The 57,671-nt window shown below is 37.2% G+C and carries 49 protein-coding genes, 1 tRNA gene and 1 pseudogene (1 of these 51 running past the window's edge); 17 read left to right on the forward strand and 34 right to left on the reverse strand.

The annotated features are described in order from the left end of the window. The first annotated feature begins 1 nt into the window (after position 1). Positions 2 to 75: transfer RNA gene (locus Q0X66_RS08315), tRNA-Arg, on the forward strand. Between the two features lie 253 nt (positions 76 to 328). Then, positions 329 to 1,126 (forward strand): transporter substrate-binding domain-containing protein, encoded by a 798-nt coding sequence (locus tag Q0X66_RS08320; protein ID WP_297705188.1) that lies wholly within the window; start codon positions 329 to 331, stop codon positions 1,124 to 1,126. A 570-nt stretch (positions 1,127 to 1,696) separates the two neighbouring features. On the opposite strand, the gene Q0X66_RS08325 is transcribed toward Q0X66_RS08320, so the two are convergent. From Q0X66_RS08325 to cphA, 8 genes are all read right to left on the reverse strand, one after another. After that, a complete protein-coding gene (locus Q0X66_RS08325; RefSeq protein WP_297705190.1) occupies positions 1,697 to 3,514 on the reverse strand; it encodes a hypothetical protein in 1,818 nt (605 codons plus the stop codon). Positions 3,515 to 3,753: 239 nt separating this feature from the next. Then, entirely contained in the window at positions 3,754 to 4,995 is a 1,242-nt protein-coding gene (locus Q0X66_RS08330) for a sodium:proton antiporter (RefSeq protein WP_297705192.1), read from the reverse strand. Between the two features lie 37 nt (positions 4,996 to 5,032). Next, a complete protein-coding gene (locus tag Q0X66_RS08335) occupies positions 5,033 to 6,988 on the reverse strand; it encodes a thiamine pyrophosphate-dependent enzyme (RefSeq protein WP_297705194.1) in 1,956 nt (651 codons plus the stop codon). Positions 6,989 to 6,999: 11 nt separating this feature from the next. After that, entirely contained in the window at positions 7,000 to 7,809 is an 810-nt protein-coding gene (locus Q0X66_RS08340) for a hypothetical protein (RefSeq protein WP_297705196.1), read from the reverse strand. Beyond that, on the reverse strand, positions 7,754 to 8,512 hold the full coding sequence (locus tag Q0X66_RS08345) for an NAD(P)H-dependent oxidoreductase (protein WP_297705198.1): 759 nt from the start codon (positions 8,510 to 8,512) through the stop codon (positions 7,754 to 7,756). Before Q0X66_RS08345 ends, Q0X66_RS08340 begins: the two co-directional genes overlap by 56 nt. 22 nt (positions 8,513 to 8,534) lie before the next feature. Then, complete coding sequence (locus Q0X66_RS08350) at positions 8,535 to 8,807, reverse strand: hypothetical protein (protein ID WP_297705200.1); 273 nt, start codon at positions 8,805 to 8,807, stop codon at positions 8,535 to 8,537. Between the two features lie 381 nt (positions 8,808 to 9,188). Further along, positions 9,189 to 10,532, reverse strand: coding sequence for a sugar porter family MFS transporter (locus Q0X66_RS08355; RefSeq protein WP_297705202.1), 1,344 nt, complete (start codon positions 10,530 to 10,532; stop codon positions 9,189 to 9,191). A gap of 99 nt (positions 10,533 to 10,631) precedes the next feature. Then, positions 10,632 to 13,259 (reverse strand): cyanophycin synthetase, encoded by a 2,628-nt coding sequence (gene cphA, locus Q0X66_RS08360; RefSeq protein WP_297705204.1) that lies wholly within the window; start codon positions 13,257 to 13,259, stop codon positions 10,632 to 10,634. Positions 13,260 to 13,425: 166 nt separating this feature from the next. On the opposite strand from cphA, the gene Q0X66_RS08365 reads away from it, so the two are divergent. Then, on the forward strand, positions 13,426 to 14,289 hold the full coding sequence (locus Q0X66_RS08365; RefSeq protein ID WP_297705206.1) for a cyanophycinase: 864 nt from the start codon (positions 13,426 to 13,428) through the stop codon (positions 14,287 to 14,289). On the opposite strand, the gene Q0X66_RS08370 is transcribed toward Q0X66_RS08365, so the two are convergent. Further along, positions 14,286 to 15,218, reverse strand: coding sequence for an isoaspartyl peptidase/L-asparaginase family protein (locus Q0X66_RS08370; RefSeq protein WP_297705208.1), 933 nt, complete (start codon positions 15,216 to 15,218; stop codon positions 14,286 to 14,288). The genes Q0X66_RS08365 and Q0X66_RS08370 overlap by 4 nt on opposite strands. Positions 15,219 to 15,233: 15 nt before the next feature. Then, on the reverse strand, positions 15,234 to 16,217 hold the full coding sequence (locus Q0X66_RS08375) for a YpdA family putative bacillithiol disulfide reductase (protein WP_297705210.1): 984 nt from the start codon (positions 16,215 to 16,217) through the stop codon (positions 15,234 to 15,236). Positions 16,218 to 16,470: 253 nt separating this feature from the next. Here Q0X66_RS08375 and Q0X66_RS08380 point away from each other — a divergent pair, with 253 nt between their 5' ends. Further along, on the forward strand, positions 16,471 to 16,896 hold the full coding sequence (locus tag Q0X66_RS08380) for an HPP family protein (protein WP_297705212.1): 426 nt from the start codon (positions 16,471 to 16,473) through the stop codon (positions 16,894 to 16,896). Here Q0X66_RS08380 and rpe read toward each other — a convergent pair. The 4 genes from rpe to rpsO form a co-directional block, all read right to left on the reverse strand. Next, positions 16,893 to 17,555, reverse strand: a complete 663-nt coding sequence (gene rpe / locus Q0X66_RS08385) for a ribulose-phosphate 3-epimerase (protein ID WP_297705214.1) — start codon at positions 17,553 to 17,555, stop codon at positions 16,893 to 16,895. The genes Q0X66_RS08380 and rpe overlap by 4 nt on opposite strands. 451 nt (positions 17,556 to 18,006) lie before the next feature. Continuing rightward, complete coding sequence (locus Q0X66_RS08390; RefSeq protein ID WP_019671028.1) at positions 18,007 to 18,870, reverse strand: sigma-70 family RNA polymerase sigma factor; 864 nt, start codon at positions 18,868 to 18,870, stop codon at positions 18,007 to 18,009. Between the two features lie 163 nt (positions 18,871 to 19,033). Continuing rightward, complete coding sequence (locus Q0X66_RS08395) at positions 19,034 to 21,247, reverse strand: polyribonucleotide nucleotidyltransferase (RefSeq protein ID WP_297705216.1); 2,214 nt, start codon at positions 21,245 to 21,247, stop codon at positions 19,034 to 19,036. Between the two features lie 185 nt (positions 21,248 to 21,432). After that, positions 21,433 to 21,702 carry a 30S ribosomal protein S15 gene (gene rpsO, locus Q0X66_RS08400; protein ID WP_297705218.1) on the reverse strand — a complete coding sequence of 90 codons (270 nt, stop codon included), beginning with the start codon at positions 21,700 to 21,702 and terminating at the stop codon, positions 21,433 to 21,435. A 166-nt stretch (positions 21,703 to 21,868) separates the two neighbouring features. Between rpsO and Q0X66_RS08405 the strand changes: the two genes are divergently transcribed. Further along, positions 21,869 to 22,738, forward strand: a complete 870-nt coding sequence (locus tag Q0X66_RS08405; protein WP_297705220.1) for a hypothetical protein — start codon at positions 21,869 to 21,871, stop codon at positions 22,736 to 22,738. Between the two features lie 53 nt (positions 22,739 to 22,791). On the opposite strand, the gene accD is transcribed toward Q0X66_RS08405, so the two are convergent. Genes accD through Q0X66_RS08420 form a run of 3 tightly spaced genes read right to left on the reverse strand, consistent with a single transcriptional unit; the run spans position 22,792 to position 27,399 of the window. Next, complete coding sequence (gene accD / locus Q0X66_RS08410) at positions 22,792 to 23,652, reverse strand: acetyl-CoA carboxylase, carboxyltransferase subunit beta (protein WP_297705222.1); 861 nt, start codon at positions 23,650 to 23,652, stop codon at positions 22,792 to 22,794. Positions 23,653 to 23,680: 28 nt separating this feature from the next. Further along, positions 23,681 to 24,748 (reverse strand): class II fructose-bisphosphate aldolase, encoded by a 1,068-nt coding sequence (fbaA, locus tag Q0X66_RS08415; protein WP_297705224.1) that lies wholly within the window; start codon positions 24,746 to 24,748, stop codon positions 23,681 to 23,683. Positions 24,749 to 24,807: 59 nt separating this feature from the next. Further along, entirely contained in the window at positions 24,808 to 27,399 is a 2,592-nt protein-coding gene (locus Q0X66_RS08420; protein WP_297705346.1) for a BamA/TamA family outer membrane protein, read from the reverse strand. A gap of 99 nt (positions 27,400 to 27,498) precedes the next feature. On the opposite strand from Q0X66_RS08420, the gene Q0X66_RS08425 reads away from it, so the two are divergent. Further along, complete coding sequence (locus Q0X66_RS08425; RefSeq protein WP_366938683.1) at positions 27,499 to 28,158, forward strand: RNA methyltransferase; 660 nt, start codon at positions 27,499 to 27,501, stop codon at positions 28,156 to 28,158. A gap of 60 nt (positions 28,159 to 28,218) precedes the next feature. On the opposite strand, the gene Q0X66_RS08430 is transcribed toward Q0X66_RS08425, so the two are convergent. Together Q0X66_RS08430 and ubiE are read right to left on the reverse strand one after the other, a co-directional pair. Next, a complete protein-coding gene (locus tag Q0X66_RS08430) occupies positions 28,219 to 28,917 on the reverse strand; it encodes a porin family protein (protein ID WP_297705228.1) in 699 nt (232 codons plus the stop codon). 4 nt (positions 28,918 to 28,921) lie between these two features. Next, positions 28,922 to 29,650, reverse strand: coding sequence for a bifunctional demethylmenaquinone methyltransferase/2-methoxy-6-polyprenyl-1,4-benzoquinol methylase UbiE (gene ubiE, locus Q0X66_RS08435; protein ID WP_297705231.1), 729 nt, complete (start codon positions 29,648 to 29,650; stop codon positions 28,922 to 28,924). A 245-nt stretch (positions 29,651 to 29,895) separates the two neighbouring features. Between ubiE and trkA the strand changes: the two genes are divergently transcribed. Both trkA and Q0X66_RS08445 read left to right on the forward strand, forming a co-directional pair. Continuing rightward, complete coding sequence (gene trkA / locus Q0X66_RS08440) at positions 29,896 to 31,245, forward strand: Trk system potassium transporter TrkA (RefSeq protein WP_297705233.1); 1,350 nt, start codon at positions 29,896 to 29,898, stop codon at positions 31,243 to 31,245. A 35-nt stretch (positions 31,246 to 31,280) separates the two neighbouring features. Beyond that, on the forward strand, positions 31,281 to 32,738 hold the full coding sequence (locus Q0X66_RS08445) for a potassium transporter TrkG (protein WP_297705235.1): 1,458 nt from the start codon (positions 31,281 to 31,283) through the stop codon (positions 32,736 to 32,738). A gap of 34 nt (positions 32,739 to 32,772) precedes the next feature. On the opposite strand, the gene Q0X66_RS08450 is transcribed toward Q0X66_RS08445, so the two are convergent. Together Q0X66_RS08450 and Q0X66_RS08455 are read right to left on the reverse strand one after the other, a co-directional pair. After that, a complete protein-coding gene (locus Q0X66_RS08450) occupies positions 32,773 to 33,957 on the reverse strand; it encodes a pyridoxal phosphate-dependent aminotransferase (RefSeq protein ID WP_297705237.1) in 1,185 nt (394 codons plus the stop codon). A 13-nt stretch (positions 33,958 to 33,970) separates the two neighbouring features. Beyond that, entirely contained in the window at positions 33,971 to 35,074 is a 1,104-nt protein-coding gene (locus tag Q0X66_RS08455; RefSeq protein WP_297705239.1) for an acyl-CoA desaturase, read from the reverse strand. A 121-nt stretch (positions 35,075 to 35,195) separates the two neighbouring features. Between Q0X66_RS08455 and rsmG the strand changes: the two genes are divergently transcribed. After that, positions 35,196 to 35,837, forward strand: coding sequence for a 16S rRNA (guanine(527)-N(7))-methyltransferase RsmG (rsmG, locus tag Q0X66_RS08460; RefSeq protein WP_297705241.1), 642 nt, complete (start codon positions 35,196 to 35,198; stop codon positions 35,835 to 35,837). Positions 35,838 to 36,259: 422 nt separating this feature from the next. On the opposite strand, the gene Q0X66_RS08465 is transcribed toward rsmG, so the two are convergent. The 5 genes from Q0X66_RS08465 to Q0X66_RS08485 all read right to left on the reverse strand — a co-directional run bounded on the left by Q0X66_RS08465 (position 36,260) and on the right by Q0X66_RS08485 (position 42,163). After that, the gene (locus Q0X66_RS08465; RefSeq protein WP_297705243.1) at positions 36,260 to 37,234 is read right to left on the reverse strand and encodes a transporter substrate-binding domain-containing protein; all 975 of its coding nucleotides are present in this window, start codon (positions 37,232 to 37,234) and stop codon (positions 36,260 to 36,262) included. Positions 37,235 to 37,419: 185 nt separating this feature from the next. Next, positions 37,420 to 39,048 carry an L-glutamate gamma-semialdehyde dehydrogenase gene (gene pruA / locus Q0X66_RS08470; protein ID WP_297705245.1) on the reverse strand — a complete coding sequence of 543 codons (1,629 nt, stop codon included), beginning with the start codon at positions 39,046 to 39,048 and terminating at the stop codon, positions 37,420 to 37,422. A gap of 85 nt (positions 39,049 to 39,133) precedes the next feature. After that, complete coding sequence (apaG, locus tag Q0X66_RS08475; protein WP_026348611.1) at positions 39,134 to 39,520, reverse strand: Co2+/Mg2+ efflux protein ApaG; 387 nt, start codon at positions 39,518 to 39,520, stop codon at positions 39,134 to 39,136. Between the two features lie 499 nt (positions 39,521 to 40,019). Beyond that, positions 40,020 to 40,628, reverse strand: a complete 609-nt coding sequence (locus Q0X66_RS08480) for an HD domain-containing protein (RefSeq protein ID WP_297705312.1) — start codon at positions 40,626 to 40,628, stop codon at positions 40,020 to 40,022. Positions 40,629 to 40,918: 290 nt separating this feature from the next. Continuing rightward, a complete protein-coding gene (locus tag Q0X66_RS08485; RefSeq protein ID WP_297705314.1) occupies positions 40,919 to 42,163 on the reverse strand; it encodes a DUF5103 domain-containing protein in 1,245 nt (414 codons plus the stop codon). Between the two features lie 152 nt (positions 42,164 to 42,315). Here Q0X66_RS08485 and Q0X66_RS08490 point away from each other — a divergent pair, with 152 nt between their 5' ends. The 8 genes and pseudogenes from Q0X66_RS08490 (at position 42,316) to Q0X66_RS08525 (ending at position 49,841) form a co-directional block, all read left to right on the forward strand. Beyond that, entirely contained in the window at positions 42,316 to 43,665 is a 1,350-nt protein-coding gene (locus tag Q0X66_RS08490; protein ID WP_297705317.1) for a Na(+)-translocating NADH-quinone reductase subunit A, read from the forward strand. A 2-nt stretch (positions 43,666 to 43,667) separates the two neighbouring features. Next, positions 43,668 to 44,942 (forward strand): NADH:ubiquinone reductase (Na(+)-transporting) subunit B, encoded by a 1,275-nt coding sequence (locus tag Q0X66_RS08495; RefSeq protein WP_297705319.1) that lies wholly within the window; start codon positions 43,668 to 43,670, stop codon positions 44,940 to 44,942. A 2-nt stretch (positions 44,943 to 44,944) separates the two neighbouring features. After that, a complete protein-coding gene (locus Q0X66_RS08500) occupies positions 44,945 to 45,694 on the forward strand; it encodes a Na(+)-translocating NADH-quinone reductase subunit C (protein WP_297705321.1) in 750 nt (249 codons plus the stop codon). Positions 45,695 to 45,696: 2 nt separating this feature from the next. Further along, positions 45,697 to 46,344, forward strand: a complete 648-nt coding sequence (locus Q0X66_RS08505; RefSeq protein ID WP_297705323.1) for an NADH:ubiquinone reductase (Na(+)-transporting) subunit D — start codon at positions 45,697 to 45,699, stop codon at positions 46,342 to 46,344. 21 nt (positions 46,345 to 46,365) lie between these two features. Further along, positions 46,366 to 47,103, forward strand: a pseudogene (nqrE, locus tag Q0X66_RS08510) (NADH:ubiquinone reductase (Na(+)-transporting) subunit E); the annotation flags it as partial. Then, complete coding sequence (gene nqrF, locus Q0X66_RS08515; protein WP_297705348.1) at positions 47,083 to 48,405, forward strand: NADH:ubiquinone reductase (Na(+)-transporting) subunit F; 1,323 nt, start codon at positions 47,083 to 47,085, stop codon at positions 48,403 to 48,405. The pseudogene nqrE and the gene nqrF, both read left to right, overlap by 21 nt. Before the next feature lie 58 nt (positions 48,406 to 48,463). Beyond that, positions 48,464 to 48,832 carry a Na(+)-translocating NADH-quinone reductase subunit F gene (locus tag Q0X66_RS08520; protein WP_297705325.1) on the forward strand — a complete coding sequence of 123 codons (369 nt, stop codon included), beginning with the start codon at positions 48,464 to 48,466 and terminating at the stop codon, positions 48,830 to 48,832. Next, positions 48,789 to 49,841: an FAD:protein FMN transferase gene (locus Q0X66_RS08525; protein ID WP_297705328.1), complete on the forward strand. Its 1,053-nt coding sequence runs from the start codon at positions 48,789 to 48,791 to the stop codon at positions 49,839 to 49,841. Before Q0X66_RS08520 ends, Q0X66_RS08525 begins: the two co-directional genes overlap by 44 nt. Here Q0X66_RS08525 and Q0X66_RS08530 read toward each other — a convergent pair whose 3' ends face one another. From Q0X66_RS08530 to Q0X66_RS08560, 8 genes are all read right to left on the reverse strand, one after another. Continuing rightward, on the reverse strand, positions 49,842 to 50,606 hold the full coding sequence (locus Q0X66_RS08530) for a class I SAM-dependent methyltransferase (protein WP_297705330.1): 765 nt from the start codon (positions 50,604 to 50,606) through the stop codon (positions 49,842 to 49,844). Positions 50,607 to 50,620: 14 nt separating this feature from the next. Then, on the reverse strand, positions 50,621 to 51,439 hold the full coding sequence (gene map, locus Q0X66_RS08535; RefSeq protein WP_297705332.1) for a type I methionyl aminopeptidase: 819 nt from the start codon (positions 51,437 to 51,439) through the stop codon (positions 50,621 to 50,623). A gap of 23 nt (positions 51,440 to 51,462) precedes the next feature. Next, on the reverse strand, positions 51,463 to 52,980 hold the full coding sequence (gene gpmI / locus Q0X66_RS08540) for a 2,3-bisphosphoglycerate-independent phosphoglycerate mutase (RefSeq protein ID WP_297705334.1): 1,518 nt from the start codon (positions 52,978 to 52,980) through the stop codon (positions 51,463 to 51,465). 317 nt (positions 52,981 to 53,297) lie between these two features. Continuing rightward, positions 53,298 to 53,465, reverse strand: a complete 168-nt coding sequence (locus tag Q0X66_RS15925) for a DUF6747 family protein (protein ID WP_348136998.1) — start codon at positions 53,463 to 53,465, stop codon at positions 53,298 to 53,300. 117 nt (positions 53,466 to 53,582) lie between these two features. Beyond that, on the reverse strand, positions 53,583 to 54,353 hold the full coding sequence (locus tag Q0X66_RS08545; RefSeq protein ID WP_297705336.1) for a M48 family metalloprotease: 771 nt from the start codon (positions 54,351 to 54,353) through the stop codon (positions 53,583 to 53,585). Positions 54,354 to 54,390: 37 nt separating this feature from the next. Next, positions 54,391 to 55,125, reverse strand: a complete 735-nt coding sequence (locus tag Q0X66_RS08550) for a M15 family metallopeptidase (protein ID WP_297705338.1) — start codon at positions 55,123 to 55,125, stop codon at positions 54,391 to 54,393. A 256-nt stretch (positions 55,126 to 55,381) separates the two neighbouring features. Next, a complete protein-coding gene (locus tag Q0X66_RS08555) occupies positions 55,382 to 56,548 on the reverse strand; it encodes a gliding motility-associated C-terminal domain-containing protein (RefSeq protein WP_297705340.1) in 1,167 nt (388 codons plus the stop codon). Positions 56,549 to 56,581: 33 nt separating this feature from the next. Further along, positions 56,582 to 57,671, reverse strand: partial view of a hypothetical protein gene (locus Q0X66_RS08560; protein ID WP_297705342.1) — the end only. Its footprint extends 1,649 nt past the window's final position; only the last 1,090 of its 2,739 coding nucleotides appear in the window; its start codon lies beyond the right edge, outside the window; its stop codon occupies positions 56,582 to 56,584.

The following is a 57,671-nucleotide window of genomic DNA, read 5'->3' on the forward strand; positions in this document are numbered from 1 at the left end:
AGGCCCCGTGGCGCAACTGAATAGCGCATCAGATTTCGGCTCTGAGGGTTGGGGGTTTGAATCCCTCCGGGGTCACGAATAAGTAAAAATCCCAAACGGCAAATCAAGCTTGCTTGAATTTGTAAGTTTGGGGTTTTTACTTTCAAGGCGGAGCCTTGTAGGGAACAACGTTGGTTAATCCCGAATCCAATCCTGAACGCTATACATCCACAACGGTGTTATGGATGTTTGATTTAACACTACAATTACAAGTATATTTGATGCTAAATGAATAAGTATTATCTTCAGCAACCTATTAATTTCAGTAACCAACTTAAAACAAAAAACTATGAAATTAAAATACACAACCGTTATTTTAATGTTTTTTATCGCTTTTGCCATTCCGGTTAATGGACAGAAGACACTCGCTAAAATTCTTAAAAGCGGAGAGATCAGGATTGGTCTAACGGGGAATCAACCACCTTTTAATATGAAATCAAAGTCTGGCGAATTAATGGGCTTTGAAGTTGACCTTGCCAATGTATTAGCTAATGGTATTGGCGTAAAATTGACGACTGTAGTAATGCCATTTTCAGAACTATTACCGGCATTGGAGGCTGGCAAAATAGATGCGGTTATGTCTGGAATGACAGTTACTTCTGAACGCAGTGTAAAAGCCCTTTTTGCTGGACCTTATACGATATCTGGCAAATCAATTCTTGCAAAATCATCCGTCTTATCTAAATTGAAAGGGACCGAAGAAGCCAATAATGAAAACTACAAAATAAGCTGTTTAAAGGGATCTACCAGTGAGGCTTTTGTTAAAAAATATATGCCCAAGGCACAGGCTATACCAGTCAGTAATTATGATGAAGGGATTGCCATGATACTTAGTGATCAGGCAGATGCCATGGTTGCAGACTACCCAATTTGTGTAATTACCATCATGCGCAACCAGGGGAAAGATTTAGTAACGCTTGAGGGCCCATTGAATATAGAACCGATAGGTATGGCACTGCCGGCAGATGATCTCCATTTTCATAATCTGGTAGAAAATTACCTAAAGGCATTTGATTTAGCAGGGGCACTTAAAATTATTGATGACAAATGGCTAAAAGATGGCAGCTGGTTATTTAGTATGGAATAGGTGTCGTAAGCTGAAACAATATCATTTTTGCCATATCCTAGTCTTTTCAGGGATTTGTTAAAATTGTTATAATTCGTAAGATTAAGTGTAACGTTTTAAATGTCTTTACGTCTTAATAATCTAATATGTAAAAAAACAAAATATGAGACATTCAAATAGAAGCACAAAAACAAAAGGATCTTTCTTATTCTCTACCTTCCAGGGGAGTAAAAGAACGAATTGGAACGCTGTTAGAAAATATACTAACTAGCGAAAACAAGGAAATACAATTATTATTTAATTAGGGAGTCATATTGGCTCCCTTTTTTCTTTTACTTTATTTAGTACCAATCATTTTTATTAATAGCTTCTTTAGACCAGAAAGAAGTACTTTCGGGTATTTACACTAGCATATTATAGTCTACATAGTTAATTTTAAATCATTGTTAATACCTGTGAGTCAGCTCAAAGTTATTAGAAGGGTTCCATGCGAAGTATTCATGTTAACGAATCCCTTATTCTATTGTATTATGGCAAGCCATAAGAAGAAAATTTCTAATATTAATAATGTTGCCAAATATAAATAACCAGCTACGGTGTTGCGAGATTGTTTTCCAATCTTTCAATTTCTTGAACCAGGCCGTTTAAAGCTTTACTGCCCTCTTCTAATAGTCTCAATATTTGTTGTTTGGACCCTGGAAATTCCTCTTTTAGGTTGTTGAACAATTCCTGATAATAGTGTATTCCATCTTTTAAATTACTAGCGAAGGTTAACAAATACTTCCTTTGCTTTTCAGTAATTTCACCACTGGATTCGGCAATACGAGCTTGAAGATAATCTAAATAAATATAGAGTTCTTTAATGAACATGTGTGGACGATCTACTCTGGTTAGCACATTATTCTTTCCATAAATATGGTCTATCATTTCATTCAGTTCCATGGTTTTGGAAAAATATGCCATGTTTGGACCGGGACATATTGAAACCCCCTGGCCTTCAGTTTTTGTGTCAAGTCCGTAGGTTAGTAGGGCAGAAGTTCCCAGCCCTACACAGGTGCAAGATTTTTCAGTTATTTTGTTGTATTGATACTCATAGTCTTCGACAGCAAGTTCTTGTTTGTCCAACTCCTTTATTTTTAGATGCTGATATTGTCTGGATGCCGTACAGATTCCTGTATCCAAAAAGTCTTTATTCATGGCCACAAATTTTTTTGGACATGGGCTTCCCGGTCTTCCCTTTTCAATTAATTTGGCTTTGTCCAAATCTTTGGTATTTCCTTTTAAGCTGTGAAAGGGAATACCCAGGGGAGAAATATTACTGAGATATAAATCATCTTCTTTGGCCGCGACCAATTTTTCAATAGTCGACTTGTCTACGGTGGTTGCTTCTGGTACTAAAAGAAATGGTGTTCCCCATCCAACAGAATCTACCTTGTAATGATTTAAAATAAAGTTGTGTTCCTCTTTGGTTCCTACCCCACCTTGTGCCGTAATTTTTAACGGTAAGATTGAATTTGGAACAATTCGATTTTTTTGATCCAAAGCACTTGTCAAAATCTCGTAAACCGATTGGGTCAAGTTTTCTTTTTCTTCTTTAAATTGATTTAGGATAGGGCCCATAAGAAAACCATCCGTAGCGAAAGCATGTCCGCCACAATTAAGTCCTGATTCAATTCGATATTCTGACACCCACAACCCTTTTTTTGCCAGGAATTTACCTTGGATTAAGGCTGAACGGTAATCACTTACTTTAAGTACGATTTTCTTTTTGATAATTCCATTTTCATCGGGATAAAAATCTTCGAACTTTTCCATATAGCTATACAATCTGGGATTCATTCCAGCAGAAAGAATAAGGGAAGAATTTAAAACACTGTTGGCGTAACCTCTAAGTGCCGCATGGGCATCATTATATTCCGCAGGTAATTTTACCTTTTTTCTATAATTTTCCTTATCAACCTTGGTCATAATATTAACATCAATACTTCCCATAGGGAGGTTTTCCACAATCCAAGATTTGATTTCTTGTAAATCAAAAGAGTCTTTTGTTAAATTCTTGAATTCTTGTTTCAAACTAGACGTATCCGGCAACATTGAAAAATATTTCTTGAGATCATTAGTCGATTCAGCAGTAACATTTTTTAGTTCTTCGAATTTTTTTACGCTTTCATCATAGATAAGATTTAAATATGAGGTGATTCTTTTTGCCCTAAAGTCATCCATCTTTTCAGTAATTTCTGTATAGGGACGCTCAAATTTATCACAATACATCTTCCTTAATTTTTCAATAAGAATATCATCTACCAAAGAAATAACGGAGTCTATGCCAAATTGGGATACCTTTAAAGGAGTGTCTATGGTAAAGCCTATTCCCATAACAGGAATATGGAAAGAATGGACATTTGTCATGTTACAATTTAATTTATGACAAACGCGAATCAAAATCAAACGTAATTTGCCATTACAAATTTCCAAAAATAAGCAGGCTTAAAACATGATATTTGTCAGTTAGTCCTTTTAAAGTTAGATTGGCTTACTGAAGTATCTTCGATATCGATATAAAATACGACACATCCAAATTGGCCAATTTGTTGAACTTAGTGACAAAATATCTGAATAAAGCATAAAAGATTCCCATGTATATGGTTTTAATTATATAGCTTTTTTACAAGGGCTCCAATACTGAGTCCCTGTACAATAATTGAAAACAATACTACAGCATAGGTGATATACAGTATTAATTCTGAAGAAGTATTGTCGCCCAAACTTAGCGCCAAAGCTATGGAAATCCCTCCGCGTAACCCTCCCCATGTTAAGATAGCAACAGTTTTTATAGGTTTACTTTCCTTGTGTTTTAACAATGAGTAAGGCAGCAGTACGGAAATAAACCTGGCTATAAGTACAATAACAATTGCCAGAATTCCCAAAGCAAGATAACCTGGACTAAAATTTAAGAGATGAATAGCTAAGCCTATAAGGACAAATAAGATACCGTTGAAAACATCGTCTAATACTTCCCAAAATTCATTAATAAGTTTTCTTGCCGGACCCTTATTAGCAACTACATTTAATTTATTCCCTATATACATTCCGGAGACGACCATAGCCAATGGCCCTGAAACATGAATTATGGAGGCAATTGCATATCCCCCCATTACTATGGCCAGACTAATCATTACAGCCAATTGAGGATTTTCTTTTACCGATTTAATAGAGGTATACCCTATAAAACCTAATAAAGCACCAAAGAGTATTCCTCCAACAGCTTCTTCCAGAAATAATTTTCCTATTTCAACCCCTAACGAACTTTCTGCAGGATGCCCTCCCATATCAGCAAAAATTAGTATTCCTGCAAAAACTACAACGCCAATGCCATCATTGAAGAGGGATTCACCTTCAATCTTGATCTGAAGATTTTTAGCAATCTTTGTTTTTTTAAGAATGGCCAATACAGCAATAGGATCTGTGGGGGAGATTAATGCGCCAAAAAGAAAGGCGTAAATTATTGGTAATTGAAGACCCATTAAATGTGCAGCACTAAAAATAAGTCCACCTACTATTAAAGTGGAAATTAGTACCCCCAGGGTAGCAAATAAAAGAACAGACCATTTCTCCTTAGTTAAATCATCAAGATTCACATGCATTGCGCCCGCGAAGAGGAGAAAGCTTAAAATGCCATCTAATAAGAAGGTTCGGAAATCAGATTGAGTGACAATATCACAAAAGAAGCGGTAGAAATCAGGAAAAATACCCTTGCTAATTGTGATTAGTATCATGGTAACCAGGCTCATCAGCATTAGTCCAATGGTAGCTGGCATTTTTAACCATTTGTAATTTATTAAGCTGAATAAAGCAGCTATAGAGAAAATTATACTAAACGATTGAAGCATCTGCTTAAATTATTAGGAAGGATTAAATTTATCAAAACTATATCAGCGTTACATCTGTAATGACTTCGAGAAGACCTGGATTGGGTTGTTCAAATAATTCCTTCATAGCCTGTTCCAAATCTTCTTCTTTGGATACACGCTTTCCCCAGGCACCGCATGAAATAGCATATTCTGAAAAATTCGGATTAGATAAAGAAGTTTGCCATACATCGTATTCTCCAGCTCGTTGCTCTTTAGAAATTTTACCAAGTTCATGATTGTTCAGAACAATTAATTTTACAGGCATATTGTATTTGACCAATGTGGTTATTTCAGCCAAGTACTGGCAAAGCCCGCCATCACCTGCTACTGCTACCACTGGCCTCGAACTGCCAACAGCAGCCCAGGCACCTATGGATGCCGGTAGTGCAAATCCAATGGAGCCTAAATATCCCGACATTAAAAAATCTTGCTGTTCGGGTTCAAAATAGCGTCCAAAAGAGTATGCATTGTTCCCTACATCAACACACATGACCGCATTCTTGGGAGTCCATTTGTTCATCATTTCAAATACGGCGATGGAACTTAGTCCATTTTCGGAAGTTTCTGATAAGCGTTTTTTCTTTTCAGTTTTCCAGATAGACCAACGTTGGGCAATTTCTGACCTCTGATCTAAAGTATCTGTTTTTCCTTCTAAGGCAGTAGTAAAGATTTCTAAAGTCCTCGAAATTTCACCCCAAACGGCTACATCTACTTCATGAAATTTGCTTAGAGCGAGTGGATCAAAATCCACTTGTATCGTGGGTTTCTTAGGAGTAATTCCTGTATGGTTTGAGAAGGAAGCTCCAAAGACCAGGAGCAGATCGGCTTCGTTCATAAACCATGAGGCGATCGGAGTCCCGCTTCGACCTAAAACACCACATCCCAATGGATGATTATCGGCAATCAGCCCTTTTCCTTTGAACGTGGTCACTACTGCAGCATTTAAACTTTCAGCGAATTCGACAATAGCTTTTTTGTGTGCCCGGGCACCATGTCCTAAAATAATAAGCGGACGTTTTGCTTTTTCTATCAAGGCAATGGCCTTGTTAACCATCTCTTTTGGAGGGGCTATCTCCATAGGAGTAATCCTGTTGGTAGGGAACTGCGCTTTTGTACCAGATTTAGCCTTTTGGTCCTGGATTTCATCCGGGAATGTAAGATGGGAAACATCTCTTCTGATGATGGCATGTTTAATAGCAAGGGACATTAATTCGGAATGCTTGCTATCTCCCTGAACACGTTGGTTAAATTCCGCCACTGAATTGAATGCCTGAACCAGGTCTACTTCCTGAAAATTTCCTGTACCTACCACTTGCGTAGCTACCTGTCCTGTAAGCGCCAGAAATGGAGCCCTGTCCACCTTGGCATCCCACATGCCTGTATATAAGTTAGTAGCTCCAGGTCCGGCAATGGTGAAACAAGCTGCAGGTTTTCCTGTAAGTTTACCATAGGCAGATACTGCAAAGGCTGCAGCACCTTCATGGCGAATACCATAAAAATTGAGATTTCCTTTTTGCTCTTGTCGTTTCATGGCGTCGGCAAATCCGAGGTTTGAATGCCCTACCATTCCAAAAACTTTGGTTACTCCCCAATTGATCATAGTTTCAACCATGACATCGGAAACTGTAGGCTCGTGCGATTTCTCTTGTACCAAACCCACATATATGGCTTCATTTTCTTCCTTGGTGGGATAGACTTCCACACCATCATCAAACCCGCCCGGAGGTAAACCGGTGCAAGGGTGAAAATCCCAGCCATGCCACGGACATCTTAACAGACCATTTTCAATAGAGCCTTCACCTAAAGGTCCACCCTGATGCGGACATTTGTTGTCCATGGCAGAAAATTTTCCCTCGAAATGAGTAAGACAAATACCTTTGTGTTTGGCAGTCACCGTTTTTACTCTTCCCTCCGGTAAATCAGTTTTATTATCCAGTACTTTATGCCAAATAAGGTCTTGCGAAGAAGCCATAATTAATCGGTTTAATTTTTATATTGGAAGAATGCCTCAGATAAAAAGGCAGTACCCGTATTCTTGTCAATTTCTGTGGCTGGTAGGATCGCTCCATTAAATCCATTTATACCCCAGGATCCCAGGGATAATGGTTTAAAACCTGAAGTATCTATTACCTCATGTCCTTTGTATCCGCTGATGTATAAATAATGATCTCTGCACACAGTATCAGGTACTGCAAGGCCTAATCCAATTGCATCACCCGTCATATCATTGAAAATAGCATAAGCCCCTGTGTCAAAGTGGTGGGGCCATATCCGAATTTCGGAGTTTAAGTTTTGGTCCTGTAAAAAAGCTTCCAGAACTGATTGCGCCAAAATTCTTAGATTCAACAATTCACGAAGCCTTTTAGGGTCCAAAAGTTTAAAAACAAAATTATCTTTTATTTGATAGGGAAAATCATAATGAAAGGAATAAGTGTAAGGTACCTTAATAGCCGCCTTAGCAGCAATCTTTTCAATCCATTTTAGAATTTCGGCATGGGTGGTACCATCCAATCGCAGTGAAGTGGACACATCATTTGAATTCCATTCCAAACTGAATTTTTTATAGCTTACAGATAATGTATCTCCGTTCTCATTTAACGGCCTTGAATACATGCTACTATTTTCGATTGAAAAGCCAAGATTGCTATGGCTGTCATCATCCTTTTTCTCTAAAAAACTTATTCCTGCGGCAGCAAGGTATTGCGCCAGCAGATACATCATCTTTTCCATTACCGAATTATCTTTTATGTTCAGGACTGTCAAACCCCGCTTTGCATCCAGCAGCCCACTCATCGGGTTGATTACCGTGTGCCGGAATGCCACCATTATCTTTTAACATTCGGGCAAGATGCAAACAATTCCAGACAAGAAAAGTTGTATTTCTATTGGTAAAGTCGTTCTCGGGGCCTCCTGAACCCTCGTCTCGATAAGAAGGTCCTGGTCCAGCCTCACCCATCCAACCGGCATCTGCCTGTGGAGGCACCGTATAACCTATATGTGAAAGAGAAAATAATATATTCATGGCACAATGCTTTACCCCATCTTCGTTACCTGTAATCAAGGTAGCACCAACTTTGCCATAATCCCTGTATTGCCCTTTTTCATTAAACAAATGCGTATATCCATACATCCGCTCCAATACCCGGTTACAGACCGAGGATTTTTCTCCTAACCAGACTGAAGTACAGAGGATAAGAATATCACAGGCATCTACTTCCTTTTGAAGCATGGGCCAGTCATCTTTCTCCCATTCCGGGGTTTTGGACATATCCAGGCCCAGACCGGCAGGAAGCACATAATCCACTGGTCTGATAACTTTTGTAGCTACACCATTTGCCTCAAAAATTCGCTGAGCAACACCTATAAGTGCTTCGGTATGTGAGAGAACCGGTGTTCTGTTTAGTGTGCAGTTAAGGAATAAAACTTTGAGATCATTGTATTTGGCAGGGGGATTGGAACAGTGTTGTTCCGTCATTTTCGAGAGTTGTTTTGACATTATTGATTGTTTAGAATTTAGATTATTTTTTATATGATATCTTACAAGTAGGACATTCTGTGCCATGCACAGCACTTTTTAGTTTTATTCCATCTAAATGGGTTACTAGAAAGTCCTGTATAAAAGCATACTTACTTTCTTTATTATTTACATCTATTTGTGCATCCTTAAATTTTTCACGGATAACGTTGCCGTACTCCTGATCTCCCCAACAATTGGGACATACACCTTTGGGGATCTCATCAAATTCATCTGTTTTTTTCTTTTTGAATAGATTGCTAAAAAAATTTCTCATGGCTGTATTGTTTTAAAATGGAAATTAATTCTGTACCATACTCTAAGAGTCCAATATTTCTAAGATTACTTACAGTATTGCAACAATTTGTTTCGGTGAATAAGTAAGTATGGCAATATGATTGTGTAACAATAAATATTTATGCACCAGGTCACAGGGTCTTCTCAACAGTAGTTTTATACCCAAGCCAAAAAACTCAAATATTCTATTATTAGGAGACTTATGTTCTTCCATAATTTCCTACATAGCTAATTCAATATAACATATTATACAATACTTCAAGACCATGGCGCATTCTTCCTTTATCCCGGGCTGAAAATGCATGGGACCTAAAACTACCTTCATTTTCTATACAATGCAATTAATCTTATTTTGAATTACCTATAATACACTCTTAGATTTAACCTTTTTGGTTCTTGTTAGCGACTTGCTTAATTCCTCCAGTGATATTCCTTTGGTCTCAGGCATAATAAAGGCCACAAAAAGAAGCTGTAAAAACATCATAAATGCGAAAAATGTAAATACAATTCCGGGTCCTATAGTAGCAAAGAGAATAGGAATTAAAGAAGGCACAACAGCTGCAAGAATCCAGTGCACAGAACTTCCAAAGCTTTGGCCGTATCCTCTTAAATGATTAGGGAATATTTCTGAAATAAACACCCAAATTACGGTTCCTTGTCCAATTGCATGGGCTGCGATAAACAGGAATAAAAAGAATGCTACGGAAATTCCTTCCCAGTTTAAATAAAATGCACAGGCTACCAGAGATAGAGCTATAATATATCCAATAGAGCCGATATACATTAATTGTTTTCTCCCCATTCGGTCAATCAGGTATATTCCCAAAAGGGTGAATACCATATTGGTTACCCCTATACCAATACTACTCAATAGCGCCGTGCTGGCACCCAGGCCAGCTTCTTCCAATATTCGTGGAGCATAATAAAGAAACGCATTGATCCCCGAGAGTTGATTAAAAAAGGCGATGCAAAAAGCCAGTATCAATGGAAATCTATATTTCAATAAGAAAATGTTTTCCCCTGGAATCGTACCTTCACTTTCCTTTTTAATTTCCAGCATCATGTGTTCTGCATCAATGCCCGGATTTATAACTTTTAAAACTTCTTTAGCCTCATCAACACGGTGTTTAGACAACAGCCACCTGGGGCTTTTTGGAATTGTCAAGGTGAATACGGTATAAATAACTGCCGGAATGGCTTCAACTCCTACCATCCAACGCCAGGCATTTTCCCCAATTCCATTTAATAGGTAATTTGAAAAAAAAGCGATCAGGATACCAAATACAATATTAAACTGATATAAACCAACAAGTTTGCCTCGATCCTTAGCAGGAGCAATCTCTGAAATGTAAGCAGGTGCTGCGATCGTTGAAGCCCCTACTCCCAATCCACCAATAAATCTAAAAATGGCAAACGTTATGGGATCACTTGACAAGGCAGAGCCCAAAGCCGAGATGGTGTAAAATATACCTATCCATATAAGGGTATTCTTTCTACCGAGTTTATTTGTGGGGATACCACCTAATAATGCGCCAATAACAGTGCCCCAAAGTGCCATTCCTATTACTACTACTCCATGAAACACATCGGACGAATCCCACAATGCTTGAAGTGTTTTGTCAGCACCGGAAATAACAACAGTATCAAAGCCGAAAAGAAATCCGGCTAAAGCTGCCGTAATGGACCAAACCCATATTTTTTTCATTTGAGTAGTTCTTGAGAAAACCACGGGTTTCGGCCCGTATTTTTATTTATGATCGACTCTAAATAATGACTATGTATTTAAAAACATATCACAAATGCCCTAAATTAATTCGCCTTTCGCCTCCTTGTCTTTAAAGTGCTTTACCAAGTCCAGAGCATCCGGGACCACATCGCTACAGAGCACTATGAGTGATCCTTTCTCAGCATGTGTCACCGCATGAGTAATAGCTTCTTTCTCCGAAGGTATAATGGTAGTTTTTTTATTGGGATCCTGCTTTTTAATTCCGGCATCCAACATATTAATCAGATCAGTCTCCGATTTACCTCTCAAATTTTTATCCTGTCTAATAATAATCTCGTCAAACATTTCAGCGGCAATACTTCCCATCTCATTATTATCTTCTTCCCTTCGGTCCCCGATACCAGCTATGATCCCGACTTTTACGGTGGCTTCCAGATTATCTGTAAACTTTTGCAAGGCACGCATGCCTGCAGGATTATGAGCATAGTCTAATAAGATGTCAAAGTTGTTAAACTTAAACAGATTTAAACGTCCAGGAGTACTTGAAGCCGATGGGATAAAGGTCTCCAGGGCTGCTTTCGTATCTTCAATACTAATACCCTGAACATTGGCAGCTATAATAGCCGGCAAAATATTCTGAATCATAAAAAGAGCCTTCCCACCATAGGTCAATGGTATATTTTCTGCTTTCATTAACCGCATTTTCCACTCACCCCTGCAAAGGGTTACATAGCCATTCTCATAAATGGCAGTTATTCCGCCTATTCTTTGTAAGGCCTGTATCCTGGGGTTATTTTCATCCATGGAGAACAACGCAAGATTGCAATCTATGTTTCTACGCATTTCATAAACCAAATCGTCATCCGCATTTAGGATGGCATAACCATCGGGTAGCACGGTTTCCGGTATAACCGCCTTAACCCTGGCAAGTTGTTCTATAGTATGTATGCCTTTTAAACCCAAATGATCTGCTGAAACATTAGTGACTATAGCAACATCACATTTCTTAAAACCTAATCCGGCTCTTAATAAACCACCTCGTGCACATTCCAGTACGGCAAAATTGACAGTAGGATCTTTGAGCACAAACTCCGCACTTGCCGGGCCAGTGCAATCTCCTTTCATCAACATTCTATTTTGAATATAAACCCCATCACTGGTGGTATAACCTACCCTTTGTCCATTCATTTTAGCGATATGAGCAATTAGCCGGCTAGTAGTAGTTTTACCATTAGTTCCGGTAATAGCTACAATGGGTATCCTGCCAGTGTCGCCTTTTTGAGGGAATAATTTATCTACTACAGGAGCGGCAACGTTTCTTGGTAAGCCAGTGGTGGGAGCCAGGTGCATCCTGAAACCAGGCCCTGCATTAACTTCCAAAACCGCACCACCTGTATCTGAAAGTGGCTGGCTAATATCACTGGTCATTATATCAATTCCACATATGTCGAGGTCGATGATCTTTGAAATCCTTTCCGCCATAGATACATTGGCAGGATGAACGATATCTGTTAGATCTTCTGCAGTACCCCCGGTGCTTAAATTAGCAGTATCCTTTAAAATTAATCGCTCCCCTTCCTTTAATACGGAGTCTGTAGTATAGCCTGCATCTGCGATAATCGTTTTTGTCAGATCGTTTATGGTTATTGCGGTAAGCACTTTCTCATGGCCATACCCTCTACGTGGATCTTTGTTCACTTCCTCGACCAATTCTTCTATGGTAGATTTTCCATCACCTACAACATGAGCAGGAGTACGTTTCGCTGCGGCAACAAAATTGTTGTTAATGACCAAAAGTCTGTAATCTTCACCTGTAATATATTTTTCAACAATGACCCGTCTTGATACTTCTTTAGCCACTTTAAAGGCATCGAGCGCATCCTCATATGAATTGATATCTACTGTAATTCCCCTGCCGTGATTACCATCAATAGGTTTAATAACAAGTGGGTATCCCACATATCGGCAAGCATCTTCCAAGCTGCCTTCCCGGCTGATTATATCACCACGAGGGACTTCGACCTCGGCCTGTTCTAATAAAAATTTAGTGTCTTCCTTATCACATGCCAATTCAACTCCTATACTACTGGTCTCACTGGTTACGGTGGCCTGTATCCTTTTCTGATTGGCACCATACCCAAGTTGCACCAGCGAATATTTGTTTAACCGTATCCATGGTATCCCACGACTTTTTGCTTCCAGAACTATAGACCCGGTACTTGGCCCAAGTCGTTCAGATTCCCGAAGTTCTCGCATACGTTGTATGTCATCTTCCAGATCATAGGGCTCTGCAGCAATTAATGCTTCACAAACACGAACAGCAGCTTTAGCAGCATATCTGCCTACTGATTCCTCAATGTATGAGAAAACAACGTTGTATACCCCTTTCTCCCCATATCCGCGCGTTCTTCCGAATCCAGTATCCATATCCGCCAATGTTTGGATTTCCAGGGCAATATGTTCAATAACATGACCCATCCACGTACCCTCATCTACGCGCATAAAAAAACCTCCTTCGCATCCTTCTGAACATCGATGCGAATACATACTCGGAAACATCTCTCGGATACGGTCTGCAAAACCATCTATTTTGTTGGTCGGCAATTCTTCCATTTCTTCCAAATCCAGAACCATTACAATTAGTCGATGACGGCGAATAGACCAGTAATTTGGTCCCCTCATGGCATTTATTTCTCTTATTTTCATGACCTTAAATTTTATGGTTTCTAACCGCGGATTTATAAATTGACAACAAGCCTTGGAATACTATTTTTACTGTTGAAATGAGTTTAATAAGTTCTGCGTAATTTCATAAATATATGACATTTTTTATAACAATAGCTGTATTTTTGCTTCCTATATACCAAAAAGTATGACGGTAAATGGAACCTTAATTCCAATAGGTGGAAATGAGGATAAAGGGACGGTGTCAGGAGAATCGTTTCACCTTGAATTTATTCAGGAAAGTATCCTCTCCAGAGTGGTAAGTGAGAGTGGGGGCAATGAGGCACAAATTGTTGTTATTCCAACTGCCTCAAGTATTCCAAAAGATGTAAGTAATAGTTATCTCAAGGCCTTTGACAAATTAGGATGTCGTAGGGTGCATATTATGGATATACGAGATAGGAAAGAGTCTGAAAACCCAAAGAATGTGGAATGGATTGGAAATGCACAATGCGTAATGTTTTCGGGGGGAAACCAATCTAATATCACTTCAAAAATAGGCAGCACTAAATTACATGAAGTGCTCACAGAACGTTATAAAAAAGACTCTTTGGTGATAGCTGGAACCAGTGCCGGCGCAATGTGTATGTCCCATGAGATGATTGCAGGTGGTAGCAGTACAGAATCATTTATAAAAGGGGCCGTAAAAATGGATACCGGAATGGGATTCATTTCTAATTTAATCATAGACTCTCATTTTATTCGTCGAGGCCGTTTTGGACGACTTGCGGAAGCCGTCGCTAAATATCCGGATATGATGGGTATTGGCCTTGCAGAAGATACAGGACTGGTTATTAAAAATAGCAACACTTTTGAAATAATAGGTTCCGGGATGGTTATTATGTTTGATCCAAGAAAACTAAAACACAATAATGAAAAGATTCTTGAGAAAGGCACGCCTATGTCTCTGATTAATCTTAAAACTCACGTCTTGGCAAATGGGGACCGATTTAATATGAAAAGAGGCAAAGTGAAAGTATTACCCCTTGATGCTCCTTTTCCAGCCTCTTAATTCATATAAATACTGATCTGATCTGCACCGTCTGATGATTTGCAGGCCCTGTACATACCTTCAGTGTTAAAAGGCATTGCAATATTACCAAGGGCGTCAACAGCAATTAATCCTCCATCTCCTCCCAGTTTCAATAAACGATTTTGGATAAGTTCCTCTGCAGCATCCTGAAGCGATAGGTTTTTGTATTCCATCAGGCAGGATAAGTCATATGCAACAACCCCTCTTATAAAAAATTCGCCGCTGCCCGTGCAGGAAACAGCACATGTTTTATTGTTGGCATAATTTCCTGCTCCAATCATAGGACTATCGCCAACTCTGCCAAATTGCTTGTTGGTCATGCCTCCGGTGGAAGTTGCAGCTGCCAGGTTCGCGAAACTATCACAAGCTACAGCACCAACAGTTCCAAATTTCGAATCCTTATTTACAGAATGGTCTAGTTTAAAACTCTTTGTACCTCTAATCTCCTGCCACTGTTGAAAGCGAAGTTCATCATAGAAATATTTCTCGTCTTCAAGATGGTATTTCAGTTTCTCTGCAAATTGCATAGCACCTTTAGAAGCAAGAAAAACATGATCGCTTTTTTCCATAACATCCCGCGCCAGGCTAATAGGGTTTTTTATGCCACTTACCAAAGAAATGGCTCCGGCATTAAGGGTTTTTCCGTCCATAATGGAAGCATCCATTTCATGTTTCCCTTCGGAAGTGAATACACTTCCCTTTCCTGCATTAAACAAATGTGAATCCTCAAGTTCTTTAACAGATGCCTCAACAGCTTCGACGGCAGAACCCCCGGATTCTAAAAGCAGATACCCTTTTTGTAAGGCACGTTCTAAAACTGCTTTATACATACTTTCTTTTTCAGGTGTCATTATTCCCCTGACAAGGGTTCCGGCTCCTCCATGAATGGCTAGGGCAATTTTTTTCATGCGCTTGTATAACTCTTAATTACCGATTTCGGATTCTTTTTTCCGCAAAATATTTTTAATAATGATCTTTGCGTGCACTCGTGAATTTTCAATAAACCACTTATGAGTTTCCATACCTCCGCAGATAACACCGGCAAGGTAAATTCCTTTTATATTGGTTTCCATGGTTTCCGGATTGTAATTTGGTAATTTTTTCTCATCCTTTGATAATTCAATACCTACATTCTCCAGAAATTCAAAATTTGGAGTATATCCGGTTAAGGCCAGGACAAAATCATTTTCTAAAATAATTTTTCCCTCAGGAGTTTCCAACTCAATTTCATTTTCGCGAATCTCTTTCACTGAGGCGTTATAGTAAGATTTAATACTTCCCTCTTCAATTCTGTTTATAATATCCGGACGAACCCAATATTTAACCCGCTTGCCAACTTCAGGGCCTCTGATAATCAGCGTAACTTCAGCACCTTTTCGCCAGCACTCCAGGGCAGCATCAATAGCTGAATTACTTGCTCCTACCACGGCCAGCTTTTGACTCGCATAGAAATGAGGGTCCTTGTAATAATGAGATACTTTTGGGAGTTTTTCCCCGGGAACTTCCAGGAGGTTTGGAAGGTCATAAAATCCGGTGGCAATAGTAATATTAGTAGCTGTATATGTATTTTTATTTGTTATTACTTTAAAATCTTCTGTCCCTTTTTTTATTGTCTCAACTTTTTCAAAGAGGTGAATCTTCAATTTATTGGAGGTAACAATTCTTCTGTAATATTCCAAAGACTCATTGCGTTTTGGTTTTGCTTCGTTGCTTATAAAAGGAATGTCATCTATTTCCAGTCGTTCTGAAGAGGAGAAAAACTGCATGTTCACGGGATAATTAAATAAGGAATTGACTATAGGACCCTTCTCTATAATCAGGTAGCTCAAACCGTTTTTTTGAGCTTCGAGTCCGCAGGCTATTCCAATGGGGCCACCACCAACAATCAAAAGATCAAATCTATCCATATGTTCCTTATAATAGAGGTAAAATTTAGTGAGAATATAGGTAGGCGCAAAGCTATGTAATTTATTCTTAAACATATAAAAGAAAGCAAGCTAAGACAATATGGCTAACAAATTAAGCCGCATTATATTTAAGAATCAGAATCTCAGAATTAATAAGAGAAATAAGATTATAATCATGAGTAACATGACTTTTATCATTCTTTTTGTTTTTGATAAAACTGATCTTTATTAAATAATATTTAAATTGAAAGTCATGAATGTCCAGATTGAACTCCCCGTTTCCAGTATAATGACTACAAATCTTATAACACTTGATGTAAAAGAAAGTTTAGATAAAGCAGAACACTTATTTAAAAAATATAAAATACGGCATATCCCTGTGATTGAAAATGATAAGATTATTGGGATGATAAGTTTGAACGATATACTCCGAATAAGTTTTGCCGATGGCGCATATAGGGAAGAGGAAAATATATCCTCATCTATTTATGAAATGTTTACAATAAGGCAATTAATGATAGGAAATTTGGAGACCGTTTCTCCCGATGCAACGATTAAAGAAGTTGCAGAAGTACTTGTAAAAAGGGAATTTCATTCCTTGCCGGTCGTGGAAAATGGTAGGCTTAAAGGGATGGTAACTACCACAGATTTGATTAAATACCTCCTAAAACAATGCTAAGCATTTGCAATATTGGAAATATGTGAAATCGTGGCCATTGGATCCTGTGAGTTGAATACAAAACTTCCCGCAACCAAAACATCTGCACCAGCCTCTACGAGGGCTTTCGTATTATCTGCATTTACTCCGCCATCAATTTCTATAAGCGTTTTGGCCTTTTTTTCATTAATTAATGTTTTTAATGCCTTTACCTTTGCAAAGGTATTTTCAATAAACTTCTGACCTCCATATCCAGGATTAACGCTCATAACACAAACCAGGTCTATCTCGGTAATACTGTCTTCCAGGAGGCTTATATTGGTGTGTGGATTAAGAGCTACGCCTGCCTTCATGCCTTCCGCTTTAATAGCTTGTATAGTTCTATTTAAATGTGGACAGGCTTCATAATGAACTGTCAGTATATTGGCACCCAAAGAGGCAAAAGATTTGATATATCTATCAGGATCAATAATCATAAGATGAACATCGAGCGGTTTGGTCGCATGCTTAGCAATGCTTTTTATTACCGGCATTCCAAATGAGATGTTTGGAACAAAAACTCCGTCCATAACATCAATATGGTGCCAGTCTCCCTGACTTGAATTGACCATCTCAACATCTCTTTGTAAATTCCCGAAATCGGCCGCAAGTAATGAGGGCGCTATGCGTATATTGTTCATTATTTAATGGCTGAAAATATTTTGCTACAAAAATAGGTATTCATTATGGTTTTATAAACCACCATAAGATATATCTACTAATTTATTCAAGATTATTTTTACAAAGATCACTTCATTTAGCGCTTTACTTTTCATAAATATACAGAAGTGTTCCTGTACAAATAGTTGAAAAAAAAAATCAATAAGGAAAAGTAGCTGAAAGGACCTTTAATCAATCAAAAAACATGAAAACCGACCTTAGTTATTGAAAGGTAAAAAGGAATATTTTTAAAAGAATCAATAATTCTTGATCGAATTATAATAAAATGAAAAACTCCGGTAATCAGCCGGAGTTTATTCATCAATCAAAAAACGAACAGTCATGATAAACTGTTGTTACTGTTACAAATTACAATTTTTATACCAAAATTCCAATACAAGGAAAATTTAACATGTAATTAATGTCTCGGTATTATCCGAGATAAGTTTTTAATATTTTGCTTCTGGAAGTATGTTTTAATCTTCTTATTGCTTTTTCTTTAATCTGACGAACTCTTTCTCTGGTAAGGTCAAAAGTTTCACCAATTTCCTCAAGGGTCATGGAATGTTGTCCAGCCAAACCAAAATACAATCTGATAACATCTGCTTCTCTGGGTGTAAGAGTTTCTAACGCTCTTTCAATTTCCGTACGTAAAGATTCATGTAATAATTCTTTATCCGGATTAGGAGATTCTCCACTACGAAGGACATCATAAAGATTTGAATCCTCCCCGTCAATTAAGGGCGCATCCATAGATACGTGACGACCCGAATTTTTCAAAGACTGTTTTACATCTTCAACGGTCATATCTAATTCTTTAGCAATTTCCTCTGCTGATGGAATTCGCTCATGAGCTTGCTCAAGAAATGCAAACGTCTTATTTATCTTATTTATTGAACCAATTTTATTTAGCGGTAATCTAACAATACGCGATTGTTCTGCCAAAGCCTGTAATATAGACTGACGAATCCACCATACGGCATAGGAGATAAATTTAAACCCCCTTGTTTCGTCAAAACGCTGAGCAGCCTTAATAAGGCCAAGATTTCCTTCATTAATTAAATCCGGAAGTGTAAGTCCCTGGTTCTGATACTGCTTTGCAACGGATACCACAAAACGAAGATTGGCTTTTGTAAGTTTTTCCAAAGCTAACTGATCACCTGCTTTTATGCGCTGTGCCAATTCTACTTCCTCATCTGCAGTGATTAGATCTACCTTACCTATTTCCTGTAAGTATTTATCTAAGGATGCAGTTTCCCTATTCGTAACCTGTTTTGTAATCTTTAGCTGTCTCATCTAGGTTTTCCTTTAATTAAGTTCAAAGTGCATGGGCTGCATATACTTATACGTAAAAAAGCGGCAAATGTTACAATAAGGGTATAAAAATTTAACTTTTTGGCTAAATTATATTAAAAAACCCCTGTTTTAAAGGGGTTTTAATATATCTGAGGACTAAAAATTAGTCTCTTCTGGGCTTACGATCTCTATTTCTATCGTTTCTGCCTCTATCGCGATCCCGATTTTCTCTAGGCGGTCTTTCCTTAAAACCTTCCGGTTTTGGGAATAAAGCTTTACGAGATACTTTTTCCTTTCTGGTTCTTGGGTCTGTACCAAAATATTTAACATCAAAAACATCACCCATGTTTACAACATCGGTTACATTCTCAGTTCGCTCCCAAGCGAGTTCAGAGACATGAAGTAAAACTTCATTTCCCGGAGCTTCAGCGTATTCTACTACAGCACCAAAATCCAAAATCTTTATCACTTTAACCTCATAAACACTGCCTACTACTGGTTTAAAAGTAATAGAGTCTATTTTAGCCAGTACGGCATCAATACCTGTCTGATCTGTTCCCAAGATCTCCACAAGCCCTTCTTCGGTAACAGGATCTTCGTTTATTACTATGGTCGTGCCTGTTGTTTTCTGAAGTTCCTGTATCACTTTTCCACCTGGTCCAATTAACGCACCTATATAATCTCCCGGAATCGTTGTTGTTACCATTTTTGGTGCATGAGCTTTTACTCCTTCATTGGGTTGAGCGATTGTATCGGCCAATTTTTCGAGAATATGGAGTCTTCCTTCTCTTGCCTGCATTAATGCCTTAACCAGAATTTCGTAGGATAAGCCTTTAACTTTAATGTCCATTTGGCAAGCTGTAATCCCATCAGCTGTGCCGGTAACTTTAAAGTCCATGTCTCCTAAATGGTCTTCATCACCCAGAATATCTGATAATACCGCATATTTACCGGATTCACTATCTGAAATCAATCCCATTGCAATTCCTGAGACAGGTTTTTTTAGTTTAATCCCGGCATCCATTAGTGCCATCGTACCGGAACAAACGGTTGCCATTGAGGAAGAACCATTACTTTCCAATACTTCAGAAACTACTCTAAGTGTATAAGGGCAATCTTCAGGGATCATACCTTTTAATGCTCTTTGGGCCAGGTTTCCGTGGCCAACCTCTCTTCGGGAGGTTCCCCTGATTGGTCTTGCCTCGCCAGTGGAAAAAGGAGGGAAATTGTAATGTAGATAGAAAGTTTCTTCGCCTTCAAATGATGGCATATCTATTTTATTCGCTTCTCTGGAGGTTCCTAAAGTAACTGTTGCCAATGCTTGCGTTTCTCCTCTGGTAAAAATAGCCGAACCATGAGTTGAAGGCAAATAATCCACCTCGCACCAGATAGGCCGTATTTCATCTGTCTTTCTTCCGTCGAGCCTTAATCCTTCATTTAAGGTAAGGTCTCTTACGGCAGCTTTTTCGGCTTTGTAGTAATATTTGCTGATTAAATCACCAATTTCTTCAAGTTCTTCTTCGGAATGTGAAGCTTTAATTTCGTCTTTTATTTCTGCAAATGATGCACTTCGTTCATGTTTCGCAGAACCCGCCTTGGCTACCTTATATACTTTATCATATGCAAGGTCATGAATCTTTTTCATTAGCGTTTCGTCCTCATCTTCCGTTTCGTATTCGCGTACTTCTTTTTGCCCAAAGGCCTTGGCCAATTTAATCTGTGCGGCGCACTGAACTTTTGCAGCTTCATGAGCAAATTTGATTGCTTCAACCATTTCTTCTTCAGAAATTTCACTCATTTCACCCTCAACCATCATCACAGAATCCTCGGAAGCTCCAATGATCATGTCAATATCAGATTCAAGTAATTGTGACCTTGTAGGGTTAATGACAAATTCGCCATTCACTCTCCCGACACGAACTTCAGAAATTGCACATTCAAATGGAAAGTCTGAGAGTTGAATTGCTGCTGATGCAGCAAGACCGGCCATTGCATCAGGCATTACGTTGTCATCATGAGACATTAACTGTATCATCACCTGAGTCTCACAATGGTAGTCCTTTGGAAATAATGGTCTCAAAACACGATCTACAAGTCGCATTGTCAAGACTTCTCCGTCACTTGGTCGGGCCTCCCTTTTAAAAAAGCCTCCCGGGTAACGTCCTGAAGCCGCAAATTTTTCCCTGTAATCTACTGTTAAGGGAAGAAAATCTACATCACTTTGTCTATAATTGGAAACTACAGTACATAATAACATACAGTTTCCTGATTGTACAACAACAGCACCATGGGCCTGTTTTGCAAGTTTTCCGGTTTCGATAGAAATCTCTCTACCATCACCAAGGTCAATGACCTCTTTAAATGTTTTTGGAATCATAAATTTTAATTAGAACCTGAATGTTTATCAGGCTGTTAAACAATGGTCAACCGTCTTACATAGACGGTCTGAGTTGTGTTGTTGTGTTGTCGACCAATGAAAAACTATGTGTAAGCTTTTTGTGTTTGCCCCAAATTCCGGGACTTTTATTTAAAAAAAAGGGGAAGCAATGCCTCCCCCTTATATTATTTTCTAATATTCAATTCTTTAATAAGGGCACGATATTTTTCTATGTCCTTTTTCTTCAAATAATCCAGCAAACTTCTTCTTTTACCAACAAGTCTTACCAGGGATCTCTCCGTATTATAATCCTTTTGGTTGTTTTTTAAATGTCCTGTTAAATGATCAATCCGATGCGTGAACAACGCAACCTGACCTTCAGTGGAGCCTGTATTACCTTCTGAGCCACCGTGTTTTTTAAAGATTTCTGCCTTAACTTCTTTTGTTAAATACATTCCAATATTATTTTAAATGATTTTTATGTATCTGATTGATTTTCAATCGAGCGCAAAGATAGTAATAAATTTACATAAAGCAGATGTCATTTATTTTTTTTGACCTTCAATTAAACCTTTATGAATACCTAGGGTCAAAGGAGAGTAATATTAAAAAAATAATAATATGAAAAATTGTTTTAAAAAACTGAATTTTACAGGATTATTGCTTTTTGCAATTGTGTCAATTGTTTCCTGTAACAAAGAAGAATCCGCTGAAATTATTGAAACCGGCGAAACGGAAACGTTTGAAGTGGCGCAACTTCAGGCCAGTGACGAATCTGAATTAATTTCTGAAGAAATCATAAACATTGGAGAGGATGTTTATACTACCGATGAAATCCAGGCTACCTCCAAGGGTTCATACATTTCAGATTATTTGCCAGATTGTGTAACAATTACTACTGAGGTGACTAGTATCAGTAAAGAAAAAATTATTGATTTTGGTGAGGGTTGTGAATTACCTAATGGGAATTTTTTAAGTGGTATCATTAAACTGAGTTATCTTAAGGACATGGAGATGGTTATGAAAACGCTTAGTTTTTCACTTGAGAACTTTACATTTAATGGGGTATCTGTTGAGGGGAATGCTACTGTTGAGCGAATGCGTTCAAATGAAAATGGAAATCCTCAGTCAGATGCGGTTGCCGATTTTACCGGAGAATGGCCAGATGGTGGTACTGCCAGTTTCACAGGAAACAGGACCCGAGAATGGATTGAAGGTTTTGGAAGTGGATTCTGGGGCGATAACGTTTTTCTTATCTCAGGCAAGGGTACTTACAAAGGGAAATTTGATAATGTATTCGTTAAAGAAACATTTAGCCCGCTAAGAAGAGAACTATCTTGTAGATTCCTGGTGAGTGGAATACTCCTAATTTCGCGCAATGAAACAACAGTGAGCCTTGATTTTGGTGATGGTAGTTGCGATTCTAAGGGAATTCTTACTTACCCTAATGGAGAATCTGAGGAAATATTTTTAAGAAGGTTTAAGAACTAAAAAACCTGCAAATAATTAATTAATAGCCCTGGCTTTTAAAGTTCAGGGCTTTTTTATTCTCTAATAGCGGTATTCTGGATAAGATCGATATACAAGTTAATATTCCTTTTTAGATCCCTTCTATGAGAAATAAAGTCTAAAAACCCATTTTCCAAAACAAATTCTGCTGTCTGAAAACCTTTTGGGAGATCCTTCCCTGTGGCTTCTTTAACAACTCTGGGTCCTGCAAAACCAATCAATGCTCCCGGTTCAGAAATATTAATATCTCCCAGCATGGCATAAGAAGCAGTCGTACCGCCGGTAGTAGGATCTGTACACAAAGAAATATAAGGAATTTTGGCTTCAGCTAACTGCGCTAATTTTGCAGATGTTTTGGCAAGTTGCATTAATGACAAAGCAGCCTCCATCATTCTGGCCCCACCAGATTTGGATATCATGACAAAAGGAATGCCTTTTTTAATGGAATAATCAATTCCCCGTGCAATTTTTTCACCAACAACACTGCCCATTGAACCTCCTATAAAACTAAAATCCATACAACAAACAACCAAATCCTTACCCAAGGACTTGCCTACGGCTGTTCTTACTGCATCTTTTAAACCAGTCTTTTTTTGTGCCGCCTTCAATCTATCGGAATATTTCTTCGTGTCCTCAAATTTTAGGGGATCCCTGGAAGACAACTTTGCATCTAACTCTTGAAATTTGTTGTCGTCAAATAGAATTTCGAAATATTCTTTGCTCCCAATTCTAACATGATAATCATCTTCCGGACTAACATAAAAATTTTTAGCTAAATCTTCGGATTCAACGATCTTTCCGGTTGGGGATTTATACCATAAGCCTTTGGGTGTATCTTTTTTCTGCTCAGTTGCAGTTTGTATACCCTTTTCTGTTCTTTTGAACCAAGCAGTCATTGGAATATAATTTAATTCTAAAAGTTACCTACAAGGTATTAATATTGTTTAGATCTTCAAAAGCTTTTTTTAATCTCTCAATAAATGTCTTTTCTCCTTCTCGAAGCCAAACTCTTGGATCGTAGTATTTTTTATTAGGTTGGTCGGCACCATCCGGATTCCCAATTTGCGATTGCAAAAAAGCTGATTTACTCTGGATGTAATCCCGAATACCTTCCATGAAAGCATATTGTAAATCTGTATCAATATTCATCTTTATCACTCCATATCCAATTGCTTCCCGTATTTCCTCAACAGTGGAGCCAGAGCCACCATGGAATACAAAATCTATGTGATTATGTTCAACACCGTATTTTTTAGTTATATATTCCTGAGAATTTTTGAGAATTTTAGGAGTTAACTTTACATTTCCCGGTTTGTAAACGCCATGCACATTTCCAAAGGCCGCGGCTATGGTAAATCTCGGACTTATTTTGGACAATTCTTCATATGCATAAGCCACTTCTTCTGGTTGTGTATATAATTTGGAATCATCAACATCTGTATTATCTACGCCATCTTCTTCGCCTCCGGTTATTCCCAATTCAATTTCCAGAGTCATGTCCATTTTGCTCATTCTTTCGAGATATCCTTTGCAAATAGCAATATTTTCTTCTATAGGCTCTTCAGATAAATCTATCATATGAGAACTATAGAGTGATTTTCCAGTCTCTGCATAATGTTTTTCGCTTGCGTCAAGAAGTCCATCTATCCATGGTAATAACTTTTTAGCGCAATGATCTGTATGAAGAATAACAGTAGCACCATAAGCCTCAGCTAACTGATGTATATGTTTTGCCCCAGCAACCGCTCCTTGTATGGCGGCAAGCTGACCTTCATTGGACAAACCTTTTCCCGCATTAAACTGAGCTCCACCATTCGAAAATTGTATAATCACAGGTGAGTTTAATTCTGCTGCAGTTTCCAGGACTCCATTAATTGTATCTGAGCCTGTGACATTTACCGCCGGAAGAGCAAATCCTTTTTCCTTGGCATAATTAAAAATATGTTGAACTTGATCACCGGTGGCAACTCCTGGTTTAATTGAATGCGACATAATTTTTGGTCTGTTAGATTTTTATGAGATGTGGCAAATGTAGTGAAATAATTGAAGGTCTAAAAAGGATAGTTTATACCAATTTGGAATACTGCGTTTGAGAAATTATAATCGCGAAACCATCTTTGGCCAGGTAATTCGGCCGGATTATAGGTTTTAAAGCCCATATCAAGGCGGAATACGAAATAGGTGAAGTCATATCTTAACCCCATTCCTGTTCCCAGGGCTATTTCAGATAAGGATTCAAAGCCTTCAAATACAGCGGCAGGATCCTCCACATTATCCCAAACATTCCAAATATTCCCTGCATCTGCAAAAATTGCACCCTTAAAATTTCCAACAATAGGAAACCGATATTCCAAATTAAGTGCAATTTTCATATTAGCTTCATTAAAATCATTAATATTATCTGTAGATCCGGGACCCAGGGAATAAGGAAACCAAGCTCTGTTATCATTAGATCCACCACCAAAATAACTACGAACAAAGGGTATACTATTAGAGTTTCCATAGGGTATGGCTATGCCAAAAAAACTTCGGAATGCAAGAACGTTGGATCTGGATAGATCCCAATGCTTAATATAATCAAATTCCGTTTTTATATACTGGGAATAAGGAACATCAAAGACAGTACGATCTCCATTTTCATTTTTGTCAAATTCTATAATGTTGGAAATTCCCGATAATAGAACTCCCGCACTTTCAACTTTGAAACGGAAAGAATAAAAACTGTTGTCATTTATACTTGTTCTGCTTGTTTTATTAAATGTATAATTACTTGCAAAAATAAGATTGTTTTCAGTTAATCTGATTCTTCGTTCCTCTATACTGGCCACATCGTCAAAATCTTCTGGAGTTGAAGGTAGGTCATCATTTAAAATGGCATCAGTAAAACCGGTGGTACCTTCAGGAATAGTTAGTGTAGGGCCATCTGATGGTTCGGGCATAATAAAAAAGTCCTGTAAAGAGGGATCATCCGCATAAACCGGATCCGCAGCAATATCATTCAATCTCTCAAAGGTGCTCTGATATACGTTATAAAAACGATCGGGATTAAGATTATTTACAAATTGAATATTTAATAATTCTACGTTATTTTTATTCAAATTGTTCGTAGCCCAGTTATAGCCTAATATAGTGTTAAAGGCTTGTTTGTCAAGGCCTATATTCTTCTGAAAACTTGTGCCTATAGAAACTCTGGACTGGGGCAGTTTATAGGATGGAATTATCTTCTTCCAGTTAAAAAATGGAAACCATATTCGTGGGAAAGTAATGTTGATATCAGCGCCCACTTCCGAAAAGAAATTCTCCGTAGCAGTTTCATCACTTAACAAACCAAAAGTACCCCCAACTGACAAACTCAGAGTTTCCGCACCACGGAAAATATTTCGTGAGATAAGTGCAGTACTAAAACCGATGCCTAATGATCTAATATTAGAGTGAGTAATATCAAAATCGAAAGCCCATGAGAATTTGGGTCTTGTTGCTAAAAAAATGTCTGCTGTAAGTTTTGATTGTGTACTATCTTCTGTAAAAAGTATATTGGGATATTTAAATGTATTTAAATTGGTAATTCTTCTATATGTACGAATTTTATCAATGTCTCTGTATAGACTATCCTTTTCCAGGAATATAGCATCTGTCAGGGCCTTAGGCTTATAACGGAGTTTATCATGGTAATAAATAGTATAATTGTCATATTCAATTGATTTTAAATCAGACTTATCCCTATCGAAACCATAATCTGGATAAATGTTGATTTTGTCCAAGCGAAAGACTTTATATTCCGAAGTTGTTATAATACTATCTCCCCGTTTTCTAAGGTTACCAATGTTAAGTTCTACGCTCATTTTTTGATCGTCGTTAACCCTCGTAGTATCTCTTAGAATATCATAAGCTATGGAACTTTCCTGGAAATTATATACTCCTGTATTTCTAAAAAGTTCTGAAAGTCTTTTCCGCTCATTGTTAAAATCCGTAAGATCAAACTGCTTGCTATTTTTAATAAAGGATTTATCCTCATTGAGGGTATAGATAGAATCAATGGCCATAGAACTTATATTTCTGGTAATCGAATCAACTATAAATGGTTTTCCAAGTGCAATCTTATAATTTATTTCAACTCTTTGCTTCTTTTTTGTACTATCTATATCATAGGACGAGGTGTTGTTAAAATACCCCTTGCTTCCGTAAAATATGCTCAAACGTTCCAGCGATTTCTGAGTTTTTAAGGTGTCTACTATGGAAGGAGGTTCACCAATCTTTTTAAGCCAATCACTATATCCTTTTACCAAAAAGGATTCACCCAATCTGTTAACTTGCTTCTTTGATAATATATTCACAAGTCTTTTCTCTCTGTTTTCTTTTCGCTGAAGCCAGGCCTGGAAAGATGAATCGGGATCTTTTTTAGCTAAATTGTAGAAGTTAAGTCTTAAAGGATAACCCAATAAGGTACTGTTAGGTTCTTGCAGGACAAGACTCCGAATATCTTCACTCTTGATTTTTTCACTATTTACGAAGATGTTATTTTTTGTTAATAAAAGTTCATCATCCTCTACCCTTTTTAGTGTATTACAGGAAGCGAATGCGACAATAAGGAAGAATAATCCTATTTTTGCAATATTCTTTTCGTAACTCCGAAGGGTCTTCATAGAAGCCAAAAATACATTATTTGAATGGTTGTTAAAAGTCAATTAAAATTTATAAAAAGCTTATATCAAAAAAAGTACCGAATTCAAAACGGACTTTTTGTGGTAGAAGGAAAAAAGGTTGTTTCAGAGCTTTTAAATTCTAAATTTAAGACACATAGTATCTACAGTACTGATCCCGAATTTAAGACAAAAAACAAAGAAGAAGTTCATTATATATCAGAAAAGGATCTAATAAGAATAAGTTCTCATAAAAGTCCAAATAAAATATTGGGAATATTTGAAATTCCTGCACCGGAGGCCATTGATTATTCTGATTGGGTTGTTGTTTTGGATGCCATTCAGGATCCGGGAAATTTGGGAACCATCATAAGGATATGCGACTGGTTTGGAATATTACATTTGGTTTGTTCTCCTGATACGGTAGATTGTTATAACCATAAAGTCATACAGGCAACTATGGGTTCTATTGCCAGAGTAAATATTGTGTATACCGATATTGCCAGACTACTTGAAGAAAATAAAAATCTTGCTTATGGTACATATATGAATGGGAAATCTGTTTACTCTGCTGATCTTCCTGATAAAGGGCTTTTAATATTGGGTAATGAAGGCAAGGGCATATCTGAGAAAGTAGGACTTCGGATAGAAAAGGAAAACAGAATAGGTATCCAGCAATATGGAAAAAAAACTACCGAAAGTTTAAATGTAGCAACTGCCACTGCCATTTTTTTAAGTGAAATTAGAAGGGAGGAGCGCTAAACGATTTAATTGATAAGATCCGGAAGCTGAAAAATGCCAATACCCTTAATAAACTTGTACCTATTCAAAAGTAAAATTCACGAAAATCCCTCTGGTTTTCATGGCATCAATATTACCGGTCCATGGACTGTTCGGATCATTGTCAGGGACTAATTCATTGCTGAGTGCAAAGATCCCCCTTATAGAAGGTGAAAATTTAAAATATTCAGTGTAAAAATCAATACCAAATCCAATTTCCCAGTTATAGAGTGTTTTTGTCATTCGAAAAGTACCACTGCTATTATCGTCAAGACTATCCTCGTTACTGCCCAAATTTAACGAAGCTGATGCGCCACCAATAATATAGGGCTTCCAGTTGCCAAATCTTCGGGCACTTATTTTTAAAAGTAAAGGAAAATTGATATAGGTAGATTTCACATCTCTTAGTGCGTCATTTTCATCTGTAAATCCTTTAAAACCTAAAGTCCTTTTAGTGTAAAACAATCCGGGTTCAAAGCGAAGATCTAAAAATTCGTTAAGCCTCAATTCGCCAATCAGACCTACATTAAAGCCAATAGATTTTTCTACCAGGACATCATCCAGGTCATTCTTGTATTCAAATTTGAAGTCATATTGATTAAATCCGAGAAAATATCCCCAATTTAATAATGCTTTATCTTCATTTTCAAGATTTATGATCGGGTTTTCTTTAAATTGAGCATGTCCAGGACTAGTGGCCAGCACTAAGAAACCTATCAGAAAAACTAAGCTATATTTCATTCTTCTATTTTGTAGCTATATATATAGATGCCACGCCAAATGTCTGTGGCCTGTTCTCCATAGCTATAAACCCAATTTTCCCTAAAATATTGTTGAAGGCCTGGCCGTATGGAAAAACTGCAGCAGATTCGGAAAGATAGGTGTAAGCAGATCGGTCTTTGGAGAAAAGTCTACCAATTAAAGGAAGTATGTTTTTGGTATAAAACCAATACCCCTGCTTAAAGGGAGATTTGGCAGGTACGGAAGTCTCCAGGACTACGAAGGTGCCGGAAGGTTTTAAAACACGATATATTTCTGATAATCCTTTTTCAAGATTTTCAAAATTCCTAACCCCAAATGCCACGGTAACTGCATCGAAGCTGTCATCTTCAAAAGGAAGGTTTTCACTGTCTCCAACAATCATTTTAATAGTAGTATTCAAATCTTTATCTGCAACCTTCTTTTTACCCACCTCCAGCATTCCCTTAGAAATATCCAAACCTATTATTTGTTCTGCTCCTGTTTTAACCAAGTTAATAGCTAAATCTCCCGTTCCGGTTGCTATGTCCAGGATATTTTTTGGATTTTTCTTCTTTAAAATCTTTACTACCCTGTTTCGCCATTTAATATCTATGCCAAAAGAAATTACCCGATTAAGGCCGTCATAGCTACCGGAAATTGTATCAAACATTTGTGTGACCTGTTCTTTTTTACCAAGCGTTGACGTCTTATAAGGTTTTACTTTTTTGGGCATAAGGTAAATTTTCGGGCAAAGATAATATAAAGCCAGCTTCAAGAATGGGTGTTAATAGAGATAATCTTAATTGATTCTATGTACATTTTTGCAAGCCAAGTTAGTCATTAATCAAAATAAATTTGTGTAATTTTGCCATTGCAAACTTTGCAAATACAACGTACATGAGCTTCAATGGCTTATATTATATAAAAACAGCTCCTTTAAGCAACATTCGGACTCTTGATAATTAATAAAGACTAAAGATGAGAATTATTATTGCGGGGGCAGGTGAAGTAGGTTTTCATTTGGCAAAACTTTTATCATATGAATCCCAGAATATTACTTTGATTGATTCCAAAAAGGAAAGTTTAACCTACGCAGACAATCATTTAGACATAAAAGTACTAAAAGGTGATGCAACTTCAATTTCCGTTTTACGAGATGCGAAAGTTGAAAGTTCTGACCTTGTAATTGGTGTAACTTCATCCGAAACAACAAATATTACGCTCTGTTTATTAGCTAAACAAATGGGGTGTAAAAAAACGATTGCAAGAATTTCAAATATTGAATTCATCGATAATAAAGAGCTGATTAAATTTTCTGAATTGGGGATTGATGAGTTGATCTCGCCTGAAGAGCTGGCTGCCACAGAGATTCAGCTTTTACTAGATCAATCGGCTTTTTTCGACACTTACGAATTCGAGGCAGGGGCATTAATGATGGTTGGTGTTACCTTGCCTAAGGGCGCCCCGTTTATTGGCAAATCTGTCAAAGATGCAGCAACTATATTTCCTGGATTACATTTTATGCCTATTGCCATGCAACGTGTTGGAACCCAGTTTACACTTATCCCCAGAGGCGATACAGTTTTTAAGGACAAGGACAAGGTATATTTTGTAATTGATAAAGAAGGTGTAGATGACCTTTACAAGCTAACCGGTAAAAAGAAGGAAGAAATAAAAAATGTAATGATTTTAGGTGGTAGTAAAGTTGGTTTTAATGCAGCCCGTGATCTTTGTGCCAAAAAATTTAATGTAAAATTAATAGAAAAAAACAAAGAAAAGGCTTTTGATATATCTGATAGTCTGCCAAATGTGCTGGTAATAAATGGCGATGGCAGAAATTTGGAGTTATTGGAGGAAGAAAGCTTAGAATCTATGGATGCATTTATTGCGGTAACCGGAAATTCGGAAACTAATATTATGTCTTGTCTGATGGCAAGATCCAAGAATATCAAAAAAACGATCGCTCTGGTAGAAAACATGGACTACTTTCAACTTTCACAGTCCATTGGGGTTGATACCTTAATTAATAAGAAATTATTAGCTGCCAATAATATCTTTCGTTATGTAAGAAGGGGTGAGGTAGTAGCTCTGACGCGATTAAATAACCTAAACGCCGAAATCCTGGAATTTGAAGTAAAAGCTACCTCAAAGGTGAATGGTAAGATTATACGCGAATTAGAATTTCCAAGAGCGGCAATTATTGGAGGGATTGTAAGAGATGGAATAGGAAATATTGCCTTGGGAGATTTTAGGATTGAGGAAGGTGATAGGGTGGTAGTATGCTGTCTGCCAGATTCCATTTCAAAAATTGAAAGGCTCTTTATATAATGACAGGGTTAAATTATAGAATAATTATCCACCTTATGGGATCGCTGTTATTATTTAATGGCGGTTTTATGCTAATTGCTGCCTTGGTTAGTGGTGTTTATAATGATGGTGCTACTCTGGATATTACACTGGCGGCAATAATAACACTATTGTTGGGAATTCTGGCCATGTTTTATACCAGGGGTCATGATAAAGAAGTAAAAAAGAAAGAAGGTTATATAATAGTTACGCTTGGCTGGATTGTAATGTCTGCCTCTGGTGTAATGCCCTATGTTTTTTCCGGAGCTATTCCCAGTATTACAAATGCGTTTTTCGAAACTATTTCGGGATATACTACCACAGGTGCTTCAATTCTTGACGATATTGAATCTCTTCCAAAGGGAATACTGTTTTGGCGTAGTCTCACCCATTGGATAGGCGGAATGGGTATTATTGTTCTGGCCATTGCCATTCTTCCTTTATTGGGAATTGGGGGAATGCAATTATTTGCAGCTGAGGCGCCTGGACCAAGTGCCGATAAGTTGCATCCTAGGATTACCGACACGGCTAAAAGGCTTTGGTTAATTTATTTTGGATATACTGCCGCAGAAACTCTTTTGTTAAGTGTTGCAGGGATGTCATTTTTTGATGCAATAAACCATTCCATGGCTACCTTATCCACAGGTGGATTTTCCACCAAAAATGCTAGTCTGGCGTATTGGAACAACCAACCGCTTATCCAATATATTGTTATCTTCTTTATGTTCCTGGCAGGAATGAACTTTGTGTTGAGCTATTTTGCTTTTAAAGGTAAGATACAAAGAGTGCTAAGGGATGAAGAATTTAAGTTTTACGGCATTTTAATGATAATTTTCACCTTGGTAACTGCTTTGGTCATATATTTTATGGCCAATGTTGAAGTATCAAAATTCTACCCCATGCCATTTGGTGAAGTTGAAAGTTCTTTCAGACATGCATTATTTCAGATAGTTGCAGTTATTACAACAACAGGATTTGTCACGGCAGATTTTACCTCCTGGACACCGTTTTTAACTGTTTTCTTTTTCGGACTAATGTTTATGGGTGGCTCGGCAGGCTCCACAGCAGGGGGTATTAAAGTCATGAGACATATACTAATTATTAAGAATGGACTTTTGGAATTTAAAAGAACCTTACATCCAAATGCTATTATTCCTGTAAGATTCAATAATAAAACTGTAAGTGAGCATATTGTATATAACGTGATAGCATTCTTTGTGCTTTACATGTTGCTTTTTATAGCTGGTGCCCTTGTGCTTAGTCTTTTAGGCCTCGATTTTATTTCGGCAATCGGTGGTGCGGCATCCTCGCTGGGAAATGTTGGACCGGCATTTGGAGACCTTAACCCTGTAAGTAATTATAGTAGTTTACCGGCATTAGGAAAATGGTGGTGTGGTTTTCTTATGCTAGCCGGAAGGTTAGAGTTATTTACCGTGCTAATACTTTTTAATCCTTATTTCTGGAAAAGGATATGACCTTTCAGAAATGTAGATAAATTTAAATTTTCAGTTAGACAACAGCTTTTATTCTTCTAACAGCTTCTCTTAACTCATCTTCCGAAGCAGCATAGGAGATTCGTATGCAGTTTGGATTACCGAATGCTTCACCAGTAACGGTGGCCACGTTGGCGTTTTCTAACAGATATAAAGCAAAATCAGACGCAGTATTGATTGTCGTACCTTTTAGGGTTCTGCCAAAGAAACTTGAAATATCAGGAAAAACATAAAAAGCACCTTCCGGGACATTTAAATTAAATCCGTTTATTTCTCCTAAAAGCTGCAACAAGATATCCCGCCTTTTATGAAATTCATCAATCATGAATTGAATTTTACTTACCGGTGCATTTATGGCCTCAATGGTAGCACGTTGTGCAATAGCATTTGCACCACTGGTGATCTGGCCCTGGAATTTGGTACAGGCCTTTGCGATCCAATCGGGCGCTCCTATATAACCAATTCTCCATCCCGTCATAGCAAAGGCCTTAGAGACACCATTTACAGTAATGGTTCTGTCATACATCCCATCAATCGTAGCAATACTTTCATGTTTACCCCTGAAATTAATATGTTCGTAAATTTCATCGGATACAACCAGGATCTCCGGATAATTTTTCAAAATACTAGCAATACCTTCCAACTCCTCTTTACTATAAACAGATCCACTTGGATTACAGGGTGAACTAAACCAAATCATTTTTGTTTTTGGAGTGATGGCCGTTTCCAATTGCTCAGGTGTCATTTTAAAATCTGTTTCAATACTGGTTGGAACCTCAACCGGAACACCTTCTGCAAGTTTCACAATATCACTATAGCTTACCCAATAAGGAGCAGGTAAAATTACTTCATCACCCTTATTAAGTATAACCATTGCTACGTTGGCAAGTGACTGTTTTGCTCCTGTAGATACAACAATTTGGCTTAACCCGTAATCCAGGTTATTATCCCTTTTAAATTTATTAGATATGGCCTGTTTAAGATCTGCATACCCATCTACCGGGGAATAACTGCTATAATTCTCATCAATAGCTTTTTTTGCTGCATCCTTTATAAACTCAGGGATGTTGAAATCTGGTTCTCCCAAGCTTAGTCCAATGATATCTTTCCCCTGGGTTCTTAATTCTCTGGCTTTTGCGGCCATTGCTAAAGTGGCCGAAGTAGACATGTTTTTAATTCTATCGGATAAAAGGTTGCTCATTCTTGCGATAAATTTACTGGTACTGTAATGTAGGCTTTTTGCCTAATTCTTTTAAGTGTCTGAAATGCGAAATTATAGCTTTTCTTGTAGTTTTATACTCGTTATAAGGTAAATTAAATTCCTTAGCGGTCTGTTTAACAATTTTGGAGATTTTTGTGTAATGAACATGGCTGATATTTGGAAAGATATGATGCTCTACCTGATGATTTAACCCACCGGTAAACCAATTTACAATCTTATTTTTAGTTCCAAAGTTAACAGTTGTGAGTAATTGATGAATGGCCCATGTATTTTTCATTGTACCATCTTTTTCCGGTAAAGGTGTTTCTGCTTCATCTACAACATGCGCCAATTGAAAGACAACACTGAGAATTACACCAGCCACATAGTGCATAATAAAAAAGCCAATCAAAATTTTCCACCATGCTATATCTAAAATTAGCATAGGTAGAACTATCCATATAGTTATATAAATAATTTTAGCAGCTACCAAAACACTCCAGTTCAGGAAAGGGTTTGGAAACTTACCATAAGACAACTTGCGTTTAGTATAGCGGTACATTTGCATAAAATCTGTTGTTATTGCCCAATTAAAGGTCAACAATCCATAAAGGAATAAGGAATAATAATGTTGAAACTTATGAAACCTGTGCCATTTGGCATGTTCTGAAAAACGCAATATTCTTCCTGCTTCAAGATCTTCGTCGTGAGTATGAATATTAGTGTAAGTATGATGCAAAACGTTATGTTGGACCTGCCAGTTATAGACGTTTCCGGCCAGAATATAAATACTACTGCCCATTATTTTATTAACCCACTTTTTAGTTGAGTAGGAACCATGGTTTCCATCGTGCATTACATTCATACCCACGCCTGCCATTCCAACCCCCATGGTAATCGTTAATAATAAATTAGCCCAATTAGGTAAATTCAAAGTTAAAATTAAAAAATAAGGAGCTAAAAAAAGACAAAACATAATGGCCGTTTTAAAGTACAACTGCCAGTTTCCGGTTTTCTTTATTTTATTTTCCTTAAAATAATCATTAACTCTTTTGTTCAAGGTTTTAAAGAACTGTGCTGAATCTTTTCGAGAGAATTTAATCTTGGTTGAATCCATATGCAGAAATCATTTGTGTAAATATAACGTAATATCTTTCTTTTTAATACCCTTCCAATACGATAATTAAAAATGACGTTATGGTTGAATGTATTATTTTTACTAAAATGCAAAGGTACATATGCAAGCCGAAATAATATTCAAATATTTTCCCAATTTATCTGCAATACAGAAAGAGCAATTTTCACACCTTGAAGATTTATATAAAGACTGGAATGAAAAAATAAATGTAGTATCCAGAAAAGATATAGAGGAACTCTATCTACGTCATGTACTTCACTCCTTGGGCATAGCTAAAATTCAACCATTTAAAAAAGGGGCCTCTATTTTGGATGTTGGTACCGGGGGTGGTTTCCCGGGAATTCCTCTGTCAATACTTTTTCCTGAATCCCAATTTACATTGGTAGACGCAATTGGCAAGAAAATAAAAGTCGTTGAGGAAGTGGTTACCGGCCTTGAGTTAAAAAATGTCACCACCTACCACAGCAGGGTTGAGGACCTGGATGATCAGTTCGATTTTATTGTTAGCAGGGCGGTAGCAGCCATGCCTACTTTTGTTAGATGGGTTCAGGGCCGTATTAAGAAAAAATCTGTTCATGAACTTAAAAACGGTATCCTTTATTTAAAAGGAGGTGACTTATCTGAGGAATTAAAAGGCTATAGGAATGCACAGATATTTGAGTTGTCCAAATTCTTTAAAGAGGACTTTTTTAAGACCAAAAAAGTGGTCTATTTGCCAATGAAGTATAAAGGCAACAGTTAAAGCATCAACATCATATTAAAGGAGTATCTGCAATTTTCTGCGTAGGTTTTGACGTAGCTAACTAGTTTTTTCAAACTTAATTTTTTTGACTTTACATTGTCATTCGCTTTCATAATTTTGATTTAGAGTTTAGAACAGTCTAGCATATTAAATATAAATTTACAATTAATTAACGTTAAATTTACATAAAAATTGTAAATAAGTAAAATTGAAATCGATAAAACACTGAAAATCAGGTGTTAAATAAAAATTGGTTGTAAATTATAAATTCAGCGTAGAAACGAAAAAAAATGGATTTTTAAATTAAAAATCTAGTTTCATTCAGATTTGGTACTATTATCACAAAAGCATAAAATTTTGAAGTGAACTGTCTTTTCTTCAATAAAATTGAGGATGCTTAAGGAGTTATAACGCGGCTCACCTTAGAACTTTAATTTTAAACCGGAAGATGAAGAGTTATTCATATTGGCTGCCTTAATAATGTCAGTCTTATACTTAGCCGGAACAACCTGCCAACCATCATAAACTTCTCCGTTTATATAATACCTTTCCGTACCTTCGTTCATTGCGGTTTCAGTCATTAATTTATAGTAAGAAACAGGTGCATCTCTTCCTGCACTATCTCCATGCAAGACCAGTTCAAGAACACCATCACCGTCAACATCGGATTGTATCCAATTCAATTCCAATATTTTGTTATAAGTACCGTCAGACATCATTTTGTTAATATTGCCATTAAAGTCGTCAATTATTTTTTGAGCATTCGGCATATTCTTTAAAATGGCAAAATAAAGTGGTTGAACAATGAAGGCCTCTTTACCAATTTCAAGAAATCTCTTGATATCATTTAATTGGTAGGTTAGTAAATAGGATATGAGTAATTCATCCACAAGCATATAATCTGTCTTGAATGTTAGTAATTTCTCAAGATTTTCCTGATCACTTTTACCAGGAATAAGAACTACATCCAGATTAGTATACACTGAGGATCCATAAGCATATCCACTTATAATTGCAATTCGTTTATTTTTTAATTCACTTAGGGATATTGCACTTACATCACTGCCTTTTCTGCCAACCAAAATCAGGCGGTTTTCAAGATAGGGCTCTGAATAAAGCAAATAATTTTCCCGGTCTTGTGTTTTCCATAACGTTGGACTTCCCTGGTAGATACCGGAAATAATTCCTTCCATTACCGAATCAAAATCTGTAATATTCAATTCCATTTGAATACCTCCTCTTTCAAGTGCCTCCTTTACTAATTCGAGGGCAAAGCCTTTTTCCCCTTCTACATTTGAAAAAGGGGGCCATATATCAGAAGCTAATTTTATATTCTGATTCTGCGAATACATAAATAAACAGGGAATAGTGAGGAAAAGTAGTAGCAATTTTTTCATAGTTGTGCCTGGTTAATGGTAAAAAGTACCTTAAGATAAACCAACCAACCTTGAAAATGTGTTAAAAAAACAAACAAAAATTATTTCTAACAGATTTATAGAATATAGTATGTTTAGGCTCTGCAACTTTTCGGTATCAAAGCCTTATAAATTTCAAAAAACAAAGATTAATTGCCTTTTTGTTTTTAACCCAAAAACGGATAGCGATAATCTTCTGGAGTCACAAAAGTTTCTTTAATCAACCTAGGTGAAACCCATCGCAGCAAATTTTGAGCAGAACCTGCTTTATCATTTGTCCCTGAAGCCCTGGCACCACCAAAAGGCTGCTGCCCCACAACAGCCCCCGTGGGTTTGTCGTTTATATAAAAATTACCTGCGCAGTTCTGAAGTGCTTTTGTGGCTTCATTTATTGCATATCGGTCTTTCGCCAAAACAGCCCCGGTAAGTGCGTATTCAGAAGTAGTATCAACCAATTTTAAAGTTTTGGACCAATCCTTATCTTCATAGACATAAATAGTGACTACCGGTCCAAACAATTCGGTTTCCATAGTTGAATAATGAGGATCTGTGGTTAGTATTACTGTAGGTTCTATGAAATAACCCTGGGATTTATCATAATTACCACCAACAATTATACTAGCATCCTTATCTTTTTTAGCCTGATCGATATAGGAAGCTAATTTGTCAAATGATCCTTCATGAATTACAGCAGTAATAAAGTTGCTCATATTTTCAGGAGATCCGGGAGGATTGAATGATTCCACATCCTGCTTTACCAATTCCAAGATTTCGGTTGAAGTAGACTTTGGTAAATAAACACGCGAGGCAGCACTACACTTTTGGCCCTGGAATTCAAAGGCACCACGCACAATTGCGGTAGCTACCTGTTGAGGTTTTGCTGTTGGATGTGCAACTATAAAGTCTTTACCACCAGTTTCTCCAACAATTCTTGGATAGGTTTTATAGCGGTCAATATTATTCCCTATCTGTTTCCACAAAGATTTAAAAACATGGGTGCTACCTGTAAAATGAATTCCTGAAAAATCGGCACTGGCTAAAATGGTGTCTGTAATCATTACAGGATCACCGTAAACCACATTGATTACTCCATCCGGCAGTCCGGCTTCCTTAAAAACGTCAACAATTACTTTGGCCGAAAAAATTTGGCTATCACTCGGTTTCCATACTACAACATTACCCATCATAGCTGCACTTGCCGGAAGATTACCTGCAATTGCTGTAAAGTTAAAAGGAGTAATTGCATAGATAAAGCCCTCCAGAGGCCTGTATTCAACACGATTCCAGATGCCTTCAGATGATTCAGGTTGTTCTGCATATATCTGAGACATATAGGTTACATTAAACCTTAGGAAGTCGATCAATTCACAAGCGGCATCAATTTCTGCCTGATGTATGGTTTTTGATTGCGCTAACATAGTAGCTGCGTTAATTTTAGCCCTGTAGGGCCCGGCAATAAGATCTGCCGCTTTTAAGAAGATGCTGGCTCTTTGTTCCCATGGTATAGATGCCCAGGCGTCCCTGGATTTGAGTGCATTTTCTATGGCCAAACTAACATGACTTTTTTCGGCGAGATGATACTTGCCCAAAACGTGTTTATGATCATGCGGAGGTGACATCGTTCGGGTATTTGATGTTGTTATTTCATCACTTCCAATATATAAAGGAACTTCTAAACTTCCATCGAAGTATTCTTTATATTGCTTTAAAACCTCATCTCTTTCCGGAGTACCCGGAGCATAACTCTTTATTGGTTCATTAATAGCCAGCGGAACCTCAAAAAAACCTTTACCCATAATCACTTTTTGTTAGTTAAATTTTCACGTCAAAGGTACTAAAACCCGAAACGTTAATAAAATTTAAACAAGGTAAAAGGAATCATTAATTCAGCGCGAAGGGTGCACTGAATTTAAAAGAAGGAATGTAGACTCTGAACTTTTCATTAGTTGTGAAATTTACCATATTATAATGGCCTTTCATTGCCCCAATAGGAGATGCAAGCAGGCATCCGGAGCTGTAAGTGTGAGATTCTCCTGGTCTGATAACCGGTTTTTTTCCGATAACACCTTCACCGTCTAAAACTTCAAAATCATTTAAGGCATCGTATATTTGCCAATGCCTTGAGGTTAACTGTACAGAATCTTTGCTTTGATTTTCTATAGTAATTGTATAACCAAAAGCAAAATGCATTTTATAGTTTTTAAAGAAAGTGCCTTCAAAACTGGTATTCACTGAAATTTTTATGCCTTTGGTTACTTGTGTAATCATCTTTTTCATGCTAATAAATAACGGTATTTCTCAATATGAGTAGCATAACCGTTATATCTGCTAAAATAAAAAAAATCACATTAAGCCGGCTTGATTTAACAATAGTTTTAAATATAAGCTTAATGCAAAGATTTTCTTAAATCATTTTACGAGTAGGGAGAAAAACCAAATTTTTAACAATTCTCCCAAGATAAAAGATAGAACTCTAAGAAAACTTAGATGCCCAAGATAGATAATAGGAACTTATTATGAAAACTTCAGATTAAATTATCGGTGTATGTATATTTTTTTCTGATGTATTTCTGCCTTATATGCCCTTAAATATAGGTAATTGAAGGATTTCTTTGAATAATAAAGATCCATATTATGATTCAAACCGGAAGGAAGATAATATCGGAAATTATAAAGGAATCTTAAAAAGGATGAAATACCCAACTTTATATTAAAAGAATTCGTTGTAAAGTTTACTAATCTTTATTACAAGTGTTAATATAAAATATCATTTAAAGTTCGCAGCTAATCTAAGAGTTTTGAGTTCCTTTATCTTTTCAGATTTTAATTTCTCACGATTCTTTTTAGCAAAATCTGTATGAAATTTGTGATTTTCCAAAAACCTAATTTGCAGGTCTAACCACTCAATTCTATTAGAAACAACTTCGAAATGTAAATATTCGTCGAATAGTTTAGCGCTAATGTCATTATAGTCTTTTCTTCCCAGATAGTCCAAATCGGCATCCGCCAAAACTTCTTCATAAAAAGTCTTTGGTTCCTGAGGTACTTTTGTGGCCCTTATCATTCCATTTACTATTGCTACTTCCTCGCTGCTAAGAATAGGAGTTAAAAATGGTTGAATTTCAACAATGCTGCCTTCTTCATGATCTAAAGGAGATACTACAAAACCATAATCATGGCAGATTGCAGCAATTCGAATAAGCCCCGCCATTTCTTTGGGAATATCATAAAACTCAATATATTCGTTACATACGTTGGCCACATCTATAATATGATCTATAGAATGGTAAGTAAGATAATCGGGGAGTTTTTCTTTTAACTGCTCAATAATCTCAAAACATATTTTTGGATATGAATTTTTGTTGCGAAGAATCATATATCCCAATCCTCAGAATTATAAGTGTATAGAATTAAACCCAATGTTATTAATATTATTGTAATAAGTCTATATTTATATTAGTAAATATTAATATATAACCCAATTAAATAATTAAAAAACAACACCTTACAAAAATATTTCTAAGAGTGTAAGTAGGATCCAGAAATTAAATTGTAACCATTTATTTTACTTTCACAAAAATTATTTTTTAACTGTTACGAGTTATTCATATTCAGAATAGTTTTGAGCTAATCAATCACACATTTTCTATGATCAATGAAAAGTGTTTAGTTGGTAATGTTTTCAGAATTTGTTGAACCTATTCCAATTATTCCATCATATAAATCACCGAAATTTCTGTAATAAACCAGAATTAAATAATTGTTTTCTGTAAAATTAAAGTTTCCACTTACTTTGCCCAGGTCAATTTTACCATCCTCACTCTTAAGGACATATTTATAATTGTAAAATCCCTGCTTAATTTTTATTACCGCCTCCATATTTCCTGTTTTGGAATTGTAAGTCATTTTGTTCTCTTCAACAAGAGCATAGTTGTTGTATTTACCATAAACGTAGACCTCATTTAACCCAATATCCTCCGTATAAGGAAGGCTGAAATGAATTATGGTATATTCTGATTCTATTGATGGGTTTTCACCTTGTAATGTACGAATTACAAAATCGCCATTAATATCCGGAAAATAGGTGTAGGCCTTATCATATCTATAGTTGTCCGTAAAAAGATAGTGATTGTAAAGTTCTTTATATTCAATACGAGAAATAGAAGCAGTAGGTGCTCGTAAATCACTGGTGTCAAAGTTGAGGAATTCATTCCCTCCAAAAAAACTGGTTTCAACATCATATTTATATACCAGCGAATTGCCCAAGGTAAATTGCGGAGGTACATTTGTAATAGCGTTAGTCCATTGATAATTTTGAATTATAGCTATTTTTACTTCTTTTACCGGATTCACAAGTTGAAGACTGTACGGGGTAATTGTAAATTGTACAGATTGTTTTTGATTTAAAAAATCAAAATTTCTGGAATTCCTGGTCGTGGCTCCAACTTGGGCTAAATCTCTGTAAACTACAAATCGTCTTGAAAATTGAAGTTCGTAACTAGAATTATAAATTTCTAGTACATAATTACCGCTAACTTTTAAACTCACGGCTTTATTGGGAATGGTCAAGCGATAATTGGAATAGGCCTGCAGAGTACTGAAACTGTTAGTGTAATTAATAATCCTTTGGTTATCTGCACCTCTAAGGTATTGCGATTTTAGTAAATCAGATGGCGTCCAATCATAATCACAATAAACAATTTTATAATAATAGTCTTGTTCGCTTGCGGTCAAATCATCAAACTCGAGATAAATTGGATCTCCCAATTTGATAACAGGAAACTGATCTTCTGTTGGTCCCTTAAAAATAATAGTCTTTATATTTTCAGGCGGGTTAACCTCTTCCTGAATCTGCGAATATAATTGGGTAGTAAGGAAAAAGAAGAATAGCTGTTTAAGAAATAAACGCATTTTTAGCCTGTTTTGGAGATAAAGGTAAACAAAATGCATGCCCAAAAAAGTCATATCGTTGTAATGCCCAAAATTATAGTTAATAATTATGAAAACAGTGTCATAAGTACTATTTTTGGTCGAAATTTTGTTAAACTAAATGTTTACAATTTATGTCTAAAGACATTAGGATCAAGAAAGGCTTAAATATTAATCTTATCGGTGCTGCCGAACAAAATACATCTAAAGCAGTTTTAAGTAATGTTTACGCCATCAATCTCCTGGATTTTCATGGAATAATGCCCAAAATGATAGTTAAGCAAGGGGCAGAGGTAAAGGCAGGTGAACCATTGTTTTATAGTAAAGATAACCAGGACATCCTTTTCACTTCTCCAGTAAGTGGAGAATTAATCGAGATAACTCGAGGAGCTCGCAGAAAAATTCTGACCATAAAAATTCTTGCCGATAAGACTCAGGAATATGTTGAGCATTCCAAAATGCGACCAGGTGCTAATTCGGAAGAAATCAAGTCTCTGCTTCTTAAATCCGGGTGCTGGCCTTTTATCAGACAGCGTCCTTATGATCATGTTGCAGATCCTACAGCTACTCCCAAGGCAATTTTCATATCAGCCTATGTTACCGCACCATTGGCTGCAGATTTGGATTATACACTAAACGGAAAAGAAGAAGAACTACAAGCGGCATTAACCGCTCTTGGAAAACTTACCCCTGGTAAGGTTCATGTTTCTGTAGGGAAAGGATCAAATTCTCCTTTTTCTAAACTCGAAAATATAGAATTACACAAAGTATCCGGACCCCATCCAGCTGGATTGGTGGGAACTCAAATAAATAAATTGGATCCAATAAATAAAGGTGAAATAGTTTGGACCGTTTCCCCTCATGATCTTGTAATAATTGGTGAGTTACTTTTAACTGGTAGATTTAATGCCCAGCGTACTATTGCCCTTGCTGGTTCTACCGTAAAATCTCCAAAATATTTTTCAGCAAAAATAGGTGCAGAGATTGCTACGTTTTTATATGCCAGTGGCGTTAAAGATGAAAGATTTCGTGTGATTAATGGAGATGTACTTACTGGCAAGAAAACAAGCCCGGATGGTTTTCTCGGTTTTTATAACAATACAGTAAGTGTTATTCCTGAGGGAGATGATTACGAATTTTTTGGTTGGAACAAACCGGTATTTGATAAATTATCTGCTACAAGAGCGCTAACATTTTCATGGTTGCAGCCCAACAAGAAATATGATCTTGATACAAATACAAATGGAGAACACAGGGCATTTGTAGTTACAGGTATGTATGAGGAAGTATTCCCCTTAGACATTTATCCACTTCAGCTATTAAAGGCATGTATGGTTAAAGATTTGGATGAAATGGAACAACTGGGTTTGTATGAGGTTATTCCTGAGGACTTTTCATTGACTGAATTTATTTGTATTTCCAAACAACCACATCAACAGATAATTCGTGAAGGGCTGGATTTACTACATCAAGAAATAGGATAAAGATGAGCAATAAACGATTGACCTTTAAGAAAAGATTACATATTCTAAAGCATAGATATAGGGGTAAAAAAATGGCACCTGCCTTTAATGCCTTCCATACATTTTTGTTTGCTCCGGATGAAACCACACATAATGGTTCTCATGTAAGAGCTGCGGACGATTTAAAGCGGACGATGAATACGGTTATTATGGCGCTGATTCCTGTGTTGTTGTTTTCATTTTTTAACACTGGTTATCAACACTATTCTGCCATCAACGGTTTTCCTGATAACTTTTCGCTTATGGAACATTTTCTGACCTGGGATAATTTTTGGTTAGGATTTGTGCAGGTTATGCCCCTGGTTATTGTCTCATATGGTGTGGGATTGTTGATAGAATTCATTTTTGCAGTAATAAAAGGACATGAAGTAGAAGAAGGTTATCTTGTTACTGGAATGTTGGTTCCATTAATAGTTCCGATCGATACACCTCTCTGGATGTTGGCCGTTTCAGTCGTTTTTGGTGTGATCATTGGTAAAGAAGTTTTCGGGGGTACAGGAATGAATATTCTAAACCCTGCTCTTACCATAAGGGCTTTTTTGTTTTTTGCCTACCCCACCTGGATGAGCGGAGATAAAGTATGGGTGCACGGTGCGGTTGAACGTGCAGGGACAGCCGATGCTATTTCAGGAGAAACTATCCTGGGTTATCTGGCTCAGAATAATGCCAGTGAATATGCTTATTCCGTATCCGATATGTTTTTTGGATTTATTCCCGGTTCAGTAGGTGAGACATCTGCCTTTTTAATATTACTTGGTGGTCTTTTTCTGGTTTTCAGTAAAATAGCCAGCTGGAGAATCATGGTAAGTGCAGTTGCTGGTGCTCTGGTTATGGGCCTTATCTTTAATGGAGTAGTGGATGCAGGTTGGATAGGAGAAGGAAGTACTTTTTATGGATTGATGAGCTTTGATTTTTGGAAACACCTGATAGTAGGTGGCCTTGCATTTGGGATAGTTTATATGGCTACAGATCCGGTAACCGGATCGCAAACCAATAAGGGCAAATGGATTTACGGTTTCCTGATCGGATTTATCTCGGTAATGATACGTGTGTTTAACCCTGCTTATCCTGAGGGTGTATTCCTGGCAATTCTCTTAATGAATGTTTTTGCACCAACTATTGATCACTATGTAGTTAAGGGTAATATCAGGCGTAGGATGAAGCGTTTGAAGCAGGCAACAATTTTTCCAAAAAGCACGGATGGGAAAGCAAAGGAACTTAAGGCAGAAACAATATAGTTATGGCATTTAATAAGGAAAATAATAGTTATACCATAATCTTTGCGGCTATAATGGTTATTGTTGTTGGATCAATCCTGGCATATCTTGCCTCGGCATTAAGTGGCAAAATTAAGGAGAATGAAAGATTTGAAAAGCAGCAGAATATTCTCTATGCCATGGGCGTGAATGAAAATGAGGATGAGGGTAGTGTAAATTTCGTACCCACTGATAAAGTAGAAGCCGAGTTTTCAAAGTATATCACTGAACAACTTGTAATAAGTGGAGATCAAATAACAAAGAATGATGAGGCATACCTTATTGATCTTAAAAAACAAATTGCAGCATTAAAGAAAGGTGAAACCGCAGAGCTTCCTCTTTTTATAGGTGAAAAAGAAGGAAAGAAATATTATATCATACCCATGTATGGTAAGGGGCTATGGGATGCTATTTGGGGTTTTGTAGCGTTGAATGAAAATATGGTTGTCCAGGGGGTTTACTTTGATCATAAAGCAGAAACACCAGGACTTGGGGCGAATATAAAGCAACGTTATTTTATGGACGATTTTATAGGGGAATCAGTATTAAACAATAACCAATTCAAAGGAATTGCGGTAGCAAAAGGGAATAATGACCCGGTGAACAAAATAAAGGATGACAATGAAGTAGATGCCCTGGCAGGAGCTACCATAACAGGTAATGGTGTTTCGGCAATGATTAGGGAAAGCGTAAATATATACAAGGACTATTTAGAAACTATTAGAGTTAATTAAAAATGGCACTACTTTCAAAGAAAGACACAAACCTTATTTTAGATCCACTTGCGGATAACAACCCAATTACCATTCAGGTACTTGGTATTTGTTCTGCACTTGCCATTACGGCAGAATTGCAGGCCTCCGTAGTTATGGCCATTTCTGTACTTTTTGTTTTAGGGGTAGGGAATGTAGTTATTTCTCTATTGCGAAATATCATTCCTACTAAGATCAGAATTATTGTTCAGCTAATAGTTGTTGCAACATTGGTAATCATCGTAGATCAGGTTCTGAAGGCTTTTGCTTATGACTTGAGCAAGACACTGTCTGTTTTTGTCGGTCTGATTATTACCAACTGTATTATAATGGGAAGGTTTGAAGCCTTTGCCTTAGGAAACGGACCCTGGAAGGCTTTTCTAGACGGTATTGGTAATGCTTTAGGTTATGGAATAATTCTGATAATTGTTGGCTTTTTTAGAGAGTTATTGGGATCGGGAACCTTATATGGATTTAAGGTTTTTGGAGATCCGGTAACTAAAACAGGATTGTACTCCACCGGTTATGAGAACAACGGTTTTATGATTATTCCCCCTGCAGCACTTATAGTTGTTGGGATTATAATCTGGATACAACGCTCCAGGAATAGAGCACTAATAGAGGAAAACTAATTTACTTTTTAAGAGAAGATTATGTTAGAACATATTGAATTATTTTTTAAATCCATCTTTATAGACAACATGGTATTTGCTGTGTTTTTGGGGATGTGTTCTTATTTGGCTGTATCCAAAAAAGTAGCCACTGCTGTTGGATTGGGAGCTGCAGTTATTTTTGTGCTTGCTGTAACAGTCCCTCTAAATTGGTTATTGGACCAATACTTATTAAGAGATGGAGCTCTTGTTTGGCTAGGTCCCGAATATGCTGATTATAACTTAGGCTTTTTGTCATTCATTCTTTTTATTGCGACTATAGCCACTATGGTTCAGTTGGTAGAAATAGTGGTTGAAAAATTTTCACCTGCCTTGTATAACTCCCTGGGTATATTTTTACCATTGATTGCCGTTAACTGTGCTATCTTGGGGGGATCCCTGTTTATGCAATCGAGGGAGATTGAGACATTAGGTTTGGCATTTAATTATGGGGTTAGTTCTGGAATAGGTTGGTTTTTGGCCATTTTGGCAATTGCGGCTATTCGCGAAAAGATAAGATATTCAAATGTACCCCCGCCTTTACGAGGCCTGGGAATTACCTTTATTATAACTGGATTAATGGGGATAGGTTTTCAAAGTTTTGGTGGGATGCTTACCGGTGGGGATGAAGCGCCTGCAGCGGTGGAAGAAACTACTGTTGAAAAGATAGAAGAGAACAAAGTAATAGTTGAAGTTGAAGAAGAAATAGATGAGAAAGAGATTTCTTATAACGATTTAATAATAGCTACAAGCACCTTTGGAACCATAACAATTACGGTTATTGCTTTTATGATATTGTTGTTACTGCTGGTGACACTTTTACTTTTTACAAAAGAAAAACTTTCTCCGTCAGGTCCTGTAACAATAACTATTAATGGAGAAAAAAAGATACAAGTTGCCTCAGGGAGTTCTTTACTTTCAACCTTAGGGAACCAAAAGGTATTTCTACCCTCAGCTTGTGGAGGTGGGGGTACCTGCATTCAATGTGAGTGTCATGTGTTGTCCGGTGGTGGTGAGGCACTTCCTACAGAAACACCTCATTTTTCAAAAAGGGAATTGACTGAAGGTGCAAGATTGGCGTGCCAGGTTAAGGTAAAACAGGATATGGAAATTACTATTCCTGAAGAAGTTTTTGGTATTAAAAAATGGGATGGGACAGTAGTACGTAATTATAATGTTGCATCATTCATTAAAGAATTTGTGGTTGAAATACCTGAAGATATGGGATATAAAGCCGGAGGATATATTCAAATTGAGATTCCACCCTGCGAGATAAAGTATTCCGATATAGATATTACAGCTCACCCTGAAGAACATGAGACTCCTGATAAGTTTCAAAATGAGTGGGATAAATTTAACCTTTGGCCTTTGACAATGAGAAATACAGAGGTGGTTGAAAGAGCATATTCAATGGCTTCTTACCCTGCAGAAGGCAGGGAAATAATGCTGAATGTTCGAATTGCCACCCCGCCATGGGACAGATCCAAGAATGGTTGGATGGATGTAAATCCGGGTGTGGCTTCTTCTTATATTTTTGCTCAAAAACCGGGAGATAAAGTGACCATCTCAGGGCCATATGGTGAATTTTTTATCAATGAGTCGGATTCGGAAATGCTATATATTGGAGGGGGTGCAGGGATGGCTCCAATGAGATCTCATTTATATCACCTCTTTAAAACCCTTAAAACTAATCGTAAGGTTGCTTACTGGTATGGAGGTCGTTCAAAACGGGAATTATTTTACATAGAACATTTTAAAGAATTAGAAAAAGAGTTCCCGAATTTTAAATTTTATATGGCACTCTCCGAACCTCAAGAAGAGGATAACTGGAAAGTCAAGGAGAATCTGGACGCCCCAGGTGACGGGTTTGTTGGGTTTATTCATAATTGTGTCATAGACAATTACTTAAATAATCACGAATCTCCTGAAGATATTGAACTCTATTTTTGTGGCCCCCCACTGATGAACAAGGCCGTGCAAAAAATGGGAGAGGATTTTGGTATTCCGGATGAACATATCCGTTTTGATGACTTTGGAGGTTAATAATTTTAACTGTATATAATTTAAAACCGATATTGATCAATATCGGTTTTTTTAATAAATGAATAATAAGTTACAGGCGTTATCTGAGCAAGAATTGCATAACCTGGCAATGAATATTGTTGGGAGGCAGCTTGAATCTGAAGGATATGAATTTATGGGTGTTAACAGCAAACCAAAGAAAAACCCTCAGTTCGTTTGTCTTAAAGAAAAACAACTGCATTTTATTGTTGTACGAAATGTTGTTTACCCCAATGACCCTGGAATATATGACTATGGCCTTATGATAAAAATTAAAGAACAAGCATCCAAATTTGAGGCTAAGACATATTATGCAGGAGTAGGTTTGTATAATGCTGAAGATCAAAATCTTCCAGTTTATCTTAATGAAGCTTATATTGTGGATTATAATGGTCTTCTCGAAATTTAGAAACAGGGTACTCTATCTTTGCCTGTCAGGAATATTCATGGCTTCCTGTGGGTTGGATTCTGGCACCTTTGTCAAAAGCACACACTTTGGAGAGGCTTTGGGCACTTCATATAGTATTACGATCCTATACCTGGAAGAACTCAATCTTGAAAGAGAAATAGATTCTGTATTCAAGGTTGTAAATTATTCAATGTCTACATATTTGCCCGATTCAGATATTTCTAAGATAAATCAAGGAGATTCAAACATTGTGGTAGATAAGATGTTTCGGGATGTATTTGAGCTTTCAAAAGAAGTTTATTCTGATACTGAAGGTTACTTTGATCCCACGGTTGGCGCACTTGTAAACGCCTGGGGATTCGGACCGGGGAAACAGCTGGCATTGGATAGTACCAAAGTGGATAGTATTCTGCAATTCGTGGGTTTTGATAAAGTCCGATTAACCGAAAAGGGAACTGTAATTAAAAATGATCCCAGAATTTTCTTCGACTTCAATGCAATTGCTAAGGGATATGCAATAGACCGCCTGGCTGAGCTTTTAGATCAAAAGGATATTGAAAATTATTTAATTGAAGTAGGAGGTGAGATCATTGCCAAAGGAGAGAATAAATTAAAACAAAAGTCCTGGATTGTTGGTATTGATGATCCTCAGGTTGAGGAGGGAAGAAGGTTAAAACTCACGCTTCAGCTTAGAGATAATGCTATGGCATCATCCGGTAATTATAGAAAATTCAGGATAGATTCTATCACGGGTAAAAAATTTGTTCATACAATTAATCCTAAAACGGGTTATACCAGGGATGCTAATATTCTTGCTGTCAGTGTAATAGCAAAAAATTGTGCAAAGGCCGATGCATATGCAACTGCATTTATGGCGATGGAGTTATCAGAATCCATAAAACTCTTGGGCGCCCACAAAGAACTAAATGCATATATCATTTATATTGACGAAATAGGTGAGGTTACTGAATTTATGACACCGGACTTCAAAAAGCTTGTAGTTTACTGATCATTTACTAACAACGGGTATTATTTCGCCTTTTGCCAATCTGTATTTTTCTATATCGGAAACTGTCATGCCCGATGTATAATCTACCGGATTAACTTTAAATCCCGCTTCTTTTAGCCTGTCAAAATAATCACGTCCATAAATACGGACATGATCGTATTGTCCGAAAATTTTAGCCCGCTCTTTCTTATCGGTAATAGAATCATCTTCATAAGTGACTTCTCTTTTAAGATCCTGAGGTATTTGAAAAATACCCCAACCAGAAGGTTTAAGGACACGATAGAGCTCGCCTATTGCTTTTCTGTCGTCCGGGATATGCTCTAATACATGATTACAAAAAATAATATCAAAAGAATTATCCTTAAAAGGAAGCGCACAAATATCTGCCTTCACATCTGCAAGTGGAGAGTTTAGATCTGTGGTAGTATACTCCAGATGTTTTAGCTTCTTAAATTTTCTATAGAAAGCCTGTTCCGGAGCAAAATGTAAAACCTTGTGAGGTACTGTAAAAAAATCGGTTTCATTCTTCAGGTATAACCACAAAAGTCGATGTCTTTCCAGAGATAGGGTAGAGGGTGAAAGAACGTTTTCCCTGGGGTTTTCATATCCATAAGGAAGGAAACTTTTAAATTGCTTGCCATCAATTGGATCTGTATACTTATCCCCTTTTAGAGTAATGGAAAGAATGGGTCTTGCCAGGTAGCTCAGTTGAATTAATAAAGGCCTGGGTATTTTATTTAGGACATATTTGAATAGTTTTTTCAAAATCCTTTTGCAGATTAAAGTTGAAGCTTCTTTGTCCTAAATTCTTCTTCCTCATTATTTTTTATACCAAGTGCGTCATAGATATATTGGAAGGTAGAAAGTAATTCCGGTTTACCTTGAATAAGGGCAACATTATGCTCAAAATGAGCACTTGGCATGCCATCAGAGGTTAGGATGGTCCATCCATCACGGAGCTGTTTTATGCGCTTGGTACCCATATTAATCATAGGTTCAATGGCCACTACCATCCCGTCTGCAAATTTCTTTCCTCTTCCACGCTTGCCATAATTTGGCATCTCGGGTCCTTCATGGAGTTTTTTTCCCAGACCATGACCCACGAGTTCCCGTACTACCCCGTATCCGTGGCTTTCGCAGTAATTTTGAATTGCAAAACCAACATCTCCAACACGGTTTCCTGCCTTGAATTCCCTGATTCCTCTATAAAGAGATTCCTTAGTTATCCTGAGAAGCTTTTTGGTTTCTTCATTTACATTTCCCACTTCAAACGTATATGCATGGTCTCCGTAAAATCCGTTTTTTAAGGCACCACAATCTACGGAAATGATATCCCCATCTTTCAATGGTTCTTTGTTTGGAATGCCATGTACCACCTGTGCATTCGGACTCAGGTTTAATGTATTTGGAAAATCGTACATACCGAGAAAACCTGGTTCAGCACCATGATCACGAATAAATTCTTCTGCCAATTTATCCAGGTAAAGTCCGTCAACACCCGGCTTAATTTCGGAGGCCAGCATACCTAGAGTTTTAGAAACTACTAGAGCACTTTCTCTAAGAAGTTCAATCTCTTCTAATGTCTTAATAACTACCATGATGCAAATTTAATATATTCCACCTATATCAAAGAGTGTTGCGTCATTAATGCCGGCTGTGGAATTCCCATTAGTTCAAGAATTGTTGGAGCAATATCACCAAGCACACCATCATTTATTTTTCTTATATCCTTATCAACCAGGATTAAGGGTACCGGATTTGTTGTGTGTGCAGTATTTGGCGTACCATCTGGATTAATCATAGTATCGCAATTACCGTGATCTGCAATAACCAGGGTAGAATATCCATTATTCAGTCCAGCGGTGATAACCGCTTGCGCACATGCATCAACCGTTTCGCAAGCTTTTATTGCAGCATTCATATCGCCTGTATGTCCTACCATATCGGGATTTGCGAAGTTAAGGCACACAAAGTCAACTTCTCCTTTATTTAACTCGGGAATTATAGAATCTCTAATTTCATAAGCGCTCATTTCCGGTTGCAGGTCATAAGTTGCCACCTTTGGTGAAGGGCATAATATCCGTTCTTCACCCTCAAAAGGGATTTCTCTGCCTCCGTTAAAGAAAAAAGTTACATGAGGGTATTTCTCTGTTTCAGCTATTCGAATCTGTTTCTTACCCCTGAGAGCAAGAACTTCACCTAAGGTCTCCTCAATATTATCTTTGTCATAAACTACATGTACACCGCTAAATGAATCGTCATAGTTAGTAAGAGTTACATAGTAGAGATCCAGTTTATGCATGTTTTGTTCATGAAAATCTTTTTGACTTAGCACCTGAGTTAGTTCTCTGCCCCGGTCTGTCCTAAAATTGAAGAAGATGACTACATCGCCCTCTTTTATTTTAGCCAGTGGTTCCCCGGCTCCATTAACCATAGAAATTGGTTTGATGAATTCATCGGTGATACCTTCATTATAGCTTTTTTGCATCGCTGCAGATATATTCTTAAAAGGTTCGCCTTTCGCATTAACCAATAAATCGTATGCAATTTTAACGCGTTCCCATCTTTTATCCCTATCCATGGCATAATATCTGCCAACAACGGAAGCCAGTTTAGTATTTTTATCCGAGCAGAAGTCGGTCAGATCCTCTAAGAAAGTAATCCCACTTTTTGGATCTACGTCTCTTCCATCTGTAAAAGCGTGAATAAATGCATTTTCAACACCATAATTTTCACTTACCTCAATAAGTCCTTTTAAATGGTTAATATGGCTGTGAACTCCTCCATTACTAACCAGACCCAGAAAATGTACATTCTTGTTATGGTCTTTGGCATAAGTGAATGCTTCTTTTAGTTCTTTTTCTTCCCTTAGTGTATTTTCTTTAACGGCAAGATTAATTTTTGCCAAATCCTGATATACAATTCGCCCGGCTCCTAAATTCATATGGCCTACCTCACTATTACCCATTTGTCCCGTTGGGAGGCCAACATTCATTCCATCCGTTAGAAGATTAGCATTAGCGTAATTTTTGTAAAGCGAATCTACAAAGGGTGTATGGGCGTTATCAATAGCCGAAACTTTAGGGTCTGGAGATTTCCCCCACCCATCCAGGATCATTAAGATTACCTTTTTATTCATGGTTCTTTATTAAATGAGTTAGCTAAAATACAGTGATTTAACAAGGTTTACCAGTATTCTTAGAGGCTTTTTTTAAAATTTACTCTAAGACGAAATCTTCTTTAATATCTTCAACTGCAAAGAAAGGCTGTTTGTTAAAATAAAGTTATTTCTATGTTAATGGTGAAACAATTACCATTAATTGGCGTCTATAATTATATAATCACAATTATTCATCAATCAAGAAAAAACCCTGACATTAATGTCAGGGTTTTTTGTTTGGATTGGTTTAAAATAATTAGTGTTCTTGTAAAAGGATTAATTGAAAATTAAGCTAACTAAAATTCAAATCCAGTAAATGCCCTATACAAAAAGGCATAAATGGCCATAGATAGCATTAATACACAGAAAAAGGAATAAATTTTTAGCAGTACTACAACAAATTCCGGTTTACAGTCGTCAAATGCTTCTAAATAAAGACTTTTAAAATGCAATAGCGTTCCCATATAGTTTTTTTAACTAAAAATCAAAGCTATAAGGGTTAAATTAAGGGCATAAATCAGATTGGGAGGTATCCAAATATACAAAAAAAAGATTCATGGCCCAGAATAACCAAATAAATCTTATCCGGTCTGTTCTTCGTATTTCTGGATAGATTCCTTAATTTTTTCAATTCTATTATCAGGGTCCGGATGCGTGCTTTGAAATTCAGGAATTCTATTTGGCCCGGCCGAGGCTTTTAAAATCTCCATTACATGGATCATTTCTTCCGGCTCATAATCACTTTGTATCATGAATAAAACCCCCAGATCATCGCTTTCCAGTTCGTCATCACGGCCATTTGTTAAAAGTGTATTTTGGCCAATGCTACCTACCAGGCTGCCAGCATCGGCACCCACACTGGCACCCATCGATACAGTTTTCCAAAAATTGCTTTCTGCAATGCGTTCCGCTGAATGTCTGCCTATCACATGCCCAATTTCATGTCCAAGTACGCCAGCTAACTGTGATTCATCAAGCTGCTTGAATAGTGCATAAGTAATAAAAACCTGTCCACCAGGTAATGCAAAGGCATTAACAGTTTGGTCATCTGCCAGCAGATGAAATTCGTATTTATATGGAGTTTCCCGTGCAATACTGTTTTGTACTAAGCGGTTTCCAACGGCATCTACCAGGGTTTGAAGGCGCTCATCGGGATATAAGCCTCCGTATTGCTGAGCCACTTCGGGAGCACTTTGAAGACCAATAGCAATTTCTTGCTCAGAGGTCATATTGATATTTTGAACTCTTCCCGTATATGGATTTTCTTCCTTATTGTTCCAACGCTGAATAAGTGCAAATGCGACTATTACCAAGCCAATGACTATTCGAATTTTCCAACTTCCTCTTCTCATACTATTTATCTCTATTATTCTAAAGTACAAAAAATGCTCACAAAAGTTCTGGATTTATGTCGAGTATATTATCCTCAATATAGATTTTTACAAATTCTGTAGTCAAATGATCACTTCCTAAAAAGTCCTCTTTCTCCAGCTGTTTCATAATATTTTTAAGTCTGAAAGATTTAAGCATGGGTATGGATAAGGGAGCATAACTGTAATGCCAGGGTTCATATTTAAACCCTCTCCTCTTGGAATCATCGGTATAAACCAGGCAATAGTCATACTTTTTAGAGTTTTCGTCCATCCAAAGTTTGAATTTTTCAAATGGACCTCCTGTCTCAAATTTACTAGTGACAAGTACATCACCATCTACCTCGGGGATACCGTCAATAAGATCAATATCAGTTCCCCAATGATGCCTGCTTGTACCAGGAATGGTAGAATACTCTATTATTTTATCAATTGCATCCAGTGGTTCCATCCCATCATCATCCGTATATTTTAAATATTTACGTTCAAAAATTGCTGCCTGCTTGTCAAAACTACGATAACTCGAGACGACTTTTATGTCAATTCCATCAGCAAGTGCTGCCTTTCTCATTTCAACAAATGCATCATGTGCATCCTTCCTTAAATTTATATCATCACCATATAGCTCAATATCTTCTTTGCCCATTAATTCCTCAATGGAATATTTGGTTTCTTGAAGTAATAGAGTGCTTGGGACAATAGTTAGGGCAAGACCACCAAACCCACTTCTTTTAATAAACAACCTTCTTTCCATAATTGATTTTTGGTTTAATCCGGGACATGCTATCTTCAAATCAAAAAAGATACCATTTATTTAAATATGATTCTTAAATATAATCAATTTACCATATAACAATGTCTGGTATGTTGTACTTCTAAACAGTTTACTTCAAAGTTAATAAGTATTTTGAGAAAATATCTATCCTTTAGAGTGTTTATCACTTTGTAAAAAAGTACTAAATAAAAAAAAGCCAGGGATAATGATTAAAGGATTTAATTGGGATACCGGACTAGTTGGAAATATAGAGATAGCCCTGGTGTTTACGTCGCAAATCATTTAGGGTAATAATATAAAAGTATATGCCTGTTTCTAAGCCCGAATTCTTTTGAATTGCGTTTTCCATGTTCGAATAGCCATTAAACTGGCCATTGTAGTTATCCATGGTATAAACCAATACACCATAACGGTTAAAAATCTGAAGGGAATTATTCGGGGATTTTTCAATACCCTCAATGGTTAGTACATCATTTTGACCATCACCATTGGGGGTCATATAATAGTTGTCCAACTCTATGGTATCAAAGGTTTCGAGCATGTCATCATTGCCGCCTATTGTAATAATCTCATAATCATTGGGGACAAAAAGATCGGAAGTAATTGAACCGTAGTCCATACCTCCATCCACACCTGTATTACCCAAATTCACCCATTGGTTTTCAGATTTGTTCCATCCTACTACTTTAAGATCACTGATGAATTCACCCAAAGCAGCAATATTGCTATAACCATCCCAACTAAGAGTTACATTGGAAGGAATATCTCCTTCAAGTCTCCAAAATTCCACATTACTGACAGACATATATTCTGAAGACCTTTTATCCGTGTTATAAAAGGCATTCAAAGTTTTTGAATTATTGGGATCTTCAAAAAAGTAAGCACATTTTGCCAAAGAATTTACGGCCATGGATTGTATAGTTAAGGGCCTTAACCTTTGGTCATCTCCAACAGGAAAAACAAAAGTATCTTTATTGGTGATAGCCGCATAACCATCTACCTTTGAAATACTGCTTTCTCCTGTATAAAATGAATTGTCAAAGAAGTTTGAATAAATTGCTGATTGTACTCTGGGGGTAATGATATTACCTGTAATTAAATTTCCATTATTATTTACACCTAAGGATGTCTGAAGAATCAAACCGTTTTCCACGGCTACTTCAGCATCAAAAAAAACTGGAGTAAAAGCTCCTGAGACAGTGAGTTGACCAAAATCACTGTAAAAGCCTACCAGCCCCATGTTTTGGTCAAAGGTACCGTCATTAATCAAATCGAGATGAAAGCCTACCTGAGCAGTTTCATGTATCTGAATGGTGGTAAAATTATGCATAGCCTCCTGCGCTTTACCCATCATAGAGCAAAGTAAAAGGATTGAATATAATATATATTTTATGGTGTTCATATATTTTATAACCGTTGCTTGATCCAGAGTCTTCTATACTTTATTTATTAGATGCCAGTTAGTACCGTCGCTTTGCAACCAATAAGTTGTATCCTTTTTCAATTGATCTTCTGTGTCACCATTTTCTTTAAGATAGTCTATGTTCGTATTATTATCACCGTTACCAATATTCTTTAAAACATAGATTCTACCAATGCAACTATTGGCAGCCGGTAAAGTTATAATCAGGTCTTTCATGTTCATAATTAAGGTAAAGTCATTTTCATCTAGTGTTGTACTTACCGAAGTACTTCTGATAGCTGAGGAAACAGATCCTGCAATTTGCAGGGTAGAATTAGGGGTAGCGGTACCAACACCTACCTTACCATTTATGAAACCAAGGTTCTCAGTGTTCATATCGTAGGTCCTTGTTTCAGATTTCTGGGTAAGATTATCGGTCGCTAAATTGGCTCCCAGAAGTTGAGATAATGAAACCGAATTTCCTCCTAATCCGGATATGTAAAGGTCGCTACCAGCGAGCGATAAAGTTTGAATCTCGTTACTTGCATCGGCATCGGCATCATCTACATTAACTGTAATGTTATTTCCTCCTGTGATAGAGATGTCTCCTGGAGTACCGTCTGTAACTAATGTTTGGTCATCTGTGGCTGGATCCCCTTGCGGGCCTTGTGCTCCTACAGCACCATCAGCACCATCTGCGCCATCTGCACCCACAGGTCCTTGTATTCCCTGCGGTCCTTGTGGGCCAACTACTCCGGCTGGTCCCTGAGGTCCCTGAGCACCATCAGCACCATCAGTTCCAGGTAAACCTTGAGGTCCTTGCGCGCCATCAGCTCCATTAGCTCCTGGTAGTCCCTGAGGTCCCTGAGTACCATCAGCTCCATCAGCACCATCAGTTCCAGGTAATCCCTGAGGTCCTTGTGCACCATCAGTTCCATCGGCACCTGCTGGTCCCATGGGTCCTATTGGTCCTTGTGGTCCTACTGCGCCATCTGCTCCGTCAGCGCCATCTGCACCTGCGGGTCCTGTTAATCCTATTGGTCCTTGGGCACCATCTATCCCATTTGTTCCGGGTAATCCTTGTGGTCCTTGAGCTCCGTCAACACCGTCACTACCATCAGCT

The sequence above is a fragment of the uncultured Eudoraea sp. genome (genome assembly GCF_947260015.1).
In the GTDB taxonomy this organism is placed as follows: domain Bacteria; phylum Bacteroidota; class Bacteroidia; order Flavobacteriales; family Flavobacteriaceae; genus Eudoraea.

Bases quoted from the DNA above. Each gene is read 5' to 3' on its own strand.
- fbaA (WP_297705224.1), bottom strand. From the start codon at position 24,748: ATGTCGCATTCAATTAAACCAGGAGTTGCCACCGGTGATCAAGTTCAA.
- map (WP_297705332.1), bottom strand. From the start codon at position 51,439: ATGGTAGTTATTAAGACATTAGAAGAGATTGAACTTCTTAGAGAAAGT.
- ubiE (WP_297705231.1), bottom strand. From the start codon at position 29,650: ATGCCCAAAAAAGTAAAACCTTATAAGACGTCAACGCTTGGTAAAAAA.
- Q0X66_RS08485 (WP_297705314.1), bottom strand. From the start codon at position 42,163: ATGCGTTTATTTCTTAAACAGCTATTCTTCTTTTTCCTTACTACCCAA.
- rpe (WP_297705214.1), bottom strand. From the start codon at position 17,555: ATGAACAATATACGCATAGCGCCCTCATTACTTGCGGCCGATTTCGGG.
- Q0X66_RS08405 (WP_297705220.1), top strand. From the start codon at position 21,869: ATGAAAAATTGTTTTAAAAAACTGAATTTTACAGGATTATTGCTTTTT.
- Q0X66_RS08395 (WP_297705216.1), bottom strand. From the start codon at position 21,247: ATGATTCCAAAAACATTTAAAGAGGTCATTGACCTTGGTGATGGTAGA.
- Q0X66_RS08450 (WP_297705237.1), bottom strand. From the start codon at position 33,957: ATGAGCAACCTTTTATCCGATAGAATTAAAAACATGTCTACTTCGGCC.
- Q0X66_RS08375 (WP_297705210.1), bottom strand. From the start codon at position 16,217: ATGGATAGATTTGATCTTTTGATTGTTGGTGGTGGCCCCATTGGAATA.
- Q0X66_RS08500 (WP_297705321.1), top strand. From the start codon at position 44,945: ATGGCATTTAATAAGGAAAATAATAGTTATACCATAATCTTTGCGGCT.
- Q0X66_RS08555 (WP_297705340.1), bottom strand. From the start codon at position 56,548: ATGAACACCATAAAATATATATTATATTCAATCCTTTTACTTTGCTCT.
- gpmI (WP_297705334.1), bottom strand. From the start codon at position 52,980: ATGAATAAAAAGGTAATCTTAATGATCCTGGATGGGTGGGGGAAATCT.
- Q0X66_RS08365 (WP_297705206.1), top strand. From the start codon at position 13,426: ATGACGGTAAATGGAACCTTAATTCCAATAGGTGGAAATGAGGATAAA.
- Q0X66_RS08495 (WP_297705319.1), top strand. From the start codon at position 43,668: ATGAGCAATAAACGATTGACCTTTAAGAAAAGATTACATATTCTAAAG.
- cphA (WP_297705204.1), bottom strand. From the start codon at position 13,259: ATGAAAATAAGAGAAATAAATGCCATGAGGGGACCAAATTACTGGTCT.
- Q0X66_RS08335 (WP_297705194.1), bottom strand. From the start codon at position 6,988: ATGGCTTCTTCGCAAGACCTTATTTGGCATAAAGTACTGGATAATAAA.
- Q0X66_RS08465 (WP_297705243.1), bottom strand. From the start codon at position 37,234: ATGAAAAAATTGCTACTACTTTTCCTCACTATTCCCTGTTTATTTATG.
- Q0X66_RS08430 (WP_297705228.1), bottom strand. From the start codon at position 28,917: ATGAAATATAGCTTAGTTTTTCTGATAGGTTTCTTAGTGCTGGCCACT.
- Q0X66_RS08550 (WP_297705338.1), bottom strand. From the start codon at position 55,125: ATGGAAAGAAGGTTGTTTATTAAAAGAAGTGGGTTTGGTGGTCTTGCC.
- pruA (WP_297705245.1), bottom strand. From the start codon at position 39,048: ATGGGTAAAGGTTTTTTTGAGGTTCCGCTGGCTATTAATGAACCAATA.
- Q0X66_RS08390 (WP_019671028.1), bottom strand. From the start codon at position 18,870: ATGAGACAGCTAAAGATTACAAAACAGGTTACGAATAGGGAAACTGCA.
- Q0X66_RS08455 (WP_297705239.1), bottom strand. From the start codon at position 35,074: ATGGATTCAACCAAGATTAAATTCTCTCGAAAAGATTCAGCACAGTTC.
- Q0X66_RS08505 (WP_297705323.1), top strand. From the start codon at position 45,697: ATGGCACTACTTTCAAAGAAAGACACAAACCTTATTTTAGATCCACTT.
- Q0X66_RS08350 (WP_297705200.1), bottom strand. From the start codon at position 8,807: ATGAGAAATTTTTTTAGCAATCTATTCAAAAAGAAAAAAACAGATGAA.
- rsmG (WP_297705241.1), top strand. From the start codon at position 35,196: ATGCAAGCCGAAATAATATTCAAATATTTTCCCAATTTATCTGCAATA.
- Q0X66_RS08380 (WP_297705212.1), top strand. From the start codon at position 16,471: ATGAATGTCCAGATTGAACTCCCCGTTTCCAGTATAATGACTACAAAT.
- Q0X66_RS08420 (WP_297705346.1), bottom strand. From the start codon at position 27,399: ATGAAGACCCTTCGGAGTTACGAAAAGAATATTGCAAAAATAGGATTA.
- Q0X66_RS08320 (WP_297705188.1), top strand. From the start codon at position 329: ATGAAATTAAAATACACAACCGTTATTTTAATGTTTTTTATCGCTTTT.
- Q0X66_RS08340 (WP_297705196.1), bottom strand. From the start codon at position 7,809: ATGAGTGGGCTGCTGGATGCAAAGCGGGGTTTGACAGTCCTGAACATA.
- Q0X66_RS08330 (WP_297705192.1), bottom strand. From the start codon at position 4,995: ATGCTTCAATCGTTTAGTATAATTTTCTCTATAGCTGCTTTATTCAGC.
- Q0X66_RS08370 (WP_297705208.1), bottom strand. From the start codon at position 15,218: ATGAAAAAAATTGCCCTAGCCATTCATGGAGGAGCCGGAACCCTTGTC.
- rpsO (WP_297705218.1), bottom strand. From the start codon at position 21,702: ATGTATTTAACAAAAGAAGTTAAGGCAGAAATCTTTAAAAAACACGGT.
- apaG (WP_026348611.1), bottom strand. From the start codon at position 39,520: ATGATTACACAAGTAACCAAAGGCATAAAAATTTCAGTGAATACCAGT.
- Q0X66_RS08520 (WP_297705325.1), top strand. From the start codon at position 48,464: ATGAATAATAAGTTACAGGCGTTATCTGAGCAAGAATTGCATAACCTG.
- Q0X66_RS08525 (WP_297705328.1), top strand. From the start codon at position 48,789: ATGAAGCTTATATTGTGGATTATAATGGTCTTCTCGAAATTTAGAAAC.
- Q0X66_RS08480 (WP_297705312.1), bottom strand. From the start codon at position 40,628: ATGATTCTTCGCAACAAAAATTCATATCCAAAAATATGTTTTGAGATT.
- Q0X66_RS15925 (WP_348136998.1), bottom strand. From the start codon at position 53,465: ATGGGAACGCTATTGCATTTTAAAAGTCTTTATTTAGAAGCATTTGAC.
- Q0X66_RS08445 (WP_297705235.1), top strand. From the start codon at position 31,281: ATGGGATCGCTGTTATTATTTAATGGCGGTTTTATGCTAATTGCTGCC.
- Q0X66_RS08325 (WP_297705190.1), bottom strand. From the start codon at position 3,514: ATGACAAATGTCCATTCTTTCCATATTCCTGTTATGGGAATAGGCTTT.
- accD (WP_297705222.1), bottom strand. From the start codon at position 23,652: ATGACTGCTTGGTTCAAAAGAACAGAAAAGGGTATACAAACTGCAACT.
- Q0X66_RS08490 (WP_297705317.1), top strand. From the start codon at position 42,316: ATGTCTAAAGACATTAGGATCAAGAAAGGCTTAAATATTAATCTTATC.
- Q0X66_RS08545 (WP_297705336.1), bottom strand. From the start codon at position 54,353: ATGAGAAGAGGAAGTTGGAAAATTCGAATAGTCATTGGCTTGGTAATA.
- Q0X66_RS08355 (WP_297705202.1), bottom strand. From the start codon at position 10,532: ATGAAAAAAATATGGGTTTGGTCCATTACGGCAGCTTTAGCCGGATTT.
- trkA (WP_297705233.1), top strand. From the start codon at position 29,896: ATGAGAATTATTATTGCGGGGGCAGGTGAAGTAGGTTTTCATTTGGCA.
- Q0X66_RS08345 (WP_297705198.1), bottom strand. From the start codon at position 8,512: ATGTCAAAACAACTCTCGAAAATGACGGAACAACACTGTTCCAATCCC.